The organism is Streptomyces sp. NPDC058001, assembly GCF_042886315.1.
Taxonomy (GTDB): Bacteria; Actinomycetota; Actinomycetes; order Streptomycetales; family Streptomycetaceae; genus Streptomyces.
Genome location: NZ_JBHVQT010000004.1, coordinates 114,461 through 172,131, shown reverse-complemented (window position 1 = coordinate 172,131; position 57,671 = coordinate 114,461). Strand labels below are relative to the sequence as shown.

Genomic DNA, 57,671 nt, shown 5'->3' with positions numbered 1-57,671 from the left:
TCACCGCCGACCTGGTCGATCTCGATCTCGACCGGTCCGCCGACACCAAGGAGGCGGCGGCCCGCGCCCTCGCCGAACGGATGGTGGCCCTGGGCCGGGTGACCGACCTGGCGGGCTTCCTCGCCGATGTCGCGGCCCGCGAGGCACAGATGCCGACCGGCCTCGACGGCGGCATCGGCATCCCGCACTGCCGCAGCGCGCACGTCACCGAGCCGACCCTTGCCTTCGGGCGCAGCGCCCAGGGCATCGACTTCGGCGCCCCGGACGGCCCGGCCGACCTGATCTTCCTGATAGCGGCCCCGGCGGGAGCGGACGACGCCCACCTGACCATCCTGTCGTCCCTGGCCCGCCACCTGATGAACACCGACTTCACGACGGCACTACGGTCAGCGGAGACTCCGGAGGAGGCGGCGACCTTGATCAGGGGCGAACAGCCGCCCACCGAGGACACCGGTCCGACAACTTCCGCCGCCCCCGCCCCCGCAGTTGCCCCCGCACCTGCCGTGGGCACAGCCCCGAGTACCGGGCACCCCGAAGGTGACGGGACCCAGGTACCGGAAAGCCCGGAGGTCCCGGAACCCCGCTTCCGTATCGTCGCGGTCACCTCCTGCCCCACTGGAATCGCCCACACATACATGGCTGCAGAGGCACTCGAATCCGCCGGCCGCGAGGCCAACATCGACCTGGTCGTGGAACCCCAGGGTTCCGCCGGCTTCACCCGCCTCGCCCCAGAAGTCATCGCCGCCGCAGACGCCGTGATCTTCGCCCACGACGTCCCCGTAAGAGAAAAGTCCCGCTTCGCGGGCAAACCCACCGTCGACGTGGGCGTCAAGGCGGGCATCAACCGCCCCGCCACCCTCATCGCCGAGGCCCGCGAGAAGGCCGCCCGAGGCGAAACCACGGCACCCGCCACCGGCACCCCCATGGACGCCGCGGGCGACACCACCGACGGCTACGGAACAAAGCTCCGTAAATGGCTGATGTCGGGCGTCAGTTACATGGTCCCGTTCGTCGCCGCCGGCGGCCTCCTCATCGCCCTCGGCTTCGCCATCGGCGGCTACCAGATCAACAAGGCACCCTCCGTCGCCGAACACTTCGCCTGGGCCGACCACACCAGCTGGGCCGCCCTGATGTTCCAGGTCGGCGGCCTCGCCTTCAGCTTCCTCATCCCCGTACTCGCCGGATACATCGCCTACGGCATGGCCGACCGCCCCGGCCTCGTCCCCGGCTTCGTCGGCGGCTCGGTCGCCGTCACCATCAACGCCGGCTTCCTCGGCGGCCTCGCCGCGGGCCTGATCGCGGGCGGAGTCGTCCTCGGCATCCAGAAATTCCGTATCCCGGCCCCACTGCGCGGCATCATGCCGGTCGTCGTCATCCCGCTGGTGTCGTCGGCGATCGTCGGCTTCCTGATGTTCCTCGTCGTCGGCAAACCCCTGGCATCCCTCCAGAGCGCCCTCACCGACTGGTTGCAGGGCCTCAGCGGCACCAACGCGATCATCCTCGGCGTCATCCTCGGCCTGATGATGTGCTTCGACCTCGGAGGGCCGCTCAACAAGGTCGCCTACGCCTTCGCGGTCGGCGGCCTCGCCAACCCGACCGACGGCTCCCTCAAGGTCATGGCCGCCGTGATGGCCGCCGGTATGGTCCCGCCGCTGGCCATGGCCCTCGCGACGACCGTACGCGGACGGCTCTTCACCCGCGCCGAACGCGAGAACGGCAAGGCCGCCTGGTTCCTCGGCGCCTCCTTCATCACCGAGGGCGCCATCCCCTTCGCGGCGGCCGACCCGCTACGGGTCATCCCCGCGTCGATGGCGGGCGGCGCGGTCACCGGCGCCCTCTCCATGGCCTTCGGCTGCACCCTGCGCGCCCCGCACGGCGGCATCTTCGTCGTCCCCCTCATCGGCCAACCCCTGCTGTACCTGGTGGCCGTCGCGGCCGGAGTATGCGTATCGACCGCACTGGTCGTCCTCCTGAAGACCACCCGGAAGTCCACTCCTGCCGCCACCACGGCCACCACCCCCGAGGTGACCAAGGAGCCCGTCGCCGCGTAGTGCCGGGCGCCCCGAAGGCGACGGAACCCGAAGACGGCGGGGGCGGCGGGGACGGCGGGCGGCTGCGAGATACGTCACGTGAGAGGCATAAGTCCCCTTCACCCCTGTCGGAGATGCCCCGGCATGGGTTCTACTGGGCCGCATGTCCGATCATCTGTCGATCGTCCAGCAGCTCGGCATCGCCGCCCTCGTCGTGGCGTCCGTCCTCTGGGTCGCCGGTCTGGCCAGGCTGCTGAGCCGCGACCACGCCGCCCTCATGACCGACCCCCGGTCCCTGCGCGCCCTGCCCCGCCAGTCGCCCCCGCTCGTCGAGTGCGTGGAACTCTCCCCGCACGAGCACGACGCCTTCGCCGGTCTGGTACGCCAGTTCGGCAAGGGCCACTGAACGTCCACTGGCCCGCCGCGCCTACTGGGCCCGGGAAGCCCGCCTGCCCATCGCCTCACGGGCCGCACCCTCGCTCGCGTAGACCTCGCACATGTGACGCCCGTCCGGCGTCGCCGTGTGCTCGACCTCCCACAGGCTGACCTCGCCTCCGTCACCGAGCAGAAACGCGTGCTCGTACAACGAGAAGCCGATCGTGCTCTCCCCGCTCGGCAACGGCCGCCCGAACGCCTGCGTTATCTGATGCGCGATCGTCCCGCTCAACAACAGCGCCGTCTCCGCGCCCGGCCGGTCCGCGTTCTCCGCGCGCCGCAGCAGCCTGCGCGCGTGATCCGCCGAATCGTCCGGTGTGTACGCGTGCCGGGGGCGCGGCACCGGCGGCAACTGGACCGCCGGCGGCAACTCGAAGTCCGGCGTCTCGGCGGGCAACGGCAGCCGCGACGTCGCGACCCGCAGCTCCTCCTCGTCCGCGTACACCTCGTGCAACAGCCGCTCCGGGGCGTCCGGGCCGGTGTTGTGCACCAACTCCCACAAGGTCACCGCATGCCCGTCGGCGAGCAGCCACGTATGCCGGTACGTCTCACGGTGCAGACCCGCGCTGTGGTGCGCGGAGTGCAGCGAACTGTCGTGCGCCAAGGCGCGATCGAGGCGCCGTATCGTCTCGTCCGGCAGTTCGAAGGAGTTCAGAGCACGCCCGAGGAGCCTGCCGAGATGCTCCTCAGGAGACTCGGACGACTCGGGTGGCTCGTGCGCTGTCTCGTACGGAACGCTCAAGGCACCTCCCCGTGTTCGCTGCATGTCACTTCGTGGGTGCATACCGTAGCCCCTTGGCCGGACATCATGTCCAGGAACCAGAAAAACGTACCGGCCGCGCGGAAAGTTCCCGCGCGGCCCTCGTCCCGACCAGCTCAACTGCCGTGTGACGGGTGGTGCTTGTGCGATTCCTTACACCCCTCAGACGGCCCCTCGGGCACCCTGTTTCAGAGGGCGCTGCCGGCCTGCCAGTCGCTCCAGGAGAGATTCCAGCCGTTGAGTCCATTGCCCGGCGCGATGGTCTTGTCCGGCGAGTTCTTCACCGTGACGACGTCCCCGATCAGCGAGTTGTCGTAGAACCACTTCGCCGGAGTGGCCCCCTGCGCGCCCTGCACATCCTCAAGCCCCACACACCCATGACTCGTACCCGCCCGTCCGAACGGCGGATTCCCCTTCGGATACCAGTAGTTGCCGTGGATGAACGTCCCCGACGACGACAACCGCATCGCGTGCGGCACATCCGGTATGTCGTACTCCCCGCCGAACCCGACCGTCGACCCGTTCATCCGCGTCTGCCGGAACTTCTCCGCGATCACCATCTGCCCGTTGTACGTCGTGTTCTGCGGGCTGCCCGCCGAGATCGGGATCGTCTTGACCGTCCGCCCGTCCCGTACGACCGTCATCGTCTGCGTGTTCGTGTCCACCGTCGACACCTGTGACCGGCCGATCGTGAACGTCACCGTCTTGTCCTGCACACCGTAGAGACCGTTCGCCCCCTCGACACCGTCCAGGGCGATCCGCACCGTCACCTTGGAACCGGCCTTCCAGTACTCCTCGGGCCGGAAGTCCAGCCGGTCCGCCCCGAACCAGTGCCCCACCACCTGCTGGCCACTGCTCGACGTCACCGTGATGCTCTTCTGCACATCCTTCTTCGCGGTGATCGCCTTGTCGAACGTGAACGACACCGGCATCCCCACCCCCACCGTCGTCCCGCCGTCCGGCGCGTACGTCCCGATGAAGCTGTTGCCCGTCGACACCGTCGTGAAGATGGAGTTCGCCGCCGACGGACGCCCCTCGCCATCCTTCGCCGTCGCCGATATCCGGTACTTCGTCCCCCGCTCCAACTGCTCCTTCGGCTTCCACACCGAACCGTCCGCCGAGATCGCCCCCGTCACCGCCTTGCCCGACGCGGACTCCGTCATCTTCACATCGGTCAGCCGGCCGTCCTTGACCTTCACCCCGGTCGCGTTGATCGACGCCCCCGTCGAACCGTCCTTCGCCGAGATCGTGATCGCCGCCGTCGAGGTGCCCGCCCCACCCTTGCCGTCCCCCTTGCCTTCCTTGTTGTCCGCCTTGGCGCTGCCCCCGCACGCCGACAGGGCGAGCGCACCCACCGCGAACGCCGCCGTCGCCACCAGCACCCGACGCGTCGCGCGCCGCCCCGAGGGCTGCCGCGGTCCAGGCTGCTGGGCGACCATCTCCACCGATGTCACGTGCTGCTCCAGGAAGTCGTCTCTGCTCACATCTGCCCCGGTCGGTCTACCCAGGCATGGAGAGAGAGCCCCTCCCCCCATGGAACCGTTCCTTCCGGTTCAGAACCGTGACGTGACCCGACCTCGCGGACGACCGCCCGACTCGCTCAGCCGGGGGTTCTACGGACGCCGCGACGGGACCGGCGCCAGCATGGGCCAGCGGGCGAGCATGCGTTGACGCATATCCGTACTGAGACCGCCCAGACCACTCAGGTCCGCGCGGTCGGCCGTCATCCGGCCCACGACGCCGAGCCGATGGACAAGCCGCTGCCGCGCGGTGACAGTGCCCCACTTCCAGTCCCGGTCCGGAATCCGGGCCAGATGATCGACCGTCCCGCGTTGCGCCCTCTCCACCAGCGCATCGCCCCGCACCAGCCAACCGGCACACGCATCGACGAGATCGCCCCGCACCTCGGTACCGGTCGCGGCGCGCCATGCCGTGCGATAGGCCGCCTCCGCCCGGTCCAGCAGCGGCGCGGACGCCGCGGTCACACACCAGCAGGTCGGAAAGCCGATACGCGGATAGGCCAGCTCCATCAAGCCATTGCCCAGCGACGCCTGCTCGAAGTCGACGAACCTGACCCCGCCGACGGTGTGCAGATCGTTACCGGGGCACGGATCCCCGTGCAGAAGGGCATGCCCCGGCGCCTCAGCGAGCCGCCGCACGAGATCCCCCAACTCATCGACCGCACGAGCCGCGACGGACACCCCCAGAGCCTCCGCAAGACCCAGAAACGAATCGACATCGGCCCCGTCCGGACCCACCCATCGGGGAAGCACTCCGACGTCCTCAGGGCCGGCGGTGGCATGCAGCCGGGCCAAGGCCGCCGCGTAATGGACCATCCAGTCACCGGACGGGCGTTGATGGTCCAGCCGCTCCAGAACCAAGACCCGCTCACCGGGATCGGTGCCCAACAACGCGGGCACCACGGGCGGATCGGCTCGCCCGGCGAGCCTCAACGCGGCCACCTCACGGGCGTACTGATCCTCCGCCCCAGGACCCCCGACGATCTGCTTGACCACGGCAGACCCCCCGGCCAGCTCAACCCGCCACACCCGCGAGCGCGGACTGCTCCCCAACCGCCGACAACGCCTGGGAGACCCCAACTCCTCCCGCAACCCGCCCCCGAACGGCACTCCCGCCCACCTGGACACCCCGCTCACCCCTCGTACAACTCCCCGTACGACGGGAACGTCCCGCCCGGTCCCGTCACCGATTCCCCCGCGCGCACCGCCCGCACGATCGACCGCGTCACCATATCCGCGCCCGCCGCGAGGATCTCGTTCAACGCCAGCGGATTCCCCTCCGCCAACGGCACCGCCCCCGTCGCCAACGCGAACACCGTGTCCCCGTCGTTCAACAGATGCACCGGCCGCACCGCCCGCGCGATCCCGTCATGCGCGGTACCGGCCAACTTCTGGGCCTGGGCGCGGGTGAGATCGGCATCGGTGGCTACTACGACGAGGGTGGTGTTCAGGGGGGAGGGGGCCCCTCCCCCTCCCCCCTCCCCACCCGCCCCGCCCCCGTCGGCTGTCCAGGCCGCCGGCTCGGCCGGCTGTGCCGGCCCTGCCAGCCGCTCCAGCGCAGCCTCGTGCACCCCCTCCGCCGGGTACGTCACCCGGCCTTCGAAGTACTCCCCGTACAGCACGCCCGTCTCCGGGTCCACCGCCGAACCGGCGGCGTTGGCGACGACCAGGGCCGCCACCGTGATGCCCGACGCGAGCCGGACGCTCGCCGTGCCGACGCCGCCCTTGAGCCGTTCGACCACGCTGCCCGTGCCCGCGCCCACCGTGCCGACCGGTACCGGCGCCCCGAGCGGGGTGGCCGCCGCTGCCTCCACGGCGGTCCGGCCCGTGGACGCGTCCGGCCTGGCCCGGAAGTCGCCGCCCCGCCCCAGGTCGAAGACGCACGCGGCCGGTACCACCGGGACGACATGGGCCGGGTCGGCGCCCACCCGGACGCCCCGCCGCTGCTCCTCCAGCCAGGCCATCACCCCCGACGCCGCGTCGAGCCCGTACGCACTGCCCCCGGTGAGGACGACCGCCTCGACCTTCTGCACCAGGTTCCGCGGATCGAGCGCGTCCGTCTCCTTGGTGCCGGGACCGCCGCCGCGTACATCGACCGCCGCCGTCACCCCGCCCTCCGGCGCCAGCACCACGGTCGTACCCGTGAGGTACCCGCCGCCGGTGAGGGTGGCGTGCCCGACCCGCAGGCCGGCGACGTCCGTCAGCGCGTCGACCGGGGCCGTCGCATGGTCCTTGGTGTGATCCGTCATGGCACTGTGCGTATCACGCGCGGTGCCGCGCCGGCTGTCGTGCTCGCGGTGCCCGTCCTCGGTGTCCGACCTGGCTACTCCGGCCCTGCCACGCCGATCAGATGCCCCTCGGGATCGGTGAACCGTCCGACCACCAGGACCCCGGGCGTGCCGTGCGGGCCCATCCGGCGTTTCCCGCCGAGGCTTTCGGCCTTCTCAAGCGCGGCCTCCACGTTGTCCACCCCTACATAGAACAGGACACTCCCCTCGTAGCCTTCGCCGCCGGCGACTCCGCCGTTGATGCCGCCGGTCGTCTTCCCGTCCACGAATCCGTAGTTCCCCGGTTCGGAGACGGCTTCGGTGGCCGCGTCACCGATGGCGAACTCCCATCCGAACAGCTCGCCGTAGTAGCCGCGGAGCTTCGCCGGATCGCGTCCGATGATCTCGAAGTGCACTACCGGTTGTCCCATCGCATGTCCCTTCCGCGGCGACCGCCAGGCCGTCGTTTCCGTGTTCTCCGGTGCTCTCGTCGGTCCTCTCACGGCGCTTTTCGGCCTTGCTGTGGAGACTCTGGTGAACGGTGAAACTCATCGGACGGACAGGTACGCGGACGGATGGACCTGGGCGTAGGCGCTCGGGCTCGCGGGGGCACACCGGAGGTGTCGCCCGGGCGGTGTCACGTGGGGCGGGGCGCGGGGTTCCGGGTCGACATCCGTGCGGTGAGCGTCACGCCCACGGCGATCGTCGCCGTCAGGACCAGGCCCGCCGCCAGGACCGCCCACCGGCCCGCGAACGTGCAGGCGAGCACCGCCAACGTCGCCATCGGCAGCACCAGTTGCTGCGCGATCCCCACCTTGAAGTACCGCGCGTGCAACGCCCACACCGTCAGCAGATACAAGGCCGTCGGAATCGTCACCGAGGATGCCGCCGCCAGTTGCGAGATGTGTGCCGCGCCGACCGTCTGTTCCACGGCCACCTCGACACCCGCGCCGATCGCCGCCGCGGAACCGAGGATCAGATAGTGCCCGTACCCCCACAGGAACGCCTGCCGGTTGCCGCGCAGCCTGCCGTGGATCGGCACCACGAAGTAGATCCACCAGGCGGCGAACACGATCAGCAGTCCGCCGACCGCGAGCGGCAGCAGCTCGCCGAGCGCGTCGTGTTCCACCACCGCCGACTTCACGGCCACCGTCGCCGCCGCGACCGACTCGCCGAGGACGATGATCGTGAACAGGCCGTACCGCTCCGAGATGTGGTGCGCGTGCCACGGCGTTGTCCAGTCCTTCTCCGCGTACGCAGGTACGGAGATCTCCGCGAGCGCCATCACCAGGAACGCCCAGCCCCGGCCCGCCTCCGGCAGGAACAGCAGCGACAGCCATCCGACCTGGCACAGCGACACCCCGCCCGCGTACCGCAGGGCCATCCGGCGCTCGGCCCCCGTGCAGGCCCGCGCCACTCGCAGCCACTGTGTCACCAGTGCCAGCCGCATGATCAGATAGCCGAGCCAGAGGACGAAGTAGTCGTGCTCGAACGCCTTCGAGACGCCCGCCGCGAGGACCAGTACCCCGGCGATCTGGATCAGCGTGACGACCCGGTACAGCACGTCGTCGTTGTCGTACGCCGAGGAGAACCAGCTGAAGTTGACCCAGGCCCAATAGATCGCGAAGAAGACCATCGCATAGCTGAGCAGGCCCGTCCCCGTGTGGTGCTCCGCGATGGAGTGGACCAGCCCCATGCCCGCCTGCGCCACCGCGACGACGAAACAGAGGTCGAAGAACAGCTCCAGCGGCGTGGCGACCCGGTGCCCCTCCTCGCGGCTGCGGGCGACCAGCGGGCGGATCGGGCGCCCGGCCCCACCGGGCGGTCCGGCGGACCCGGCGGTAGCGGTGCGGCGGTCGGGGTCGTCCGGACCGGGCGCGGGAGAAGGCGTGGAGGTCATTCCCCCAGCACAGCAGAAGCGCCCGCCCCACCGGTGCCGCTCCGGGGAGGTGTCGGGCGGCGGAGTCGCCGCACGCCGCCGCTGCGTACCCTGGACGCATGAGCACCGCATCCGCATCCGAGCCGCGTGATCCCAGGGACCGTGATCCCAGGGACGCGCTCGTCTTCGACGATCCGCTGGCGCGGCCGTCGTCCGACGACACCGACCGGGGATGGGGTGAGCGGCCCGCCTCGACCGGCGACAGCGCCGCCGACCTGGCCCGCTTCCTGGACGAGAAGCCGCCCCACCACATCTGAGCCCGGCGGCCGGCTACTCGCGGTCGGGTCCCGGGTTCGGTCCTCGCTGCGCCACCAGGGCGTCGCGGATCTCCTTGAGGACCTCCAGCTCCGACACTTCCATGACCTCCTGTACGCCCTCCTTGGCCGCCTTCCGCTCGGCCTGGCGCGCCAGGTACTTCGCCATCGGCAGGACCATCAGGAAGTACACGACGGCCGCCGTGATCAGGAAGGTCAGCGTGGCACTCAGGACCGAGCCCCACATGATCGGGATACCGCTGGTGACCGTGCCGTCCTCGGCCACCTTGCAGGGCGGCTTCAGACACGAGCTGTAGTGGTCCAGGTCCTTCGTGCCGAAGGCTCCGACGAGCGGGTTGATCATGCCCTTCACCACTGAGTTCACGATGTTGGTGAAGGCGGCGCCGATGACCACGGCGACGGCCAGATCGACGACATTTCCCCGCATGAGGAAGGCTTTGAAGCCCTCCCACACGCTCGGCTTCTTGTTCTCGCTCACCACGAGGCCCTTCTTCACATGTACAGGTTGTGGAGTAAACAGCTCCGCAACCTACGACAGGGCGTGGCGGCCCTGTCCAATTGCGTCCCGCGATCGAGCGACTTGACAGTGAACCGCTGACGTCGTAATCGAAGTGTGCCCTGGTGACATCTCGGACCCTGGCCTTCAACACAGAGTCACCACCAGCCGTGAGGTCGCACCGGCGCCCGCCAGCCGTGTGGCCGTCGCCCGGGGGACGGCCAGAACCACCAACGCCCCGCCCTCCGTGGCGATATCGCCCGTCCCGGCGACTCCGGTGCCCTCGGGAGGCTCGGGCACCTCCACCACCCGTACCCCCGACGCGACCACCCGGGCCGCCCCGTCGCCCGTCGCCGCGCCGTCCGCACCACCTGCCGCGACCACGTCGATCCGATCGCCCGGTCGCAGTAACCGCACGGTCGCCGCATCGGTGATCCGCACCGGCGCACTCACCAACTCGGGGGCGCGCGGGTCCCCTTCGAGCGCCGCCGCTGTCTGCCCCCGCGCCTGCGCGTGAGTCGTCTCCCGCGCCCCTGCCTCCCGCCCCGGCCCCGGCGCCTCCCGTGCTCCCGTGGTGATCAGCGCGACCGCCGTCACCGCGAGGACCGCGGCCATGACCCGTCGCCGGTGCCGCAGCAGCCATCGCGGCGCGAAGCGCCGGCCGCGCACCCGCAGGGGAGGGAAGGGCGGGACCTCACACCTCGGCGGAGCCTCACCCCGCGACGAGAGGGACGGAGCCGGAAAGGGAACGGAGCCGGGGGCCGGAGTGGGCGAGGAAGGCGCCGGGAAGGCCGAGACCGCCGGAAGGCGCACCGGGAATGGAGCGGGGAAGGGTGCGGGGAATGGAGCCGGGTGGGAAGTCGGGTGAGGGGTCGGGACTGGAGTCGGAAAGGGGGTCGGGGACTGAGCCATGGGAGACCACCGCCGTCGGTGAGAGAGCCGCTGTGTCCTCCCACCATGAGGCTTCTCGCCGAACCCCGCTGAGCCCTGTGGGCCACCCCCGGATTGTGGATAACTCCCTCACCCGAAGGGGTAGTTCCGGCCGCTGACCAGGGCAGAAGGCAGCCCCCAACCAGGGCGCCCTCACCTCACGGCAACTCGATCCCCGTGTCGATCCCCGTCAGCGCCCCCGCACACAGACAGTCCCGCTCCCCGTCGGCCGGCAGCTCCGCCACCGCGTCGAACAGCACCGTCCGCAGCCGGTCCACGTTGGACGCGAAGACCTTCAGAACCTCCTCGTGCGAGACGCCCTCGCCGGTCTCGGCTCCCGCGTCGAGGTCGGTGACCAGGGTCAACGACGTGTAGCACAGCTCCAGTTCGCGGGCGAGCACGGCTTCCGGGTGGCCCGTCATCCCGACCACCGACCAACCCTGCGCGGCATGCCACTTCGACTCGGCACGGGTCGAGAAGCGGGGGCCCTCGACCACGACGAGGGTGCCGCCGTCCACCGGCTCCCAGTCGCGTCCCTGGGCGGCCTTGACGGCGATCCGGCGTCCGACGGGGCAGTAGGGGTCGGCGAAGGACACATGGACGACGTTGGGCACCGAGCCGTCAGGCAGCGGGAATCCGTCGAAGTACGTCTGCGCCCGCGCCTTCGTACGGTCCACGAGCTGGTCGGGTACGAGCAGGGTGCCGGGCCCGTATTCGGCACGCAGCCCGCCCACCGCGCAGGGGCCGAGGATCTGGCGCGCGCCGACGGAACGCAGGGCCCACAGGTTGGCGCGGTAGTTGATGCGGTGCGGAGGCAAGTGGTGTCCGCGGCCGTGGCGGGGGAGGAAGGCGACCCGGCGGCCGGCGATCTCGCCGAGGAACAGCGAGTCGCTCGGCGCTCCGTAGGGGGTGTCGACCTGGACCTCGGTCACGTTGTCGAGGAAGGAGTAGAAGCCCGAGCCGCCGATGACACCGATCTCGGCCTTCGCCCGGGGCGCGTTCGTCGTATTCGCCATGGCCAGCACAGTAGCCGGGCTCGGCGACGCACAGCAGCCGGGCCCGGGAACGCCGAAGACCCCACCGTCGGAAACGGCGGGGCCTCCAGAGCCAGGACTGCCGGGACGGCCAAGACAGACGGGACAGGCAGAACAGTGCGCCAGGACCGCCGGGACGGCCAGAACCCGGTGATCCGCCTACGCGGCCGACGAACTGCTCGTACCGGACGTACCCGATGACGAGGAGGACGACGAAGACGAAGAAGAGGACGACGACGAAGACGAAGAAGACGTCGACGAGGAGTCCGAGGAGGAGCCGCCCGATCCGGAGCCCGAGCCCGAGCCGCCGGAGGCTCCGGACGCCGCCTTCGACGCCGGTGCGCTGCTGGACGACGACCCACGGCTGTCGTTGCGGTAGAAACCGGAGCCCTTGAAGACGATGCCGACCGCGGAGAACACCTTCTTGAGGCGTCCGTCGCAGCTGGGGCACTGGGTCAGGGCGTCATCGGTGAACTTCTGCACCGCTTCGAGGCCCTCGCCGCACTCGGTGCACTGGTACTGGTACGTCGGCACTTGCTTCCTCCTGGCACTCTCACTCGATGAGTGCTAACGACGGTCCATAGTGACGTATTCCTTGAGATCAGTCCACCGCCACCGGCGCGCGGTGACCGATGCCACGCGCGACGGTGCGTGAGGAAGGCGGCGGGGTGAGCCGTGACCGCAGGGCCAGAAGGGTCACCAGGGCGAGCGCCGTGCCGCCGAGGGGGACCAGGAATCCGGCGCCGTCCCACGCGCGGTCCTCCAGTTGTCCGGCGACCGAGACGGCGGCGGCCTGGCCGAGGGCGACGGCGCCGGTCAGCCAGGTGAACGCCTCGGTACGGCCGCTCTGCGGGACGAGCCGTTCGACGAGGGTGTAGCCGGTGATCAGGGCGGGGGCGATGCACATGCCGACGAGCAGGCCGGCCCCGGCGAGCAGGACGGTGGTCTGGGCGGCCCACAGCCCGGACGCGGCCAGGGTGAGGGCGGCGTAGGAGAGGACGAGGCGGCGCTGCGGGGCGACCTTCCAGGCGATGGCGCCGCACGCGATGCCGGAGAGCATGTTTCCCGCCGCGAAAACGCCGTACAGGACACCCGTCAGACCGGGCTCGCCCATCGACTCGGTGAACGCGGCGAGCGAGACCTGCATCCCGCCGAAGACCGCGCCGATGCCGAGGAACGTCACGATCAGCACCCGTACGCCGGGCACCCGCAGTGCGGAAACGTGCTCCACGCGTGCGTGCCCGTCGCCGCCGTACCGTGCGGGCCGCGGCTGGGTGGCCTTCTGGGCGGCGAACAGCAGACCGCCCACGAGAGTCAGTCCGGCCTCGGTGATCAGTCCGGCCGCCGGGTCGACGGCGGTGCACAGGGCGGTCGCGAACAGGGGTCCCAGAACGAAGGTGAGTTCGTCGGTGACGGACTCGAAGGCGGCGGCGGTCGTCTTCAGGGGCGAGTCCTGGAGCTTGACGCCCCACCGGGCGCGCACCATGGGCCCGATCTGCGGGACGGAGGCGCCCGTGGGTACGGCGGCGGCGAACAGCGCCCACAGGGGGGCGTCGGCGAGTGCCAGCGCGGTCAGGGTGAGGACGGACGCGGTGTGTACGAGGACACCGGGCAGCAGGACCGCGCGCTGCCCGAAGCGGTCCGCGAACTTGCCGGTGAAGGGCGCGAACACCGCCATGGAGACGCCGGTGACGGCGGACACGGCGCCGGCCGCCCCGTACGAGCCGGTGGTGTGCTGGACCAGCAGGACGATCGAGATGGTGAGCATCGCGAACGGCTGGCGTGCGGCGAAGCCGGGGAGCAGGAACGTCCAGGCGCCGCGGGTGCGCAGCAGCTGCCCGTAGCCGGGGCGGGACGGCTTCGTGGTGACCGTGGATTCCACGGCCCGTGCCTTTCTGCCACCTGGTGGCGCGCCCGGGGTACGGGGGTGCCGAGAGCTGTCCTCTTGCGCGGAACTGCGGTAGATACCGGGCCCCACTGCCGGGCACCACGGCCGCCATACGGTAGCGCCAGCTCTGCGTCAGGCAGAGTTGGTTCGATCAGGGTGTGCCTGCATCGTACAGGGGGAATGGGCGGCTTCACCTGCGCATCGGTGAGGTGAGGCGCTCGTCACCTGCGATACCCGGGACCGGGCCCCGTTCGCACCTCTGGGACCCGGCCCCGCTGATGCCCCGGGACCGGGCCCCGCCCTCACCGCCCCGCCGACGACCCCGACCCGAGCCATCCGGCGAGCTTGCCCCCGTGTCCGACGGCCCGCAGTCGTGCCTCGGCCGCGTCCCGTACCGGATCGGTCGCGACGACGAGGAGTTCGTCGCCGCGCCGCAGCACCGTGGAAGGAGCCGGTACGAACGACTTGCCGTCGCGGACGATCAGGGTGACGGCGGCGCCCGAGGGCAGCCGCAGTTCGCCCACTTCGACGCCGTGCATGCGCGACCCCTTGGGGATGGCCACCGACAAAAGGTGGCCGCGCAGCCGCTCCAGGGGCGCCGACTCGATGCCGAGGTCGGCGGCCTCCGAGTCGTCGCCGAGGCGCAGTTTCCGCGCCAGCCAGGGCAGTGTGGGGCCCTGGACGAGGGTGTAGGCGACGACCAGGACGAAGACGATGTTGAAGATGCGACGGCTGTCCTGGACGCCGTTCACCATGGGGATCGTCGCCAGGATGATGGGTACGGCGCCGCGCAGTCCGGCCCAGGACATGAGGATCTGTTCGGGCCAGGGCACCCGGAACGGCAGCAGACTGATGACGACTTCCAGGGGCCGTGCCACCGCCGTCAGGACCAGTCCGATGATGAGCGCCGGCAAGGCGTCGTCGAGGAGGTCGTGCGGGGTCACGAGCAGGCCGAGCAGGACGAACATGCCGATCTGCGCGATCCAGCCCAGACCTTCCGCGAAGCCGCGCGTCGCGGGCCAGTGCGGCAGTTTGGCGTTGCCCAGGACCATCGCGGCGAGATAGACGGCGAGGAAGCCGCTGCCGTGGACGAGCGCCCCGGCCGCGTACGCGGTCACGGCGATGGCCATCACGGCGATCGGGTAGAGGCCGGACGCGGGCAGCGCGACATGCCGCAGCCCGTAGGCGCCGAGCCAGCCGACGGCGAGCCCGATGGCCGCGCCGATCGCCAGTTCCAGGGCGATCTCGCCGACGAGGACGTACCAGTGTTCGACGGGACCCGCGGTCGAGAAGGCGACCACGAGGATGACCACGGGGGCGTCGTTGAACCCGGATTCGGCCTCCAGCACGCCCGTCACGCGCGCGGGAAGGGGCACTTTGCGCAGGACGGAGAAGACGGCCGCGGCGTCCGTCGAGGACACCACCGCGCCGATGATGAGTGCCTGCCGCCACTCCAGCCCGACGAGATAGTGCGCGCCCGCGGCCGTGACGCCGACGCTGATCGCGACGCCCACCGTCGACAGCGCGGCGGCGGCGGGCAGGGCGGGTTTGATCTCCTTCCACTTGGTGCCCAGGCCGCCTTCGGCCAGGATCACCACCAGGGCGGCATAGCCGATCACCTGGGTCAACTCGGCGTTGTTGAAGGTCACGTTGCCGATGCCGTCCTGGCCCATGGCAACGCCGATGCCGAGGTAGACGAGCAGGCTGGGGAGCCCGCTGCGGGACGAGATCCGAACCGCTGCCACCGCGATGAGCAGCACGAGCGAGCAGATGAGCAGGAGCTGGTTGAGGTGGTGGACAGTCAGGAGCCGAATCCTTCCTGCGCGGGCATCAGGTATTACTTCGTTACCTTACCTAATCGTTAACGCTTTCTTGACGCGTCCGAACGTCCGTACGGAAATGGGTCCTTGCTTTGCTGACTCCGCGTCCGGCGCCCGCATGCCCTGCGCCTATGGTTGCTCCAGCGCTCCCGTGATCGCGCCTCCCGCTCAGACCGCCCTGCCGCTCGCGAAGGACAGCAAGGACAGCGATGCCCGCCAACACCACCGCCTCCTCCGGCCAGCAGTCCGGCACGTCCGGCAGGAAGAACGGCAGGAAGAAGGGCCGTAGAGCCCGTCTGTTCGTGATCGTCCTGGTTCTGGCCATCGTGGTCGGCGTGGGATACGGCGCGTACTGGAGCATCAGCACCGTGCGGGCCTCCTTCCCGCAGACCAAGGGTTCGATCAAGCTCGACGGGCTGGCCGGTCCCGTCGATGTGAAGCGTGACGGGAACGGCATTCCGCAGATCTATGCCTCGTCGGACGAGGACCTGTTCATGGCGCAGGGCTACGTGCAGGCACAGGACCGCTTCTGGGAGATGGACGTCCGCCGGCACACGACGTCCGGGCGGCTCTCCGAGATGTTCGGCAAGAGCCAGGTCAAGACCGACGAGTTCCTGCGCACGCTCGGCTGGCAGCGGGTGGCGCAGGAGGAGTACGACACCAAGCTCTCGGCGGACACGAAGAAGTACCTCCAGGCGTACGCCAAGGGGGTCAACGCCTATCTCGCGGGCAAGGACGGCGCCGACATCTCCGTCGAGTACGCGGCCCTCGGCTTCACCAACGACTACAAGCCGCAGCAGTGGTCCCCGGTCGACTCCGTCGCATGGCTCAAGGCGATGGCGTGGGACCTGCGCGGCAACATGCAGGACGAGATCGACCGTTCCCTGATGACCAGCCGCCTCGGCCCCTCGCAGATCGAGGACCTGTACCCCGAGTACCCGTACGACCGGAACAAGCCGATCGTGCAGGAGGGCGCCTACGACCCCGTCACGGAGTCGTACCAGCCCAAGGGCGCGTCCCAGACGGCGTCCAGCGGCGGTACGGCGGGCACGGGCCTCGCGGGTGGCACGACGGCTCCCTCGGGGCTCCAGAGCCAGCTGGCGGGCCTCTCCGACGCCCTGGACGCGATCCCGTCGGTCTTCGGCCCCAGCGGCAACGGCATCGGCTCCAACTCGTGGGTCGTCTCCGGCGACCACACCATCACCGGCAAGCCGCTGCTCGCCAACGACCCGCACCTCGCGCCCCAGCTGCCGTCGCTCTGGTACCAGATGGGCCTGCACTGCCGCGATGTCACCGACAGCTGCCAGTACGACGTCTCCGGCTTCACCTTCTCCGGGATGCCCGGTGTGATCATCGGCCACAACCAGGACATCACCTGGGGCATGACGAACCTGGGCGCCGACGTCACCGACCTGTACCTGGAGAAGTTCTCCGGCAACGGCTACCAGTTCGGCGACAAGGTGCTGCCCTTCACGGTCCGCAAGGAGCACATCAAGATCGCCGGGGGCGGCAGCAAGACCATCACCGTCCGCGAGACCAACAACGGCCCCCTGCTCTCCGACCGTGACAGCGAACTCGTCAAGGTCGGCAAGAAGGCCGGCGTCACCAGCGTGGCACCCGACCGCGGCGACGGTTACGGGGTGGCCCTGCGCTGGACGGCGCTGGACCCCGGCAGGTCCATGGACGCCGTCTTCGAGATCAACAAGGCCAAGAACTGGACGGAGTTCCGCAAGGCCGCCACCCACTTCGAGGTGCCCTCGCAGAACCTGACCTACGCCGACGTCGAGGGCCACATCGGGTACCAGGCGCCCGGAAAGATCCCCACGCGCGCGAAGGGGCACGACGGCTCGCTGCCCGCGCCCGGCTGGGACCCCAAGTACCGGTGGACCGGCTACATCGACCAGTCCGAGCTGCCCTACGAGTACGACCCGAAGCGCGGCTACATCGTGACCGCCAACCAGGCCGTCGTCGACAAGGACAAGTACCCGTACACGCTCACCACGGACTGGGGTTACGGCGCGCGCAGCCAGCGCATCACCGACCTCATAGAGTCGAAGCTCAAGGGCGGCGGCAAGATCTCCACCGAGGACATGCGCCAGATGCAGACGGACAACAGCAGCGAGATCGCCGAACTGCTGACGCCCAAGCTGCTCAAGATCGACGTGTCCGACCCGAACGTACGCGACGCGCAGAAGCTCCTGGAGGGCTGGAACTACACCCAGACCTCGGACTCGGCCGCCGCCGCGTACTTCAACGCCGTGTGGCGCAACATCCTCAAGCTCGCCTTCGGCAACAAGCTGCCCAAGGAACTGCGTGTCGAGGGGCAGTGCCTGAACGTCGAACCCGCCGACAACACCGGCCCCGCGGACGAGGACCGGCGGGTGCGTGAGTGCGGTGAGCGGGCCGCGGACTCGGCACAGCCGGACGGCGGCGACCGCTGGTACGAGGTCGTGCGCAAGATCCTCAACGACGAGAACAACGACTGGTGGAAGGCCCCGGCGACCCGCACCGACCCGGAGACGAAGACGCGTGACCAGCTCTTCGCGCGGGCCATGGAGGACGCCCGCTGGGAGCTGACCGCCAAGCTCGGCAAGGACATCGACACCTGGAGCTGGGGCCGCCTGCACCGGCTGACCCTGAAGAACCAGACCCTCGGCACCGAGGGCCCCGGCTTCCTCAAGTACGCGCTCAACCGCGGCCCGTGGAACCTGGGCGGCGGCGAGGCGGCGGTCGACGCCACCGGCTGGAACGCGGCGGGCGGCTACCAGGTGATCTGGGTGCCGTCCATGCGGATGGTCGTCAACCTCGACGACCTCGACAAGTCCAAGTGGATCAACCTGACGGGCGCCTCCGGGCACGCCTACAGCGCGCACTACACCGACCAGACGGACAAGTGGGTCAAGGGCGAACTCCTCGACTGGGCCTACACCAAGGACGCCGTCGACGGGACGACGCAGGACACGCTCGTGCTGCGACCCTGACCGCACGCCCTGTCCTTCCGGTACGTGACGGCCCCGCACGCACGCGTGCGGGGCCTTCTCACTGCCGTATGCCGTCGTCTGCGGGCCCTCGGCGGGGGTCAGCGGCTGAGGGAGCCCTCGGTGCAGTTCTGGACGACGGAGGCGGGCTCGGAGACGGTCGGCAGGCCGCAGGTCCTGACGACCTCCAAACCGCCCTTGGCGGCGGTCGCCAGGCCGTCCGACGAGAGGGGTCCCGCGCTGGCGAGCCCCTCGGCCAGGGCGGGAGCGGCACCGCTGGACAGCAGGGCGCCCACGGCGAGCGCGGCGGCGGTGGAGAACGTACGGATCGTGTGTGTCATGCCCGGCCAACCGCGCACGGGGCCCCGGGGGCACGCGAACTCATCCGTCCGGGCGGACCGGTCAACCCCGCGCCGCGCCTTCCGGTCAACTCCGCGCTGCGCCGGCCGGTCAACCCCGCGGAGCGGGCCCGGCCGCCGCGCCGCCCCCGAACCGCCGTACTCCCGACGGCGTCACCACCGCGTGCACCGGCCGGTCGTGCGCCGCGTCGGGCACCCGCGCGACGATCTCCGTGTCGTACAGGAGCACCACACGCGCGGGGTCGACGCCCGCGCGCTCCAGTCGGGCCAGGGCCCGGTCGTAGGAGCCGCCGCCGCGCCCCAGTCGCATGCCGCGGCCGTCCACGGCGAGCCCCGGCAGCAGTACCACGTCGGCGTCCAGGACCGCGTCCGGGCCGAGTCGGGCGCCGCCAGGCTCCAGGAGCGTGAACCTGCCCGGACGCGACACGCGCACCAGCGAGCCGGGCCCGTCGTACGCCCCCCAGTCGAGGTCGTCGTCGGCCAGCAGGACCGGCAGCAGGACGCGCACCCCGCGCGCGTGGAGGTCGTCGAGGAGCGCCCGGGTGCCCGGCTCACCGCCCACCGAGACATACGCGGCGACCGTACGGGCGCCCGACAGCTCCGGCAGCTCCCGCGCGCGCGTGGCCAGGACCAGCGACGTCTTGTGGACGTCATCCGCCGTCAACCCGTTTCTCACCGTGAGGAGCTGTCGCCGCAACATTCTCTTGGCAGACTCGGTGTCGCCATCCCTCGTATTTCCGCTGGTGGGGCTCATGGTGGATACACAAACTCCTCTTAATGCGCTCATAGGTGAGCCAATTGTCCGGAGCCACAGATTCCACACATAGGCACCGGTTAGGGTGACGGGCATGACTGAGTCGCACCCCAGGATCACCAAGGCTGTCATCCCCGCAGCGGGACTCGGCACGCGTTTCCTGCCCGCCACCAAGGCCACGCCCAAGGAAATGCTGCCGGTCGTCGACAAGCCGGCGATCCAGTACGTGGTCGAGGAGGCGGTGTCCGCGGGGCTCGACGACGTCCTCATGGTCACCGGCCGCAACAAGCGCCCCCTTGAGGACCACTTCGACCGCAACTACGAGCTGGAGTCGGCCCTCACCAAGAAGGGCGACCGGGCCCGGCTCGCCAAGGTCCAGGAGTCCAGCGACCTCGCGACCATGCACTACGTCCGCCAGGGCGACCCCAGGGGCCTCGGCCACGCCGTCCTGTGCGCGGCGCCGCACGTCGGCCACGAGCCCTTCGCGGTCCTCCTCGGCGACGACCTGATCGACCCCCGCGACCCGCTCCTCGCGCGCATGGTCGAGATCCAGGAACAGCGCGGCGGCAGCGTGATCGCGCTCATGGAGGTCGAGCCCGAGCAGATCCACCTCTACGGCTGCGCGGCCGTCGAACCCGCCGGTGACGCCGACGTCGTCAAGGTGACCGGACTCGTCGAGAAGCCCGACCCGGCGGACGCCCCCAGCAACTTCGCCATCATCGGCCGCTATGTCCTGGACCCCCACGTCTTCGACATACTGCGCAGGACCGAGCCCGGCCGCGGCGGCGAGATCCAGCTCACCGACGCCCTCCAGCAGCTCGCCGCCGACGAGAAGGTGGGCGGCCCGGTGCACGGCGTCGTCTTCAAGGGCCGCCGCTATGACACCGGCGACCGCGGCGACTACTTGCGTGCCATTGTCAGACTCGCGTGCGAACGTGAAGACCTGGGCCCGGAGTTCCGGACCTGGCTTCGCCGTTATGTCACCGAGGAGATGTAGCCCTGTGAGCAGTTCCGCCGTCCCCGTCGCCGGGCCGGAGCACGTCTGGTCGGTGACCGAGCACCTGGAGGACATCCTCGGCACCGTCCGCCCCCTGGAACCCATCGAGCTGCAACTCCTCGACGCCCAGGGCTGTGTCCTCGTCGAGGACATCACCGTGCCCCTCTCACTGCCGCCCTTCGACAACAGCTCCATGGACGGGTACGCGGTCCGGGCCGCCGACATCGTGGGCGCCAGCGAGGAGTTCCCGGCCGTCCTGACGGTCATCGGCGACGTCGCGGCGGGCCGGTCCGGCGAGCTGCGGGTCGGACCCGGCCAGGCCGCCCGCATCATGACCGGCGCCCCGCTGCCGCCCGGCGCCGAGGCCGTCGTCCCCGTGGAGTGGACCGACGGAGGACTCGGCGGCGGACCCGTCTCCGGGATGCGCGCCCACAGCGCCGCCCCCGAAGGCGCCTCCGGACAGGTCCACGTCCACCGCGCGGCCGAGGCCGGGGCACACGTCCGCACGCGGGGCAGCGACTGCCGTGCCGGCGACCGCGCGCTGGACGCGGGCGCGGTGGTCGGCGCCCCGCAGATCGCCCTGCTCGCCGCCATCGGCCTGGGCACCGTCCGCGTGCGCCCCCGCCCGCGCGTGGTGGTGATCTCCACCGGCAGCGAACTCGTCCAGCCCGGCGAGCCCTTGGACGACGGAGAGATCTACGACTCCAACAGCTTCGCCCTCACCGCCGCCGTGCGCGCGGCCGGCGCCATCGCCTACCGCGTGGGCGCCGTCGCCGACGACGCCGAGACCTTGCGCGCCACCATCGAGGACCAACTCGTCCGCGCCGACATGGTCGTCACCACCGGCGGAGTCAGCGTCGGCGCGTACGACGTCGTCAAGGAAGCCCTGTCCCACGTCGGCGACGAGGACGAGGCGGGCAGCGGCATCGAGTTCCGCAAGCTCGCCATGCAGCCCGGCAAACCCCAGGGCTTCGGCTCCATCGGCCCCGACCACACCCCGCTGCTCGCACTCCCCGGCAACCCCGTGTCGTCGTACGTCTCCTTCGAGCTGTTCGTACGCCCCGCGATCCGCACCCTCATGGGCCTGCCCGACGTCCACCGGCCCACCACGCGCGCGGTACTGCGGACCGACAAGGCACTCACCTCACCCGCGGGGCGCCGCCAGTTCCTGCGCGGGCGGCACAGCCCCGCCGACGGCACCGTGAGCCCCGTCGGCGCCTCCGGATCGCACCTCGTCGCGGCACTCGCGCACGCGGACGCGCTGATCGTCGTCCCCGAGGACGACACATCCGTGGAGCCCGGCACCGAGGTCGAGGTCGTCCTGCTCGGCTGACCCGCGACGACCACCACGCGCGCGGGCGCCCGCCGGTGCGGGCCGCTGCGAGCCATGCGGGCCGCGCCCGCCGGTCCTGCCAGGCCGGACGACCCCCGCGCGCGGTACCGTGTCGCGCACACAGGTCCAGCGCGCCGCACCGCGCGGGCCCGGACCGGGAGCGCCACAGCGATGACTGCGATTTCCCGGGGGGACACCCCCGGAACGCCCGAACAGGACCCGAACCCTGACCTGGGCCCGAAGCCTGCACAGGACTCGAAGCCTGCACAGGTCCGGGACCCCGCGCAGGACCGGAACCCCGCGCAGGACCCGACCGTCGAGCCCGGCGGGCCCGATCGGGGGCTGACCCACATCGACGCGGCGGGTGCCGCCCGCATGGTCGACGTGACGGAGAAGAACGTCACCGCGCGCACCGCCCGCGCCACCGGCCGGGTCCTCGTATCGCCCCGCGTGATCGAGCTGCTGCGCGGTGAGGGAGTCCCCAAGGGCGACGCCCTCGCCACGGCCCGTATCGCGGGCATCATGGGCGCCAAACGCACCCCCGACCTCATCCCGCTCTGCCACCCCCTGGCCGTCTCCGGCGTCACCGTCGACCTGTCCGTCACGGACGACGCCGTCGAGATCGACGCCACCGTCAGGACCACCGACCGGACCGGCGTCGAGATGGAAGCCCTCACCGCCGTCAGCGTGGCCGCGCTCACCGTCGTCGACATGGTGAAAGCCGTCGACAAAGGCGCGGTCGTCACGGACGTACGCGTGGAGGAGAAGACCGGCGGGAAATCGGGCCACTGGAGCCGGGCGTGAGAGCACACGACATCGGGGGAGCACGACACCCCCACGAAAGACCCTCCCCTGAAGGTGCCGCGACGGCCGGAACGGTGAAGGCGGCCGGGACGGGGGAGGCAACCGGGACGCGGGAGGAAGCCGGGACCGGGAAGCCGGCGGAACCGTACCGGGCCCTCGTCGTGACCGCGTCCAACCGCGCCGCGTCCGGCGTCTACGCCGACAAAGGCGGCCCCCTCATCGCCGAGGCACTCACCGCGCTCGGCTTCGCCACCGACGGCCCCCGCGTCGTCCCCGACGGCGACCCCGTCGAACAGGCCCTGCGCGACGGCGTGGCAGCCGGGTACGACGTGATCCTCACCACCGGCGGCACCGGTATCTCGCCCACCGACCGCACCCCCGAGGCGACCCATCGCGTCATCGATCACGCGGTACCGGGCATTCCGGAGGCGATTCGCGCGTTCGGAAGGGAGAAGGTGCCGACCGCGGCGCTCTCCCGGGGCCTGGCGGGGACCGCGGGACGCACCCTGATCGTCAACCTGCCGGGCTCCACAGGCGGCGTACGGGACGGACTTGCCGTCCTGGAGCCCCTGTTGACCCACGCCGTGGACCAACTCCGCGGCGGTGACCACCCCCGGCCCACCCCGGGAGTGCCGAAGAGCCCTGGATCCACGGGGAGCGCACGCTGAACAGACCCACCTGGCCGGTCGAGCTGACGGACGGCGACATCGTTCTCCGCCCGATAAAGCTGCGCGACCAACGGACCTGGCGCGAGGTCAACCGGCGCAACCGCGACTGGCTGCGCCCCTGGGAAGCGACCATTCCGCCGCCTCCTCCGACCGGTCCGATCGCCCACCGGCCCACGTACCGTCAAATGGTCCGCCATCTGCGCGCGGAGGCGAACTCGGGCCGGATGCTGCCCTTCGTCATCGAGTACCAGGGGCGCCTGGTAGGGCAGTTGACGGTCGCCGGGATCACCTGGGGCTCGATGTGCTCCGGCCATGTCGGGTACTGGGTGGACGAGTCCGTCGCGGGCCGCGGAGTGATGCCGACCGCCGTCGCGCTCGCCGTCGACCACTGCTTCCGCACCGTTGGTCTGCACCGCATCGAAGTCTGTATTCGCCCCGAGAACGTGCCCAGCCGCAGAGTCGTCGAGAAACTCGGATTCCGCGAGGAAGGGCTGCGTCCACGTTATCTTCACATCGACGGCGGCTGGCGCGACCATCTGGTCTTCGCGCTCACCGCCGAAGAGGTGCCGGAAGGGCTGCTGCGCCGCTGGCAGCAGGCCCGTACCCGGAACACTCCACGGAACACGGCCTGAGTCCCTGCCCCACTCAGCCCCTGAGCCCCGTACACACCACGGAACGCCCCGGAACGCACCCGGAACGCATCCCGGAACACGCCCCGGAAATAAAATAAATGTTCGAAATTGAACCCGGACGGTCGGCAAAGGACCCCCGAGAGGCTAATTTCGTACCCGGATCGACCTGCTGATCGCATCAGTCGCAAAAAAAGCTCGGAATATCAGCCAGATCGTGCGACACACCGGCTCAATTGGCAGATGGCCTCACGCAAACCCCTCTACCGTGTGAGGCGTGAGCAGCAGCGGCCTCATCTACGCAGTCATCGTCGGGGCCTGGGCCGCCTACTTGGTGCCGATGTGGCTCCGTAGGCAGGACGAGCTGAACGAGGCCCGTCCGACGGAACGCTTCAGTACCGCCATCCGGCTGCTGTCCGGACGGGCGGGCATGGAGCGCCGATACGCCAAGGACCTGCGGGCACGCTCGACCGACCAGGACGAGTCGCCCGCCGACCCGCACGGTGACCCGGACCACGGTCCGGACCAGGCGCCGGACGTCATCACCGACTCGGTGGACGTCCGGTCCTTCGCCATGCCCCCGAACACCCCACGCGCGAACGCCCCGAGCGGGAACGCCCCGCGCAAGGAGTCGGCCGCGGCGCGGGCACCGAAGCGGGGAGAGGTACGGGCACGGATCCCGGTGAAGCCGCAGTCCGCGGCGCCCGCCACGCCTTCGTCTCCTGCCCAGTCCCCGTCCCAGTTTCCTGCCCAGTCCCCTTCCCCTTCGCCTTCGTCCGCGTCGGAGTCGGGGCCGCAGGTGCGCAAGCCCGTGCCGGAAGCGTCGCCCAGGCGCCGCCGGCCGCAGCCGCAGGCCCAGTCGAAACCTCGCCCGAAGTCCGGGGCCCCCGCGTCCCCCGCTTCCCCCGCGCGCGAGGAGTCGCCCGCGCGGCGCCGCGCGGCTGCCGAGGCGGCGGCGCGCGCCCGGCGCTCGAAGGTGCTCGCGCGCCGGCGCCGCACCACCGTGCTGCTGTTCCTCACCTTCACGCTGGGCGCGATCGTCGCGGCGGTAGGCGGGCTCACGTTCCTGTGGGTGCCCGCGATCCCGGCGGTCCTACTGAGCACGTACATCGCGTATCTGCGAACCCAGGAGCGGCGCCGCTTCACGTACACGATGGACCGCCGTCGCGCGGAGGCTGCGGCGCAGCGGCTGCGGGAGCGTGAGCGGCACCCGCGCCGGCGCCCGCAGGCCGAGGCGCCCGTCGCCGACGAGCCGGAGGAGGCCCAGGCCCCCGCGACCGACACCGGCCTGTCGTCCCTGGCGGCCGACCGTCGTGCGCTGGTCGAGCAGACCGATCACGCCGAGTGGGTGGACCAGCAGCGCGAGCGGCAGCAGGGTCCCGGGCACGGCGACAGTTGGGACCCGGTACCGGTGCCGCTGCCGACGTATGTGACGGCACCGGTCGCTCCGCGCGCGCAGGGTGGCGTCGACCTCGGGGCACCGGACGCGTGGAGTTCGGCGCGGTCCAGCAGCGCGGAGCCGGCGGCGGGGCGGGGCGACGCGGGCGCCGACCCGGGCGGCGACGCGGAGGCCGAGGGTGATGCCGACCCGGAGGCCGACGGCTGCCCCGACGAACGCAGTGACGCGCGTCGCGCGGCCTCCGCGCGCCGCTCGCGCGAGCGGGGGCGTACGCCGCTGTTCGACCAGTACGAGGACGGCGACCGGCGCCGCGCCGCCAACGAATGACGCACCCCGGACCCCTCGGCCGACCTCGGCCGACCAGGCCGGAGCGCCCCGAATCGGATTTCCGAGCACTCTGACGGGGATGCTAGAGTTTCACTCGTTGCAAGGGCCTGTGGCGCAGTCCGGTAGCGCACCTCGTTCGCATCGAGGGGGCCAGGGGTTCGAATCCCCTCAGGTCCACGCACCTATAAGATCCCGTCCGATCTGAATGATCGGGCGGGATCTTTGCATGCATGGGGAGCCGGACATGCGTGGGGAGCCGGACAGGAAGGAACGCGGTGGCGGCGAAGGACCAGGCGCTGTACCGGAGGGTGGCGGCGGACCTGGGCCGGGAGATCGGCGAGGGCCGATACGGCTCCGGCGGCCGGCTGCCCGCCGAGGGCGAACTCGCCGAGCGGTACGGCGTTTCCCGGGGCACGGTCCGTCAGGCGATGGCGGTGCTGCGGGCCGAGGGCCTGGTCGCCTCGCGACGCGGCACCCGAGGGGTCGTGATCGGGACACCACGGCCGCAGAGCTTCGGCGAGTTGCTCAGCTTCACCCGCTGGGCCCGGTCGACCGGCGAGGAGCCCGGCGGCCGGATCATCGCCGCGCAGACCCACCCGGCCGACGCGACCGAACGCGAGCGGCTGCGCCTGCCCGAGGGAGCCGAGGTCTACCGGGTGCGGCGGCTGCGCACCCTGTCCGGGCGCCCCGTCATGGTGGAACGCACCGCCTATCCGCCCGCCGTCGGCGAGTTGGTCGCCGAACTGCCGGCGGACACCGTGTCGTACACCGTGGGCCTGGAGGAGCGGGGCCTGTTGTTCGCGGACGCGCAGCACACCGTCGATCTGTGCCGGGCCGACGCGGAGGACGCGCGACTGCTCGGCTGCCGGCCCGGCGACCCGCTGCTGCGCGAGCGGCGGTGCAGTACGGATCCGGCGGGCACCCCGATCGAATGGTCCGATGACCGGTACCTGCCGGAGACCGTGGCCTTCACCGCGCACAGCTCGGCCGCCACCGGCTCACTGGCCCGCCGCCCGGCCGACGACACCTGACCCACCCAACAACAGCCGACAGTCAGGCGGTCCGCAGGGTCTTGCCGGTTTCACCGCGCCGGTCGCCGGGGCCGTCGCCGGCGTCCGTGCCGGTGCCGGGGCGGTTGGTCGTCAGCCACCGCGTGGAGTACGAGGACCGGTGGCCGTCGGGTGCCCAGTCGATCTCGACTCCGTCGGCGGTCCGCCGGACCGCGCCGAGCGCGAGGTCGTCGGGCAACTCGGTGATCTGGAACAGCTTCTGCCCGTTGCGCGGATCACGGCAGCGGGGGCAGGGGCAGTTGTCCCGCAGCCACATGAGCGGCAGACCCGCTACGGACGGATCCTCTACGGACGGTGACGTCGCCATCGCTCGCTCCCCGAGTTGTATAGCCAACTTTGCCGATGGGGTGAACGTCCCAGTCGTGGATGTGGGACGGATGACGTGCCGCTTGCGTGCCGGTGAACCGGGCGGACCCTCGCCGCATGGGGGTCCACTCACTCCGTGCAGTGGTCAGCGCAGCGGCTTGGCGTAGCAGCGGCTCAGGGAGCTGTCCCTGTAGTGGCCGAACTTCGCGCAGAGGGTGTAGCCGCTGGAGAGGTAGAGGGCGATGGCCTCCGGCTGCTTGGTGCCGGTTTCCAGGACCATGCGGGTACGGGCCGCCTCGCGGGCGTCGGACTCCAGGGCCGTCAGGATGCGGCGGGCCAGGCCCAGGCCGCGCGCCTCCGGGGTGACGTACATGCGCTTGATCTCCGCGTCGCCGTCCGCGTACCCCTCGGGGCTCGCGTCCTGGGAGCGCCAGCCGCCGGTGGCGAGCGGGGTGCCCTGGTCGTCGTACGCGATGAGGTACAGGCCCCGGGGCGGGACGAACATCGTCGGGTCGAGGTGGGTGACGTCGCCGTCGTCCCCGTACCGCTCGGCGTATTCGAGCTGGACGCGGTCGTTGAGCCGCACCGCGTCGGGGTGGTCGAAGGAGACGGTCCGGAGCGTCGTGGGCGGAGGCGTCGTCTGTATAGTCATGCCGAGTATCGTACTTCTATGCGGAGTCGGTGGTCGTGGACGGGTCGGCCGTCCCTCGACAGTGTGCCGGTATCGTGCCGGGATGCTCACCGTGACCTCCGTGAATGTGAACGGTCTGCGGGCCGCCGCGAAAAAGGGCTTCGTGGCGTGGCTCGGGGACACCTCCGCCGATGTGCTCTGCCTCCAGGAGGTCAGGGCCGAGCCGGGACAGCTCCCCGACGAGGTGCGGGAGCCCGACGGATGGCATGTGGTGCACGCGCCGGCCGCCACCAAGGGGCGCGCGGGCGTCTCCCTCTACACCCGGCGCGTGCCGGACGCGGTACGGATCGGCTTCGGCTCCGCCGAGTTCGACGGCAGCGGACGGTACGCAGAGGTGGACCTGCCCGGGGTCACCGTCGCGAGCCTGTACTTGCCGTCCGGCGAGGTCGGCACCGAGCGGCAGGAGGAGAAGGACCGCTTCATGGGTGCGTTCCTGCCGTATCTCAAGGGGCTGCGCGAGCGGGCCGCCGCCGATGGGCGCGAGGTGCTCGTATGCGGCGACTGGAACATCGCCCACCGCGAGGCCGACCTCAAGAACTGGAAGAGCAACCGCAAGAACTCCGGTTTCCTGCCGGAGGAGCGGGAGTGGATCGGCCGGGTCCTCGACGCAGGGGACGGCGGTTACGTCGACGTCGTGCGCGCCCTGCACCCCGAAGTCGAGGGTCCCTACTCGTGGTGGTCGTACCGGGGCCGCGCGTTCGACAACGACAGCGGCTGGCGCATCGACTACCAGTTCGCGACGCCCCGTCTCGCCGAGCGGGCCCTGAAGGCGTACGTGGAGCGGGCCGCGAGCCATGAACTGCGGTGGTCGGATCATGCGCCGGTGACGGTTACTTATGGGGTCGGTGTCTGACTTTCCTCAGGTTTCCTTTGCCAGTCTGCGGTCCAGGGCCAGGGACAGTTCTGCTTCGATCACGCTCTTCGCGAGGGGGCGTAGGCGTTTCAGGTCGTCCGGGGACGCGTGGTTCAGGACCAGTTGGGCGAACAGATCCGCCAGCGCGTCCACGTGGTGCCGTACCCGCGCGCCCGTTTCCAGGACCGCCGCGAGTGGAATGCCCTCGTGCACCAGTGCGGACGACACGTCCAGGAGGCGGCGGCTGACGTGCACGATCTCGTCGCCGTCGGTGCCGAGGTAGCCCAGTTCGAGGGCGGCGGCGAAGTTCGCCGGGGTGACCTCGCCGGCGAATCGGTCGGCGAGTTCCTCCGGGGTGAGGCGGACCGGTGTCTCCTCGGACGGCGGGCCGATACCGAGGACGTCGGCGACGTCCCGCCCGTGGTCGAACGCCTCGGCCAACTCTGCGATGCCGTTCAGGGTGTGGCCGCGTTCCAGTAGTGCCGCGATCGTGCGGAGGCGGGCCAGGTGGTGGTCGTCGTACCAGGCGATGCGGCCCTCTTTGCGTGGGGCGGCGATGAGGCGGCGTTCGCGGTAGAAGCGGAGGGTTCTTACCGTGATGCCTGCCTCTTCGGCGAGTTCCTCTACGCGGTACTGGCGGGGTTTTGGGCGCTGTTCCGACACGGGGTCAGCCTAGGTGGCCGTTTTTGCGCAGTTCCCCGCGCCCCTTCCGGGGGGCGTCCGTTGTGTGTTGGCTGCCAGTTCGTTGTGGCTGGGCGCGCAGTTCCCCGCGCCCCTTCGGGGTGCCATCGTTCGGGGTGCTTCCGTACCGGCGGTAACTTCCCCCTCCCCGGACCTACCCACGAGTACGTTCCTGCTCTACTCTCGCCATCATGCCAGTGGTTACTGGCATCGTCATGGGGCAGGGGAGGTATCGGATGGCGTTCGAGCATGTTCGTGTCGTGGTGGTCGGGAGTGGGTTCGGGGGGCTGGGGGCTGCTGTTCGGCTTCGGCGTGAGGGGGTTACCGACTTTGTCGTGCTGGAGCGGTCGGGGGCCGTTGGTGGGACCTGGCGCGACAACAGCTATCCGGGGTGTGCCTGTGACGTGCCCAGCCATCTGTACTCGTTCTCGTTCGCGCCCAACCCCGACTGGCCCCGCACCTTCTCCGGGCAGGAGCACATCCGCGCGTACCTGGAGCACGTCACCGATGTGTTCCGGCTGCGTCCGCACATCCGCTTCGACTCCGAGGTGACGATGATGCGGTGGGACACCGAGAACCTGTGGTGGGAGGTGGAGACAGCCACCGGCACCCTCACCGCCGACTTCGTGGTCTCCGCTACCGGGCCCCTCTCCGATCCCAAGATCCCGGCCATTCCCGGGATCGACACCTTCCCCGGTCAGGTTTTCCACTCCGCCCGCTGGGACCATGACGCCGAACTGCGGGGCAAGCGTGTCGCCATGGTCGGTACCGGTGCCTCCGCCATCCAGATCGTGCCCGCCATCCAGCCGGACGTGGCGAAGCTGACCCTCTTCCAGCGCACCCCGCCCTGGGTGATGCCCCGCGTGGACCGCCCCATCAGCGGCGCCGAACGCTGGCTGCACCGGCAGTTGCCGTTCACCACGAAGGCGCGGCGCGGGCTGCTGTGGGGCATCCGCGAACTCCAGGTGCAGGCGTTCACCAAGCGCCCCGACGAACTCGGCCTCGTCGAGAAGCTGGCCAAGCGGAACATCGCCCGCGCGATCAAGGACCCGGAACTGCGCGCCAAGCTGACCCCGGACTACCGCATCGGCTGCAAGCGCATCCTGCTCTCCAACGCCTACTATCCGGCGCTCGCCCGGCCCAATGTCGACGTCGTCGCCTCCGGGCTCGCCGAGGTGCGCGGGTCGACCGTGGTCGCCGCCGACGGGACCGAGTCCGAGGTCGACGTGATCATCTTCGGTACCGGCTTCCATGTCACCGACATGCCGATCGCCGACCGGGTCGTCGGCGCCGAAGGCCGCACCCTCGCCGAGACCTGGAAGGACGGCATGGCGGCGCTGCGCGGCGCGAGCGCGGTCGGCTTCCCCAACTGGATGACCGTCATCGGCCCCAACACCGGCCTCGGCAACTCCTCGATGATCCTCATGATCGAGTCCCAGCTGAACTACCTGGCCGACTACGTCCGGCAACTCGACGTCCTCGGCGGCAAAGTCGCCCTCACCGCACGGCCGGACGCCGTCCGCGCCTGGAACGACAAGGTCCAGGAGCGGATGAAGCGGACCGTGTGGAACACCGGGGGGTGCAGCAGTTGGTACCTCGACTCCGAAGGGCGTAACACGACCGTCTGGCCGGGCACCACCAGTGAGTTCCGGGGCGCCACGCGTCGCGTCGATCTCGCCGAGTACGAGGTGATCCGGCCGCCCAAGCCCAAGCCCAAGCCCGAGCCCGCGCCGACGACAGCGAAGGCACCGGCGCGCAAAGGCGCCCGTACCAAGAAGGTCGAGGCGGGAGCGTGAGCCGGCTGACGCATGTGATGTCGGGCCCGTACGCGCCCCCGGCGCCCGCCCGTGAACTGACCGTCGTCTCCGCCGACGGCGCCCGTCTGCACGTCGAGACGCACGGCCCCGACGACGCGCCCACCGTGGTCCTCGCGCACGGCTGGACCTGCTCGACGGCGTTCTGGGCGCGGCAGGTGCGGGACCTCGCCGCCGATCACCGGGTCGTCGTCTACGACCAGCGCGGTCACGGCCGCAGCCCCGCGCCCACCGGGCCCGACGGCTACAGCACGCGCGCCCTCGCCGACGACCTCATGGCCGTACTCGACGCGACGCTCGCGCCGGGTGGGAAAGCCGTCCTCGTGGGGCACTCGATGGGCGGGATGACGGTCATGGCGGCGGCCGGACGCGACGGTTTCCGGGAGCGCGCGGCGGCCGTCCTGCTGTGCAGCACCGGCAGCTCACACCTCGTCGCAGAGTCGCGGGTGCTGCCGCTGCGCGCGGGCGCCCTGCGCACCCGGCTGACCCGCTCGGTCCTCGGCTCCCGCGCCCCGCTGGGCCCGGTGACACCCCTGGCCAGGCGCATCCTGCGGTACGGGACGATGGGTCCCGGCTCCTCACCGGACCAGGTCGAGGCGTGCGCCCGTATCGTGCACGCCTGCCCCCGGGCCGTCAGGTACGGCTGGTCGCATGTCCTCGACACGCTCGAACTCGACGCCGGGGTACGGGAGTTGACGATGCCCACCGCGGTCGTCGCCGGCACGGCGGACCGGCTCACTCCGCCCGTGCACGCCCGCGGGATCGCCGCCGCGCTGCCGCACTGCGTGGGCCTGACGGAACTGACCGGGATCGGTCACATGACCCCCGTCGAGGCACCCGACGCGGTCACCGGCCGGATCCGCGAACTGGCCTCCACCTACATCCAGGCGAAACACGTCCACATGAAGGACGGCCAGGCGAAAGACGTCCAGGTGCAAGACATTCAGGTGCAAGACATTCCGGCGAAGGGAGCTGCGTCCGCATGAGCAGGGTGAGCCTGGAAGGGCAGGTCGTCGTCGTCACCGGCGCCGCACGCGGTGTCGGGGAACTCCTCGCGCGCAAGCTGTCGGCGCGCGGCGCGAAGATCGCACTGGTCGGTCTGGAGCCCGACGCGCTGAAGCGGGTCGCGGAGCGGCTGCACACCGAGGGCGACCACTGGTACGCCGACGTCACCGACCACGAGGCGATGGCGCGCGTCGCCCAGGAGGTCAAGGGACGGTTCGGCAAGGTCGACATCGTCGTCGCCAACGCGGGCGTCGCGAGTGGCGGCCCCTTCGTCGACTCGGACCCGGTGGCGTGGCGGCGTGTGATCGAGGTCAACCTGATCGGGTCCGCGGTGACCGCGCGGGCGTTCCTGCCGCTGCTGATGGAGAGCCGCGGCTATCTGCTCCAGATCGCCTCGCTCGCCGCCATCACACCGGCGCCGATGATGACGGCGTACTGCGCGTCCAAGTCGGGCGTCGAGGCGTACGCGCACAGCCTGCGCGCCGAGGTCGGGTACAAGGGGGTGCGGGTCGGCGTCGGGTATCTGTCCTGGACCGACACGGACATGGTGCGCGGGGCCGACCAGGACGATGTGATGCGGGAGTTGCGGCAGCGGCTGCCGTGGCCGTCGAACAAGACGTATCCGCTGGGCCCGGCCGTCGACCGGATCGTGGCAGGGATCGAGCGGCGCTCCGCCCATGTCTACGCCCAGTGGTGGCTGCGCGGGACGCAATCGGTACGGGGGTATCTGCCGGCGGTGATCGGGACCGTAGGGCGGAGGGAGATGCGGCGTTTCGAACCGCGGCTCGGGGCGGTGCCGAAAGGGTTGGTGGGGGAGGGCGGGGCGGCTGACGAGCAGGTACGGAGGGAGCGGGAATAGCGGGGCGGCGTACCCGGGCGGGACGGGGAGGCGTACCCGGGCCGAGTTGCCGAGGGCACCTGGGGGGAAAAGCATGGACGGGTGAGCCATGCCTATCTGCGGTTTCCGCATCTTCATGGTGGTCGTCTGTGTTTCGTCGCCGAGGACGATCTCTGGGTGGCGCCGCTCGACGGTGAGGGCCGTGCCTGGCGGGTCACCGTCGACCGGACCAAGGTCGGCCACCCGCGTTTCGCCCCGGACGGACGGCACATCGCGTACACGACCTGGCGCAGCCTCGACCCGGAGATCCATCTCGCACCGGTGGACGGCGGGGCCGCGCGGCGGCTGACGTACTGGGGGAGCGTCGACACCCGGGTGCGCGGCTGGTCGCCGCCCGACCGGGACGGGCACAACTACATCCTCGCGGTGGCCTCGCACGGGGAGCCGTTCTCGTACCACACCTGGGCGTACAGCGTCCCGGTCGACGGCTCCCCGGGCGGCAGGCTGCCCTGGGGCCCGGTCACGGACATCGCGGTCACCGGGCGGGACGGTGACCGGCGCACCCTGCTGCTCACCGGCACCCCACCGCACGAGCCCGCCTCCTGGAAGCGGTACCGGGGCGGCGCCACCGGACGGCTGTGGCATCACGGCAAGCGGCTCCTCGCCGATCTGGGCGGGCATGTCGAATCGCCCATGTTCGTCGGTGACCGCATCGCGTTCCTCTCCGACCACGAGGGCGTCGGCAACCTCTACTCCTGCCGGCCCGACGGCACCGATCTGCGGCGGCACACCGACCACGACGCGTTCTACGCCCGCAACGCCTCGTCGGACGGCTCCCGGGTGGTCTACCAGTGCGCGGGCGACCTGTGGATCGTGGACGACCTCGACCCCGACTCCGTACCGCGCCGTCTCGACGTCCGGCTCGGCGGACCGCGCTCCGGGCGGCGCCCGTACCAGGTCCCGGCGGCGCAGCACGTCGACGGACTGTCGGTGGACGAGACCGGGCGGGCCTCGGCGGTCGTGGTGCGCGGCAGCCTGTACTGGCTCACCCACCGCGACGGCCCCGCCCGCACCATCGCGGACACCCCGGGCGTACGGGTCCGCCTCCCGGAGATGCTCGGCTCGGGCGGTCAGGTCGCCTATGTCACGGACGCCGAGGGCGAGGACGCCGTCGAGATCGCGTATCTGCCGCGCGCCTCCGGCGAACGGGACCCGCGCCGGCTCGCCTCGGGCGACCTGGGCCGCGTCCTGGAGATGGTGTCCGACCCGGACGGCGAGCGTCTCGCCATCGCCGCGCACGACGGGCGGCTGCTGCTGCTCGACGCGACCGAGGAGTCCACCGGCGAGGCGACCGAGCTGATCCGGTCGATCAACGGGCCCGTACGGGATCTGGCGTTCTCGCCGGACGGCGGCTGGCTCACCTGGTCGCACCCCGGTATCGGCCGCTCGCTGCGCCAGATCAAGATGGCCCGGATCGAAGGACCGGGCGCCCGCACGGTCCTGGACGTCACCAATGGCCGCTTCGAGGACGAGAACCCGGTGTTCACCCGCGACGGCCGCTATCTCGCGTTCCTGTCCTGGCGCGGCTTCGACCCCGTCTACGACGTGCACACCGGCGACCTGTCCTTCCCGCTCGGCTGCCGCCCCTACCTCGTCCCCCTCTCCTCCGCGACCCCGTCGCCCTTCGCGCTCCAGCCGGACGGGCGGCCCGCCGCGGGCGGTATGGACCCGGTCGAGGGCGACACCGGCGACGGCACGGTGATGGTCGAGATCGAGGGCCTGGAAAGCCGGGTCACGCCCTTCCCCGTGTCCGCGTCGAAGTACTCGGCGCTCTGCCCGGTCGCGGGCGGCGGTCTGGTCTGGCTGCGCTGGCCGATCTCCGGCGCGCTCGGCGAGACCTTCGCCAACCCGTCCGACACCTCGGGCCGCCCCACCCTCGAACACTTCGACATCACCAAGGCCAGAAGGACCGAACTCGTCGCCGATCTCGACTGGTTCGAGGTGAGCGGTGACGGATCGCGCCTGGTCGTCCTCGACGACGGCGTACTGCGGGCGGTGCCGTCCGCCGAGATCGGCGACAGCGACTCCACGGTCTGGATCGACCTGCGCCGCATCCTGCACGAGGTCGACCCGACGGCCGAGTGGCGCCAGGCGTACGAGGAGGCGGGGCGGCTGATCCGCGCCTACTTCTGGGAACCCCATCTGTGCGGCATCGACTGGCCCGCCGTACTCGCCCAATACCGGCCGCTGGTCGAACGGGTCGCGTCCCCCGACGAGTTCGCCGATCTGCTCCGCGAAGTCCTCGGCGAACTCGGCACCTCGCACGCCTATGTGTCGGCCGCCCGCCGCAACGAGGGCCCGCCGCACTACCAGCGCGCCCAGGGGCTGCTCGGCGCCAACCTCGTCCGCAGGGACGACGGTTGGATGGTCAAGCGGATCCTGCCCGGCGACTCCTCCGACTCCAAGGCCCGCTCCCCGCTCGCCGGTGCCGGCATCCGCGAGGGCGCGGTCCTCACCCATGTCGACGGCCGCCCGGTGGACCCGGTGGCGGGCCCGTTCCCGCTGCTCGCGGCGGCGGGCGGTACGACCGTGGAGCTGACCTTCCGGCCCGCCGAGGGCGAGGGCCGCTCCCGCCGCGTCGCCGTGGTCCCCCTCATCGACGAACGCCCGCTGCGCTACCAGGACTGGGTGGCCAAACGCCGTGAGGTGGTACGGGAGTTGAGCGGCGGCAGATGCGGCTATCTGCACATCCCCGACATGGGCGGCTCCGGCTGGGCGCAGTTCAACCGCGATCTGCGGATGGAGGTCTCCCGCCCGGCCCTCATCGTGGACGTACGCGGCAACGCGGGCGGTCACATCAGTGAGCTGGTGGTCGAGAAGCTGACCCGCACCATCCTCGGCTGGGACCTCACCCGCGACGCGCAGCCCGTGTCGTACGCGTCCAACGCCCCGCGCGGCCCGGTCGTCGCCCTCGCCGACGAGGCCACCGCGTCCGACGGCGACATGATCACGGCCGTGTTCAAACTGCTGAAGCTCGGCCCGGTCGTGGGCCAGCGCACCTGGGGCGGGGTGGTCGGGATGACCGGCCGGCACCGGCTCGGCGACGGTTCGGTGATCACCGTGCCGATGAACGCGGCCTGGCTGGACGAGTACGGATGGTCCGTCGAGAACCATGGCGTGGAACCAGATCTGCCGGTGCTGCGCACCCCGCTGGACTGGGCGGAGGGCCGGCACGCCCAGCTGGACGACGCGGTCCGGCTCGCCCTGGACCTGCTGATCCACCGCCCGGCGGCGACCCCACCCGACTACACGGCCGTACCGGACCTGACCCGCCCGAAACTGCCGCCGAGGTAGCCGTGGCTGCCGCCGAGTGAGCCATGTGGTGTTGGACACGTACGAAACAGTTTCGTTTCGTTAGGGGCTGGGGTATCGTTCTAGAGGTACGAAACAGTTTCGTACGGGAGCTGGTTCGGGAAGGGGAGTCATGGCCGAGGTCGCAACGACGCGTCGCAGCCGGATCACCCCCGAGCGCGAGGCCGAGCTGTACACGGCCGTGCTCGACATCCTCCGCGAGGTCGGTTACGACGCCCTGACCATGGACGCCGTCGCCACCCGCACCCGGTCCAGCAAAGCCACCCTCTACCGACAGTGGGGAAGCAAGCCGCAGTTGGTCGTCATGGCGCTCCGGTGCCAGAAACCACTGCGCATCGCCGAGGTCGACACCGGTTCCCTGCGCGGGGACTTCCACGTCATCCTCAACCGTGAGGACGACTGTCAGATGGAACAGAGTTCCGCACTGATGCGGGGTCTGGCCATGGCGGTGCACAGCGACCCCGAACTACTGCGTGCGTTCCGCGAGTTGCTCGTGGAACCCGAACTCGCCGAGCTGGACCGGATCGTGCGCCGCGCCGTCGAGCGCGGGGAGATCAGAGCGGACAACCCCGCCCTGGGGTTCGTCCCGCACATGCTGATCGGTGCGTTCGTGGCCCGGGAACTCGTCGACGAGCGACCACCCACGCAGGCGTTCCTCATGACCTATGTCGACTCCGTGATCCTCCCCGCTCTCGGCGTCTGACCCGGCTTTCCCCACCCCAGATCTCCCCGTTGCTCCACCTGACGCGACCGCTCACGTCGTCGGGCTGGTGACCCCTGCCCTCGCACCTCCACGACCTGACCGGGAGTACCCCTCCGTGGCCACATTCCTCTATAAAATCGGCCGGCTCGCCTTCAGGCGACGGCACTTCGTCGCCCTCATCTGGGTGGCCCTCCTCACGCTGGCGGGCGTCGGAGCGGCCAACGCCCCCACCGCGGGCTCCGCCTCCTTCTCGATCCCGGGTACCGAGGCACAGCGCGCCTTCGATCTGCTCGAAGAGCGCTACCCCGGCTCGGCGGCGGACGGCGCCACCGCCCGGGTCGTCTTCCAGGCCCCCGACGGCGAGAAGATGACGGACCCGGGCAACAAGGCCGCCGTCCAGAAGGCCGTCAAGGATCTCGGTACCGGTTCCGAGGTGGCCGGTGCCACCGACCCGTTCAAGGCCAAGTCGGTCAGCGACGACGGGACCATCGCCTACTCACAGGTGTCGTACAAGGTCTCCGGCATGGAGCTGAAGGACGCCTCCAAGGACGCGCTCGAACACACCGCGCAGGACGCCAGGGAGAGCGGGCTGACCGTCGAGATCGGCGGTGACGCGCTCCAGGCCGTACCGGAGACCGGGTCCACGGAGATCATCGGTATCGCCGTCGCAGCGGTCGTTCTGGTGATCACCTTCGGCTCGCTGGTCTCCGCCGGACTGCCCCTGCTCACCGCGCTCATCGGCGTCGGCATCGGCGTCTCCTCGATCACCGCCCTGGCGAACGTGCTCGACCTGGGCTCCACCACCTCGATCCTGGCGATGATGATCGGCCTCGCGGTCGGTATCGACTACGCCCTGTTCATCGTCTCCCGCTACCGCGCCGAACTGGCCGAGGGCAGGGAACGTGAGGACGCGGCCGGACGGGCGGTCGGCACCGCCGGATCCGCCGTCGTCTTCGCCGGGCTCACCGTCGTGATCGCGCTCGTCGGACTCTCCGTGGTGAACATCCCGATGCTCACCAAGATGGGCATCGCCGCCGCGAGCACCGTCGTCATCGCCGTCCTCATCGCGCTCACCATGATCCCCGCGCTCCTCGGCTACGCCGGCAAGCGGGTACGTCCCATGGGAGCCAAGGGCAGGCGGACGGGCGGCAAGCTCTTCGGGCGGGGCCGCAAGAACGCCGAAGCCACCCCCGTACCGGCCACCGCACAGGTCACCGGGTCCGGTGGCCGTGGGGGCAAGCCGAACCTGGGCACCCGCTGGGCCCGCTTCGTGGTCCGCCGCCCGCTCGCCGTCCTCCTCTTCGGGGTCGTCGCGCTCGGCGCCGCCGCCGTACCCGCCACCTCGCTCGAACTGGGTCTGCCCGACGACGGCGCACAGCCGGTGTCCACGACCCAGCGCCAGGCGTACGACCTGCTCTCCAAGGGCTTCGGACCCGGCTTCAACGGGCCGCTCATGGTCGCGTCGGACCTCAAGGGCGCCACGGACCCGAAGGCCGCCGCCGACAAGGTCGTCGCGACGATCAAGGGCCTCGACGATGTCGTGTCGGTGTCCCCGCCGCGGTTCAACAAGGCCGAGGACACCGCGATGATCACGGTGATCCCCGACTCCAAGCCGAGCAGTGTCACCACCGAGGACCTGGTGCACTCCATCCGGGACGCCGGCGGCCCGCTCAAGGCCGATGAGGGCGCCGACATCATGGTCACCGGTGCCACGGCCATGAACATCGACGTCTCGCAGAAACTGAACGACGCGCTGCTGCCGTATCTCGCCCTGGTCGTCGGGCTCGCGTTCCTGCTGCTGATCGTCGTCTTCCGCTCGGTGCTCGTCCCGCTCAAGGCGGCCCTCGGCTTCCTGCTCTCGGTACTCGCCGCGCTCGGCGCCGTCGTCGCCGTCTTCCAGTGGGGCTGGCTCGGCTCGCTGCTCGGGGTCGAGGAGACCGGTCCCGTGATGTCGATGATGCCGATCTTCATGGTGGGCGTCGTCTTCGGCCTCGCGATGGACTACGAGGTGTTCCTCGTGACCCGGATGCGGGAGGCGTACGTCCACGGGGAGCGGTCAGGGCAGGCCATCGTCACCGGCTTCCGGCACGGGGCCCGCGTGGTCAGCGCGGCGGCCGTGATCATGATCGCGGTGTTCGCCGGGTTCATCGGCTCCAGTGAGTCCATGGTCAAGATGATCGGCTTCGGACTCGCCATCGCCGTCTTCTTCGACGCCTTCGTGGTCCGGATGGCCATCGTGCCGGCGGTGCTCGCGCTGCTCGGCGACAAGGCGTGGTGGCTGCCCAAGTGGCTCGACCGGGCGCTGCCGAACGTGGACGTCGAGGGCGAGGGCCTGCGGGACCTCGACCGCGACAGCCGGACCGGCCAGGACGACCCCGACGAGAAGCGGGAGCTGGTCAAGGTCTGATCCGAACCACCGGGGCCGCCGCCGGGCGGGGGCGCCCCGGTCCGTACCGCGCCCGTGGGGACGGGGTCGGTACGGGGACGAAAGGGCCCGGGAACAGTGCGAGCGGCACTGCTCCCGGGCCGTTCGGCTGTACGGGTGGTGGTGGCGCGGGGTCAGTGGGTGACGGCCGCTGTCGCCGCGTAGGTGCGTCCGAGGAAGCGGATCAGGGTCTGGGAGTCGAACTGCACCAGGGAGACACCCGACGCCGTGTGCAGCTCCACGATCGCCTGGACCCGGCCGCAGGGCCAGATCCGTATGTCTCCGCTGGCCGCCGGGGCGGTGAGGCCCTTCTCCAGCAACTCCCGGTCGAAGACCCAGTCGCCCGGTACGGTCCCGACGGAGGCCGGCAGGGTCATTCGGACGATGGGCGGATCGGCCTCCGGGTCGTAGGTCAGGGCGACCGGGACGGTGTGCTCCTCGGCTGCGGAGTCCGTGGAGTAGTCCGTGGAGTCCGTGACGACGTGGGCTCGTGCGTGTTGCTCAACGGCGGACATCACCGGCTCCTCACACTTGTTCCCTTGTGACATCCAATGTCCCATATTTCGTCTTTATATGGTTCCGACGAAGGCGGTTATTTGTGTTCGCCTTGCTCTTGCAAGCCGTTCGCAACAGGGCACTATCATCGAACGGTTCAGCCCAGCGATCCCCGTCGCACTCCCCGTCGCCCCGGAAGCGGAGCCCGCCATGCATGTCCCCGACGGATTCATCGACGCGCCGGTCTCCGCGATCACCGGAGTCGTCGCGGCCGGCGCCGTCGCCGTGAGCCTGCGCGGGGCCCGGCGGGAACTGGCCGGACCACCCGGGATCGGCGGGGCCGGTGGGGTCGGCGGGCTCGGGGGTGAGCGGACCGCGCCGCTCGCGGGGCTCGTCGCCGCGTTCATCTTCGCCGTACAGATGCTGAATTTTCCCGTGGGTGCCGGCACCAGCGGCCATCTCCTGGGCGGAGCGCTGGCCGCGATATTGGTCGGCCCGTACACCGGGGTGCTGTGTGTCTCGGTGGTGCTGCTGATGCAGGGCGTCCTCTTCGCGGACGGCGGCCTCACCGCGCTCGGCGTGAACATCACGGACATGGCGCTGGTCACCACCGTCGTCGCGTACCTCGTCTTCCGCGGTCTGGTGAAGGTGCTGCCGCGCGGGCGCCGCTCGATCACCACCGCCGCCTTCGTCTCGGCGCTCCTGTCCGTGCCCGCGGCTGCCGTCGCCTTCACTCTGATCTACGCGGTCGGGGGCACCGCCGATGTCTCGATCGGCAAGGTCGCCACCGCGATGGTCGGCGTCCATGTCCTCATCGGGCTCGGCGAGGCCGTGATCACCGCGCTCACGGTCGGCGCCGTGATCGCCGTCCGGCCGGACCTGGTGTACGGGGCGCGGGGGCTGACCCGGCCGCTCAAACTGCGGATCAACGGCGAACTGGTCGACGCGCCTTCCGTCGTACCGGTCCCGGTCGCCGCCCGCTCGCACCGGAAGGTGTGGCTCGCCGGACTCGCCGCCTCCGTCGTCCTCGCGGGCGGCGTCAGCTTCTACGCGTCCGCCAGCCCGGACGGCCTGGAGAAGGTCGCCCACGACCAGGGCATCGACAAGAAGACCGAGGAACACCACACCGCCGACTCACCGCTCGCCGACTACGGCGTCAAGGACATCACCAACACCCGCCTCTCCGGCGGCCTCGCGGGAGCCATCGGCGTCACCGTGACGGTCGTGGCGGGGACGGGCGTCTCCCTGCTGCTGCGTCGCCGGTCCGCCGCCGAGGCGTCGCCCGCCGAGACCGACGGGCGGCGCTGACATGGGGGCCGGGCATGCGCACAAGTTGTATCGGCACGGGCATTCCGGTGTGCATCGGTTGCCGCCCGAGGTGAAGCTCGCCGCCGTGCTCGGCTTTGTTGTCGTCGTCGTGTCCACGCCCCGCGAGGCCATGTGGGCCTTCGGGGTCTACGGCGCGCTGCTCGCCGGGGTCGCGTACGCCGCGCGCGTACCCCCCGGGTTCCTGCTGAAGCGGATGCTGATCGAGGTGCCGTTCGTCGCGTTCGCCGTGCTCATGCCCTTCGTGGCGCAGGGCGAGCGCGTCGACGTCCTGGGCATCTCGCTGAGCGTGAACGGGCTCTGGGGCGCCTGGAACGTCCTCGCCAAAGGCACCCTCGGCGTCGCCGCGTCCGTCCTGCTCGCGTCGACCACCGATCTGCGCGCCCTCCTGCTCGGGCTCCAGCGCCTCAAACTGCCCCCGATGCTCGTCCAGATCGCCTCGTTCATGATCCGCTACGGCGATGTGATCACCGACGAGATGCGCCGGATGCGGATCGCCCGCGAGTCCCGTGGCTTCACTGCCCGGGGCGTACGCCACTGGGGCGTCCTCGCGAAGTCCGCCGGCGCCCTGTTCATCCGCTCCTACGAGCGCGGCGAACGTGTCCACCTCGCCATGATCAGCCGTGGCTACGCCGGGTCCATGCCGACGATCGACGAGGTTACCGCGGACCGTGGCCAGTGGGCGTACGCCCTGGCCCTGCCCGGTGCCGCACTCGTCGTCTGCGTGCTCGGGTGGACCCTGTGAACCGACCGCCGAGCCGTCTGCTGGGATGGACCCCGTGACCGCACCCTCGTCGCCCTCATCGGCGCCCCCGTCGCTGGACGTCTCCGGGCTGGCCTTCGCCTACCCCGACGGCCACCAGGCCCTCTTCGGCGTGGACCTGCGCGTCGAGCGCGGCGAACGCGTGGCGCTGCTCGGTCCCAACGGCGCCGGAAAGACCACCCTCGTCCTGCACCTCAACGGCATCCTCACCGGCGGCGCCGGCACCGTACACGTCGCGGGTCTGCCCGTCGGCAAGGAGCACATGGCGGAGATCCGGCGCCGCGTCGGCATCGTCTTCCAGGACCCCGACGACCAGTTGTTCATGCCGACCGTCCGTGAGGACGTCGCGTTCGGGCCCGCCGCCGCCGGGATGAAGGGCGCGGAGCTGGCGGAGCGGGTCCGTGAGGCGCTGGAGCGGGTCGGCATGGACGGCTTCGCCGACCGGCCGCCGCACCATCTCTCCTTCGGGCAGCGGCGCCGCGTCGCGGTCGCCACCGTTCTGGCGATGCGCCCCGAGATCCTCGTCCTCGACGAACCGTCGTCCAACCTGGATCCCGCGTCCCGCCGTGAACTCGCCGACATCCTGCGGACGTTGGACGTCACCGTCCTGATGGTCACGCACGACCTGCCGTACGCGCTCGAACTGTGCCCGCGCGCGCTGATCCTCAGCGACGGCGTCATCGCGGCGGACGGTCCCATCGGGGACCTGCTCACCGACGAGGACCTGATGCGCCGTCATCGTCTTGAGCTGCCGTTCGGCTTCGACCCGCGCGCCGTGCGTTCCATGACCACGGGACCCGGGCAGTGAACGTGCACGGCACCGTCGCCCCCGGTTTCGAACCCGTACGGGACGCCTTCCTCCGCAACTTCGACGAGCGCGGCGAACGCGGCGCCGCCGTCTCCGTGCACCACGCGGGACGCCAGGTCGTGGACCTGTGGGCGGGCACCCGCGATGTCGACGGCGGACCGGACGGCGCGCCCTGGGAGCACGGCACCGCCCACATCGTGCGCTCCGCGACCAAGGGCGTCGCCGCCGCCGTGCCGCTCCTGCTCCACCAGCGCGGACAGCTCGACCTGGACGCGCCGGTCGCCCGCTACTGGCCCGAGTTCAAGGCCGCGGGCAAGGACCAGGCACTCGTACGGCACCTCCTGTCCCACCGCGTCGGCGTGCCCGCCCTCGACCGGTCGCTGACCCCCGCCGAGGCCGCGGACCCGGACATCGGTGCCGCCGCCGTCGCCGCGCAGCGCCCCGCCTGGGCACCCGGCACCGACCACGGCTACCACGCGCAGACCTACAGCTGGCTCGTCGGCGAGCTGGTGCGGCGGGTGACCGGGCGGAGCGTCGGGCGGTGGATCGCCGACGAGATCGCCGGACCGCTCGGCCTCGACCTGTGGGTCGGCCTGCCCGACTCCGAGGCGGGGCGGGTCGGCCGGATCGGTCCCGTCGAGGCGCCCGCCGCCCCGGGCGCGCCGCGCGTCCGCCCCCGGCGCGCTGTCGCCGAGGCGTACACGGACCCCGGCTCCCTCACCCGCCGCGCCTTCGACGCCATCAGCCCGTCGGCGGACGAGAACGACCCCGCGTACCGGAGGGCCGAGCTGCCCGCGTCCAACGGCATCGCGACCGCCGGCGCGCTGTCCCGGTTCTACGCGGCGCTGATCGGCGAAGTCGACGGCGGGGCCCGCCTGTTCACACCGGAGACCGTGGCGCTCGCGGCCACCGAGCAGTCCGCGGGGCCCGACCGCGTCCTCGTCATCGCCACCCGCTTCGGCCTCGGTTTCATGCTGCACGGCCCGGCGTCCCCGCTGCTCGGCCCGGCTTCTTTCGGCCACCCGGGTCGCGGCGGCCCCCTCGCCTTCGCCGACCCTTCGACGGGAACCGCCTTCGGCTACGTCACCAACGGCCTGCGCGAGTCCGTCACTTCGGATCCCCGGGCACAGGCCCTGGTCCAGGCGGTACATTCCGCCGTACGTTCCGTCCCATGAGTCATACGGATCAGGTGAGTCGTACGGGCGGTGGCCGTTTCGACGGGTACGGGGTGCTGGTCACCGGCGCCGGGCGGGGGATCGGGGCCGCTGTCGCGCGGCGGTTCGCCGACGAGGGTGCCCGGGTGCTCGTCACCGATCTGGACCCCGTCGCGGCCGAGGAGACCGCAGCCGCGCTGCGCGAACAGGGCGCGACGGCCGAGGGGTTGGCCTGCGACGTCGCCGACCGGGCGGCCGTCGAGGCGGCGGTCGACCGTGCCGTCGGCGCGTTCGGCTCCCTGGACGTCCTGGTCAACAACGCCTACGCCTGCCACCCCGACGCCCCGCTCTTCGAGGACGAGTCCGACGAGGTGTGGGCGCTCGACCTCGACATCACCCTGACCGGCGCCTACCGGTGCAGCCGCGCCGCGCTGCCGCATCTCGCCGCGTCGGGCCGGGGCGCGATCATCAACGTCGGCTCCGTCAACGGCCTCCAGTCGTTCAGCAACCACGCCTACAGCGCCGCGAAGGCGGGGCTCATCTCGCTGACCCGCACGCTCGCCGGGCACGCGGGGCCGCGCGGCGTACGCGTCAACCTGGTCGCACCCGGCACGGTCCGCACCCGGGCCTGGTCGGACCGGGGCGCCGACGTGGACGCGCTGCGGCCGGCGTATCCGCTGGGCCGCGTCGGCGAACCGGAGGACATCGCGGCGGCGGTCGCCTTCCTCGCCTCACCGGACGCGGCCTGGATCACCGGCGTCACCCTCCCGGTGGACGGCGGCATCACCGCGGTCAACACCGGGTTCCTGGCCCTCTCGCCCTGAGTACGAGGACGGTCAGGGGACGGACGGGGCGGGGCCGAGGGGGAGCGCGGGTGCCAGTTCGCGCCAGGCGTCCTCCGGCAGCGCGGCCGGGTCGGCGGTGAGGACTTGCAGGCAGACGTGGTCGGCGCCCGCGTCCAGGTGCTCCTGTACGCGCCTGCGGACCGCTGAGACATCCCCGTAGGCGACGATCGCGTCCACCAGGCGGCGGCTCGGGCCGCCGACGATGTCCGCGTCGCCGAAGCCGAGCCTGCGTACGTTCGCCTGCTGATGCGGCGCCGACGCGACATAGCCGGCGACATGCGCCGTGGCCACCTCGCGGGCACGGGCGAGGTCGGTGTCGAGCACCACGGCCTGCTCCACCGCGAGGAACGCCTCCGGACCCATGATCCGGCGCGCCAGCTCGGTGTGCTCGACCGGCACGAAGTAGGGGTGCGCGCCCCAGGTCCGTTCGGCGGCCAGGCTCAGCATCTTCGGGCCGAGCGCGGCCAGGACGCGGCGGGGCGCCGGGTCCGGGACGGGGCCGTGCGCGGGCACCGCGTCCATGGCGTCCAGGTACGCGCGCACGCTGGTCACGGCTCTGCCGCGGGCCGGTACGGGATAGCCGTCGAACTCATGGACGGTGTCGTCGACGCGATGTCCGCCCAGGCCCAGGACATAGCGTCCCGGGAACGCCTCGCCGAGGGTCCGGGTCGCGGTGGCGGTGGCGATCGGGTCCCGGAAGGCGATGTTGGCGATGCCGGACGCGACGGTGATCCGCCGTGTCGCCGACAGCAGCAGCCAGCCCTGGCCGAAGGAGTCACGGCCGAAGGCTTCCCCGTACCAGAGGGCTCCGTAGCCCAACTCCTCGATCTCCGCAGCCGATTCCCGTACGCGCTGGGCCGGCTGTCCCTCGTAGGCGAAGGTCCAGATCCCGACGCGGCCCAGGTCCGTGTATGCGTCGTCCGTCATACGTCCTCCTCGCACCGACGCATGCCGGTATGCAGGTGTGGCGTGCCGTTCCGGAGAGGTTCTCCGCTTGATGGCCAGTACGATACGGAGATGTTCTCCGTTTGGCTATCCCGGCCATCCCGACCATCCCGGTCGGCGACCGAAGGGCGGGCGCGATGACGACCGGACGCGACAACGGCTCGGCGGCGGCGCCGAGGCGCACGGATGCGCGGCAGAACCGGGAGCGGCTGCTGGCCGCAGCGCGGGAGGTGTTCGGCGAAGCGGGACCCGAGGCGTCCCTGAACGAGATCGCGCGCCGGGCCGGTGTGGGCCCGGGGACGCTCTACCGTCACTTCCCGAACCGCGCGTCCCTGGTGACCGCCGTGCTCGGCGACCGCATCCGGCGGCTGGCCGAGTTGGCGGACGAGCTGCTCTCCGACACGTCCGGCACCTCCGCCCTGTCCGGCACCTCCGCCGACGATGCGCTGGCGCGCTGGCTCGGTGCCTTCCTGGACCATGCCCGCGTCAATCAGGGCATGGGCAGCGCCCTGCTGATCGAGGAGGCGGGAGGGCTCGGCCTCGACTGCCATCAGGTGATCAGGGACGCGGCGGCCGGCCTGCTCGCGCGGGCTCAGCTACGGGGCTCGGCCCGCCTCGATCTGACCGCCGACGATCTGGTCCAACTCGTCGTGGGGATCGCCCTGTCCACGGCCAAGGGCCACGACCCGGAGCAGCCCGGCCGCTTGCTCGCCCTGGTGCTGGACGCCGTATTCAGGACACCACGCGAACCCTGATGAGCGGAGGCGGCGGAGGTAGCGGGGGCTGCGACGGCTGCGGTGGCTTCTGGGGGTTCAACTCGCGTGCAGCATCAGCCCGATGCCCGCCACCAGCAGTCCCGCCGCCACGAGTCTCGGGGCGCCGAAGCGTTCCTTGAAGAAGATCGCGCCGATCGCCGCGCCCACGATGATGCTCGACTCGCGCAGTGCCGCGATCGGTGCGAGTTCGGCGCGGGTCTGGGCCCACAGCACCAGACCGTAGGCGAGGACCGACAGTGCCGCGCCGAGCAGCCCGTGCGCCGCGAACGGCCGTAGTCTCGCGGTGAATTCACCACGCCAGCGCCAGGCCGCGTACGCCGGGATGGCCAGGCCCTCCAGGATCATCAGCCACGCGATGTACCCGAGCGGGGTGCCGGCCGCACGGACGCCCAGACCGTCCACGACCGTGTACGCGGCGATGGACAGGCCGGTCGCCAGGGCCGCCCCGATCGCCGCCCAGTTCGGGCGCCGACCCCGTAGCCCCCACACCGCGACGCCCGTCAGGCCCGCGCAGGACAGGGCGATCCCGGCGGCCTGCCAGCCGTCCGGGACCTCGTCCGCGAAGACGGCCGCGAGCACCGTCACGACGAGGGGCGCGGTGCCGCGCGCGATCGGGTACGCCTGGCCGAAGTCGCCCAGCTTGAACGACCGCATCAGCAGGGCGTAGTACGCGATGTGGATCACCGCGGAGGCGCTCAGATACGGCCAGGCGCCGGCCGCCGGGAGGGGCACGAACGGGGCGATGAGCAGCCCGATCAGTGCGCCGCCGCCCGCGATCAGCGTGAAGCCGACGAGTTTGTCCGTGATGCGGTGCGCGATGGCGTTCCAACTGGCGTGCGTGACCGCCGCGAACAACACCGCCGCGGTGACCAGCGGGGTCACTCGGACAGCTCGCGGACATCCACCACGGTGCCGCCCGCGTGGGCGATCAGGCTCTTGGGGTCCATCGGGAACACGGCGTACGGGGTGCCCGCGGCGGCCCATACGGTGGCGTGGTCGAGGAGGGAGCGGTCGGCGAGTACGCGGGTACGGGTGCGGTGACCGAACGGGGGTACGCCGCCGATCGCGTAGCCCGTCGTCTCGCGGACGAGGTCCGCCTTGGCGCGGGTGACCTTCGCGGCGCAGAGTTCGCGGCGGACCAGCTCCACGTCGACACGGGACGCGCCGTCCATCAGGACCAGGACCGGGACGCCGTCGGCGGCGAAGATCAGGGACTTGCAGATCTGGCTCAGCTCACAGCCGATCGCCGCGGCGGCTTCGGTGGCGGTCCTGGTCGCCTCCGGGAAGCGCCGGATACTCGGCAGCACGTTCGAGGCAAGGCCGAGGTCTTCCAGTGCCTGGGCGAAACGGGGGTGGGCGACGGGTTCTTGAACGGTCATGGAGGATCACGGTAGCTCGGTGAGCTGGGGCCCGGCGACCTGGTTTTCCTTGCCCGCACTGCGGTGACGATAGAGCTGCCAGGCCACCGTCGCCACGATCAGTACGGCCACGGTCGGCACCGCTTCCCACGGGATACCGATCCACACGGCGGGCAGACCCACGCCGACGCAGGTGATCCCGATGGTGATGAGCAGCGGTTTGCCGTACGAGCGCCAGGTGAAGGGTTCGTAGCCGCCGGGCCGCGCCGTCCGCACCGCACCCATCCCGACGCCCAGGGCGGCCAGCAGACCCGCGAACGTGCCGATGGCAGCCGTCATCTGGGGCTCGTCGCGCGGTTCGTCGGAGGAACTCTGCCGGAGGTCCCCCTTGCTGAGCACCGTGATGTCACCGCGCCAGACGGTCCCGGTGACCTTGTCTCCCGGCCGCAGTGTCGTCAGCAGCGGCCCCGGGTCCCCGAACCGCACGACCCCGTTCCAGAACGGCGCGCCGGACACGGTCGCCTCGAAGACGGGGTTCCGTCCCCCGTCCTTGACCACCGTCTTGTCCACGGTGAAGGAGACCGTACGCAGACAGTCCTCCCACGCCTCCACCGGCAGTCGCTCAGCACACGACTCGGCGCCCCCGTACTGCCGATACTCCCTACTGTCAGCAGGAAGCCAAACAGCGAACACCAAATAGCACCCCACCCCCGAAACCAACGACAGAACAACCAACCACACCCCTGAGAACCGCTTCACGATCCCGCCTCCCTCCAGGTCCCCTCCACCTTGACCCAGAGAGAACCAGGCAATCAATGCCCCACCCTGGCAACCGAATCCCCCAACCGATTGCCGCACAATGGAAACCAACCGACAGGAGAGCGCCCCGTCCAGGGGCGCGGGGAACTGCGCAACAATCCACGACGAACGGTCAGCCGACCGACAACCTGTCCCGCCCCATCAAGGGGCGCGGGGAACTGCACAACAAACCACAACGAACCCGCAGCCGACCGACTACCTCCCGCACCCCATCAGGGGCGCGGGGAACTGCGCAATCCGCTCACCGAAGCCCGCGGGGAACTGCGCAATCCGGTCAACGAAGCATGGCCGCGACCAATGGCCCCGCCGAGTCACCCCCATGCCCGCCCTCCAAGACCACCGCCGCCGACGCCAAATCCCCCCGCCACGCCGTGAACCAACCATTCGGCTTCTTCTGACCGTCGACCTCGGCGGAGCCGGTCTTGCCGCCGATGTCCGGACCCAGACCCGCCATCGCCTTGGCGGCGGTACCCGACGTCGCGGTGTACCGCAGGAGTTCCCGCAACTGGGACTGCGCGGAAGCGCTGAGCGTGCGGGACGCCGTGGCGAGGGCGCGGTCGTCCACGTCCGGCGACACGAGGTACGGCTGATGGAAGACGCCCGTCTTGGCGGTGGCGACGATCGAGGCGACGTTGAGCGGGTTCATCCGGACCCCGCCCTGCCCGATCAGCGAGGCCGCCTTGGGCGCGTCCTTCTGTACGGGGACGGCGCCGTCGAAGGTGGGTACGCCGATGGCCCAGTTGTCCCGGCCCAGGCCGAAGACCTCCTGCGACTGACGGGTCAACGCGTCGTCGTCGAGTTCCTTGGCCTGCGAGATGAACGCGGTGTTGCAGGACGCAGCGAAACTCGCCCGGAAGGTGCCGTCCTTGATCTGGAACTTCTCCAGGTTCTGGAACTTCCAGCCGCCGTAGGAGGAGTACTTGGGGCACGGGTGCGGCTTGTCGATGGACGCGAGGTCCTTCTCCAGGAGCAGCGAGGCGGTGACGATCTTCATCGTGGAGCCGGGGGCGATGGACCCCTGGAAGGCGATGTTGAAGCCGCCGGCGTTGGAGTTGGCGACGGCGAGGATCTCGCCGGTGCTCGGTCTGATGACGACGACGGAGGCCCGCTCCCGGGCCTTCACCTGCTGCTCGGCGGTGGACTGCGCGGTCGGGCTCAGCGTCGTCTTCACCGTGCCGGGCGTGCCCTTGGAGAGGGTGATCAGGGTCTTGTCGGCGGCCTTCGCGTCCGTGTCGCTCTTCGCGGAGTCGCTCGTGCCCTTGCTCGCCGCCGAGTCCGCGCGGACCACCCGCAGCTCGATCCCCGCCTTGCCGCCCGCCTTCTTGCCGTACTTCTCGCGCAGCCCGTCCAGGACCCCCGCGAGCGACGGGTACTTGGCCGAAGTCAACTCGCCGCCCGCCCGGTCCAGGGCCTTGATCGGCGGCGTACCGGACGCGCCCGTGACGAGCCGGTCGCCGTCCAGCAGGTCGGGGTGGACGACGGAGGGCCGCCAGCCGACCAGGACCTCGCCGTCCGACGCGCGGCGCACGACGGTCAGTTCGGAGGCGTAGGCGAGCGGCTTCGACTTTCCACCGTACGAGACCTTCGCCTTGACCGAGAACGGCATCTTCGCGCCCGCGCGGGTGCCGGGCGTGAGGGTGACGGTGCCGATCCGGGCGTCCTCGCGGTACCCGGTGAGCGCCTTGCCGGCGGCGGCAGGATCGTCGGTGAGCGCGGCGGCCCCGGCCTCGTCACCGGCCCCCCACGCGGTGAGGAACCCCTGGGCCACCGTCCGGACTTCGGCCGCCGTGGGCGGGCCCTTGGGTACCGGCTTGGCGTCCCCGACCGCGTCGGCGTGCGACCCCCCGCCGTAGAGCGTGTACGCGGCGACGGCGCCCGCGCCCACGACCACCGCGACGGCCCCGCCCACCAGCGCCGGGTGCGTTCTGCGGCGCGCAGCGCGCCTTCTCTTGCCCACAAGTCCTCCGCTGTCTCCCGGAACCGTCCCGTCCCGGTCGCCCTACCCGTCCTACCGCTTACCGTTCATCTCTTGCCGTTCACTGCCTTGTCCGGCCCGGCACTTCAGCCTAAAGCGCCCCGGGCCGCACCCTCGCCACTCGTCACCTCAACGGCCGCCCCAGCCTCAAGGTGCCCGTCGGCCCGTCACCCCACCGGACCTCTCGGCTCAGCCCGACGTCCGCAGCACCGCCGCCACGATCGGGCCCGCCGCGTCCCCACCATGGCCACCCTCCTGGGTCATCGCGGCGGCGGCCATGTCCCCCCGGTACCCGGTGAACCAGCTGTTGGACTTGGTCTGTCCGTCGACCTCGGCGGAGCCCGTCTTGGCGCCGATGTCGCCGCCGAGCCCGGACATCGCGGGGGCGCCGGTGCCGGCCGTGGCGGTGGCGCGCATCATCTGCCGCAACTGCGCGACGGTGCCGGCCCGCAGACCGTCCGCCGAGGCGAACGTGCGGTCGTCGAGTGACTTCGCCACGAGATAGGGCTGCCGGAAGGTGCCGGTCATCGCGGTCGCGGTCACCGAGGCCATGTTCAGGGGGCTCATCTGGACCTGGCCCTGGCCGATCGCGTTGGCCGCGCGGTCGGGTCCGGCGGACGCGGGCACCTTGCCGTCGAAGGAGGCGATACCGGTGGCCCAGTTGTCCTGACCGAGGCCGAACCGGTCCTCGGCCTCGCGGGTCAGCGACTCGTCGGTCAGCGGCTTCTCGTCGATGAGTTTGACGAACGCCGTGTTGCAGGACCGCTGGAAGCTGTTGGCGAGGGTGGCGTTGTCGTTGGCGGCCATGCCGGTGAGGTTGTGGAAGGTCTGGCTCTCCCATACGGCCGTGTCCGGGCAGGGCGCGGGACCGGCCGCCGAGGTGACACCGTTGTCGATGAGCATCGCCGCCGTGATGATCTTCATCGTGGAGCCGGGCGCCAACTGCCCCTCGAACGCCGCGTTGAACGCGTCCTCACGGTGGTTGGCGACCGCGAGGACCTCACCGGTGCTCGGCTTCACGGCCACCACGCTCGACTCCCCGTACTGCTTCACCGCCCGCTCGGCCGCCGCCTGCGCACTCGCGCTCAGCGTCGTACGGAGCTTGCCCGGCTTGCCCTTGGCGAGGGTCAGCAGCGAGGTGTCCGCGACCTCCTCGCTCTCGTGCCGTACGGAGAGTTCCACCCCGGGTGTGCCGCCGGCCTGCTCCCCGTACTTCTGGCGGAGTTGGTCCAGGACCGGCCCGAGTGAGGGGAACTTCTCCTTCGTCAGGACGGCGCCGTCACGGTCGACGGCCTGGATGTCGGGCGCCGCCGATGTGCCGGTGACGAGGGTGTCGCCCTTCTTCAAGTCCGGGTGCAGCACGGTCGGCGCCCAGTCGACCAGGGCCTTGCCCGAGGTGAGCCCGCGCACGACCCGCAGTTCGGACGCGTACGAGAGGGTTTTCTTCGCGCCTTTGTACGCGACGGTCGCTTTCACCGTGTACGGGACGGTGGCGCCGCGTGCCGTGCCGGGGGTGACATGGACGGCGGTGATGTGGGCGTCGTCCCGGTAGCCGGTGAGGGCGAGTTCGGCGGCGTCGGAGTTGTTCGTGGCCCCGGCGGCTATGACGGCGTCGCCCTTCTCCCAGGCCGTGAAGAACGCCTTGGTGACCGAGCCGACCTCGTCGGCGGTCGGCGGTCCGGTCCGCTTCGGCGCCGGATCCGACGCCGATGTGCCGCCGGTGACTCCGTCCACAAGGTGGTACGCGCCGTACCCCGCGCCCCCGACCATCACCGCGAACACCCCGCCCACCAAGGCGGCTTTCGCTCCGTTGCGCACGTCGCGCCCCTCCCCGTATGCATCTTGAACGTGTTCAAGAATTCCCGGAGTCACCCTACGGGGACGGAGCGCGATACGGCACGCCTGTTATCCGACCGGAACCCGACCGGAACCGGCCGGTGGTCCAGACCTCTCTGGACCCTCTCCAGGCCGTCTCCAGCCCGCCTCCAGACCGTCTCTAGACCCAGGTGTCGAGCCACATCCGCGACCGCCAACTCTCGATGGGGAGGGGCTGACCGGTGTAAATGGGCCAGAAATAGATGAAGTTCCAGGCGATCAGCAGGACCAGCACGCCCGCCCCCGCCGCGCCGATGGTGCGCCGGCGTTCCGTCGAACCCGGTGGTCCGAGGATCGCGCCGATCATCATCGCCACCGCCAGACACAGGAACGGCACGAAGACAACCGCGTAGAAGAAGAAGATCGTCCGCTCCTGGTACAGGAACCACGGCAGATACCCGGCCGCGATCCCGCACAGGATCGCGCCCGCCCGCCAGTCCCGCCGGAACAGCCAGCGCCACAGTACGTACAGGAGCGCGAAGCACGCCGCCCACCACAGCATCGGCGTCCCCAGGGCGAGCACCTCGCGCGCGCACTTGTCGACCGTGTTCGCGGGGCAGCCGTCCGCGCCGGGCGCCGGTGACTCGTAGAAGTACGACACCGGGCGGCCCAGGACGATCCAGCTCCACGGATTCGACTGGTACGCGTGCGGGGAGCTGAGCCCCACATGGAACTGGTACACCTCGTACTCGTAGTGCCACAGGCTGCGTACCCAGTCCGGCAGCCAGGTGAAGTGGCCGCCCCTGCCGGTGGTCGCCGCCCAGTCCCGGAAGTACCCGCCCTTGCCGTTGTCCGGCGAGAGGATCCACCCGGTCCAGGACGCCACATACGTCGCCATCGCGACCGGCACCGTCGACACGAACGCCGGCAGTACGTCCCGCTTCAGCGCCGCCACATACGGCCGCCGCGCCCCCGCGACCCGGCGCGCGCCGACGTCCCACACCACCGACATCAGCGCGAACGCCGCCAGTACGTACAGGCCGTTCCACTTCGTCGCGAACGCGAGCCCCATGCACAGCCCGGCCGCGAGCCGCCAGGGCCGCCAGCCGTGCCGCAGCGAATCGGCCACCGACGGATCGGGGTGCGCGAGCCCGTCGGGCCCCACGGGCAGCGCGGCGGCGAGCCGGGCCCGCGCCTTGTCCCGGTCCACGACAAGACAGCCGAAGGCCGCGAGCACGAAGAACATCAGCACCTGGTCGAGCAGCGCGGTACGGCTCATCACGAAGTGCAGCCCGTCCACGGCGAGCAGCGCGCCGGCGACACAGCCGAGGAACGTCGACCGGAAGAGCCGCCGCCCGATCCGGCACAGCATCAGCACCGACAGGGTGCCGAGCACCGCCGTCATGAACCGCCAGCCGAACGGGTCGAACCCGAACATCCACTCGCCGAGCCCGATGACGTACTTGCCGACCGGCGGATGCACCACATAGGCCGGGTCGCTCGGCAGCGCCACATGGTCGCCCTGCTGGAGCACCAGCTTGTTGACGTCCTTCGGCCAGTCGACCTCGTAGCCGCGGTGGATCAGCGCCCACGCGTCCTTCGCGTAGTACGTCTCGTCGAATATCACGGCCTTCGGGTTGCCGAGATTCCAGAACCGCATCACACCCGCGACCAGCGTGACCAGCAGCGGACCCAGCCACGCCGACCAGCGCACCAGGAGCGCGCCGGCCTGGTCACGCACCCCGAGCACCGCCCACACCCGAGGGCTCGGCTCGGTGTACGGGGGCACCAGATGGGCCCGCACGTCGCTGCGCGGCGGCGCCGCGTAACCGAAGCGGCGCAGCCGCGACTGCCACGTCGCTGGCCGTTCTGCGGGGGCCTGGCCCTGCCGGGTGTCCGTGGAGGACGCGGTACTCGTCACCGCGCCATCGTAGGGAACCGTTCTGTGGGCGTGCCGCGCACGGCCCCCACCCGGCCGCCGACCGGCTCTCCCGGGCCCTGCGAGACTGGGCCCGTGACAGCGACACCCGGAACCCTCGTCCTGGCCGGCACCCCCATCGGCGACCTCGCCGACGCCCCGCCCCGGCTCGCCACCGAACTGGCGTCCGCCGATGTCGTCGCCGCCGAGGACACCCGTCGGCTGCACCGGCTGACCCAGGCACTCGGGGTACGGCCCGCCGGGCGCGTCGTGTCCTACTTCGAGGGCAACGAGACCGCCCGTACCCCCGAACTGGTCGAGGCCCTCGCGGGCGGCGCGCGGGTCCTCCTGGTCACCGACGCGGGCATGCCGTCCGTGTCCGACCCGGGCTACCGCCTGGTCGCCGCCGCCGTCGAGCGGGACATCAAGGTCACCGCCGTCCCGGGCCCGTCCGCCGTACTCACCGCGCTCGCGCTGTCCGGGCTGCCCGTGGACCGGTTCTGCTTCGAGGGCTTCCCGCCACGCAAGGCGGGCGAGCGGCTGTCCCGGCTGAAGGAGGTCGCGGGGGAGCGCAGGACCCTCGTCTACTTCGAGGCCCCGCACCGCCTGGACGACACCCTCGCCGCGATGGCCGAGGTCTTCGGGCCCGACCGCCGCGCCGCCGTGTGCCGCGAGCTGACGAAGACGTACGAGGAGATCAAGCGGGGCCCGCTCGGCGACCTCGCCGTCTGGGCCGCCGACGGGGTACGCGGCGAGATCACCGTCGTGGTCGAGGGCGCACCCGATCCCACGCCCGGCGATCTGGACGCCGGCGAGCTGGTGCGCAGGGTGCGCGTGCGCGAGGAGGCGGGGGAGCGGCGCAAGGAGGCGATCGCCGCCGTGGCCGCCCAAGCGGGGCTACCCAAGCGGGAGGTCTTCGACGCCGTCGTGGCGGCAAAGAACGCGGCTCACGGCGCCCCATCCGAGGGCAAAGGACTAACCTGAAAAGCAAAGCGGAGGCCGCGCAGCAGACCCGTTCGGCATGGAAGTGCCAAATCGGCTCCAACAGTTGACAGGTCTGATGCGTTCGCTCCCCCAGGGGCGTCCACTGGTTGAAGGGACGCACCCGTCCCACGCCGTGGGGCGCGTTACTCGGTGCCCGGCGGCGCTTGTCCAGCGGACAACAGGAGCTGGCATGACTGAGATCGCAGGGACCGGCCACCACACCGCGGCGACCGCAACCGTCCATGAGTCGTACTCGTTCGCCTGCATGCGATGCGGGCACGGCTGGGAGCAGTCGTACGAGATAGAGCACCACCGCGACGCCGAGGGTCACGAATACGTCGTGTACGTGGCGAACGGGCAGGTCGTCCCGTCGCCGCTGAGCCGTCCCAGGTGCCTGAACTGCGGCGGACACGTCGTCCGCATCATGCGGGCGGGCCAGGTGTCGTCCGTGCAGAACCTGATGCGGCATCCGCGTCCGGCTCCGCGCGCGCACGACGCCTCCGACTCCGAGTCCGGATCGGACGACACGGAGCCGCCCGTGCACAAGCCGCACCACCACTGGCACTTCTCGGATCTGCTGCACCCCTTCCACCACGGCCGCAAGGTCGTGGCGCCCGGCCCGGGGGCCGACGGCTCGGAGCCGCCGACGGACAAGATCGCGTAACCGGGGGGCGGGGGCGTGGGAGCGGCCGGCGGCCGTCGGGGGCGTTCAGGGACTTCGTAGGATCGGGGCATGTCCCCGAAAGCCGCCGCCGCCGCCCAGGCCGCGCCCCCGCCGCCCCCGCCCCTCGCGGTGCCGGTCGCCGACTCGCACACCCATCTCGACATGCAGTCCACGACCGTGGACGAGGCCCTGGCCCTGGCCGCATCGGTCGGCGTGACCACGGTCGTCCAGGTGGGCTGCGACCTGAACGGCTCCCGCTGGGCCGCCGACACCGCCGCCGCGCACCCCTCCGTGCACGCCACGGTCGCCCTGCACCCCAACGAGGCGCCCCGGATCGTGCACGGCGACCCCGACGGCTGGTCCCGGCAGGGCGCCCGTACCCCCGGCGGTGACGCGGCCCTGGACGACGCGCTCGCCGAGATCGACCGGCTCGCCGCACTGCCCCAGGTCAAGGGCGTCGGCGAAACCGGCCTCGACTACTTCCGTACGGGCCCGGAGGGCAAGGCCGCCCAGGAACGGTCCTTCCGCGCGCACATCGAGATCGCCAAACGGCACGGCAAGGCCCTCGTCATCCACGACCGCGACGCCCACGACGACGTGTTGCGGATCCTCAAGGAGGAGGGCGCCCCCGAGCGCACCGTCTTCCACTGCTACTCCGGCGACGCGGCCATGGCCGAGGTATGCGCACGGCACGGCTACTTCATGTCCTTCGCGGGCAACATCACCTTCAAGAACGCCCAGCCCCTGCGGGACGCCCTCGCGGTGGCCCCCCTCGACCTCGTACTCGTCGAGACGGACGCGCCGTTCCTCACCCCGGCGCCGTACCGCGGACGGCCCAACGCGCCGTATCTCATTCCGGTCACGCTGCGGGCCATGGCCGCGGTGAAGGGCGTCGACGAGTCCACGCTGGCCACGGCGATCGCCGCGAACACCGCTCGCGCGTTCGCGTACTGATCACACCGTGTAGTCGCGTCGCTTTGGAGAGTGACGAAGCCTCCGCTAGGTTCTGTCCGCCCGACACGGACCCCTGGAGCAGGCGTGACCAGAGCGCGGTACGAGTACGAGAGCGACTACACGGACGCGTATGAGTATGAGACGGATGACGCGTACGAGGCGTATGAGGCGGCGGAAGTGCCCGTGCCTCGCGCCGATGGGCGGGCCGCACGGCGGCGGGCGTCCGCGCCCCGCCCCGACGCCCTGTGGCGGCTGCTCCCGCAGGCCCTCGTCGTCGCGTTCCTCGCGGGCGGCACCACCGCCTTCGTCGCCCACGACAAGGCGATCCAGCTCACCGTGGACGGGGCGCCCCGCACCCTGCACACCTTCGCCGACGACGTCACCGGACTCCTCGCCGACGAGGGCGTCGCGGTCGGCCCGCACGACATCGTCGCGCCCGCCCCGGACGCGGCCCTCACCAACGGTGACGAGGTCGCCGTCCGCCACGGGCGTCCCGTACGGCTGACCCTCGACGGACAGCACCGCGAAGTGTGGACGACGGCGGCCACGGTCGACGGGGCGCTCCAGCAGCTCGGGGTGCGCGCCGAGGGCGCGTACCTGTCGACGTCGCGCTCCCGCCGGATCGACCGCGCGGGTCTCGCCCTCGACGTCCGTACGGAACGGACCGTGACG

At 71.0% G+C, this 57,671-nt stretch carries 53 protein-coding genes and 1 tRNA gene (2 of these 54 running past the window's edge); 29 read left to right on the top strand and 25 right to left on the bottom strand.

From position 1 onward, the window contains the following. A protein-coding gene (locus ACFVT5_RS10525; protein WP_389884022.1) for a fructose-specific PTS transporter subunit EIIC crosses the window boundary here: on the top strand, positions 1–2,051 show its 3' portion. 13 nt of this gene lie to the left of the window's left edge; 2,051 of the gene's 2,064 nt are visible here — the last part of the coding sequence; the start codon falls outside the window, past its left edge; it ends in the stop codon at positions 2,049–2,051. Positions 2,052–2,193: 142 nt separating this feature from the next. Further along, positions 2,194–2,436 carry a hypothetical protein gene (locus tag ACFVT5_RS10520; protein ID WP_389884020.1) on the top strand — a complete coding sequence of 81 codons (243 nt, stop codon included), beginning with the start codon at positions 2,194–2,196 and terminating at the stop codon, positions 2,434–2,436. Positions 2,437–2,457: 21 nt separating this feature from the next. Here the strand turns inward: ACFVT5_RS10520 and ACFVT5_RS10515 are convergent, their stop codons facing one another. The 6 genes from ACFVT5_RS10515 to ACFVT5_RS10490 all read right to left on the bottom strand — a co-directional run bounded on the left by ACFVT5_RS10515 (position 2,458) and on the right by ACFVT5_RS10490 (position 8,912). Then, entirely contained in the window at positions 2,458–3,207 is a 750-nt protein-coding gene (locus tag ACFVT5_RS10515; RefSeq protein ID WP_389884017.1) for a DUF6227 family protein, read from the bottom strand. Between the two features lie 206 nt (positions 3,208–3,413). After that, positions 3,414–4,664 carry an Ig-like domain-containing protein gene (locus ACFVT5_RS10510; RefSeq protein ID WP_389885231.1) on the bottom strand — a complete coding sequence of 417 codons (1,251 nt, stop codon included), beginning with the start codon at positions 4,662–4,664 and terminating at the stop codon, positions 3,414–3,416. A gap of 174 nt (positions 4,665–4,838) precedes the next feature. Then, positions 4,839–5,825 (bottom strand): phosphotransferase, encoded by a 987-nt coding sequence (locus ACFVT5_RS10505; RefSeq protein WP_389885228.1) that lies wholly within the window; start codon positions 5,823–5,825, stop codon positions 4,839–4,841. A gap of 53 nt (positions 5,826–5,878) precedes the next feature. Continuing rightward, positions 5,879–6,994 carry a P1 family peptidase gene (locus tag ACFVT5_RS10500; protein WP_389884013.1) on the bottom strand — a complete coding sequence of 372 codons (1,116 nt, stop codon included), beginning with the start codon at positions 6,992–6,994 and terminating at the stop codon, positions 5,879–5,881. Between the two features lie 74 nt (positions 6,995–7,068). Continuing rightward, positions 7,069–7,443, bottom strand: coding sequence for a VOC family protein (locus tag ACFVT5_RS10495; RefSeq protein WP_389884010.1), 375 nt, complete (start codon positions 7,441–7,443; stop codon positions 7,069–7,071). A 206-nt stretch (positions 7,444–7,649) separates the two neighbouring features. Beyond that, a complete protein-coding gene (locus ACFVT5_RS10490) occupies positions 7,650–8,912 on the bottom strand; it encodes a low temperature requirement protein A (RefSeq protein ID WP_389884007.1) in 1,263 nt (420 codons plus the stop codon). Between the two features lie 98 nt (positions 8,913–9,010). Between ACFVT5_RS10490 and ACFVT5_RS10485 the strand changes: the two genes are divergently transcribed. Then, positions 9,011–9,208: a hypothetical protein gene (locus ACFVT5_RS10485; protein ID WP_389884005.1), complete on the top strand. Its 198-nt coding sequence runs from the start codon at positions 9,011–9,013 to the stop codon at positions 9,206–9,208. A 13-nt stretch (positions 9,209–9,221) separates the two neighbouring features. On the opposite strand, the gene mscL is transcribed toward ACFVT5_RS10485, so the two are convergent. The 6 genes from mscL to ACFVT5_RS10455 all read right to left on the bottom strand — a co-directional run bounded on the left by mscL (position 9,222) and on the right by ACFVT5_RS10455 (position 15,379). Next, complete coding sequence (gene mscL, locus ACFVT5_RS10480) at positions 9,222–9,707, bottom strand: large conductance mechanosensitive channel protein MscL (RefSeq protein ID WP_389885225.1); 486 nt, start codon at positions 9,705–9,707, stop codon at positions 9,222–9,224. Positions 9,708–9,869: 162 nt separating this feature from the next. Beyond that, positions 9,870–10,391 carry an RcpC/CpaB family pilus assembly protein gene (locus tag ACFVT5_RS10475; RefSeq protein WP_389884002.1) on the bottom strand — a complete coding sequence of 174 codons (522 nt, stop codon included), beginning with the start codon at positions 10,389–10,391 and terminating at the stop codon, positions 9,870–9,872. A 419-nt stretch (positions 10,392–10,810) separates the two neighbouring features. Continuing rightward, positions 10,811–11,668, bottom strand: a complete 858-nt coding sequence (locus tag ACFVT5_RS10470; RefSeq protein WP_389883999.1) for an S-methyl-5'-thioadenosine phosphorylase — start codon at positions 11,666–11,668, stop codon at positions 10,811–10,813. 177 nt (positions 11,669–11,845) lie between these two features. Next, positions 11,846–12,220, bottom strand: coding sequence for an FmdB family zinc ribbon protein (locus ACFVT5_RS10465; protein WP_389883996.1), 375 nt, complete (start codon positions 12,218–12,220; stop codon positions 11,846–11,848). 67 nt (positions 12,221–12,287) lie between these two features. Next, a complete protein-coding gene (locus ACFVT5_RS10460; protein WP_389883993.1) occupies positions 12,288–13,568 on the bottom strand; it encodes an MFS transporter in 1,281 nt (426 codons plus the stop codon). A gap of 308 nt (positions 13,569–13,876) precedes the next feature. Next, positions 13,877–15,379, bottom strand: a complete 1,503-nt coding sequence (locus tag ACFVT5_RS10455; protein WP_389885222.1) for a potassium/proton antiporter — start codon at positions 15,377–15,379, stop codon at positions 13,877–13,879. Positions 15,380–15,603: 224 nt separating this feature from the next. Here ACFVT5_RS10455 and ACFVT5_RS10450 point away from each other — a divergent pair, with 224 nt between their 5' ends. Further along, the gene (locus tag ACFVT5_RS10450; RefSeq protein ID WP_389883990.1) at positions 15,604–18,375 is read left to right on the top strand and encodes a penicillin acylase family protein; all 2,772 of its coding nucleotides are present in this window, start codon (positions 15,604–15,606) and stop codon (positions 18,373–18,375) included. Between the two features lie 98 nt (positions 18,376–18,473). Here ACFVT5_RS10450 and ACFVT5_RS10445 read toward each other — a convergent pair whose 3' ends face one another. After that, the gene (locus ACFVT5_RS10445) at positions 18,474–18,713 is read right to left on the bottom strand and encodes a hypothetical protein (RefSeq protein WP_389883988.1); all 240 of its coding nucleotides are present in this window, start codon (positions 18,711–18,713) and stop codon (positions 18,474–18,476) included. Positions 18,714–18,822: 109 nt separating this feature from the next. Further along, positions 18,823–19,431, bottom strand: a complete 609-nt coding sequence (locus ACFVT5_RS10440) for a 5-formyltetrahydrofolate cyclo-ligase (protein ID WP_389883985.1) — start codon at positions 19,429–19,431, stop codon at positions 18,823–18,825. Between the two features lie 148 nt (positions 19,432–19,579). Between ACFVT5_RS10440 and galU the strand changes: the two genes are divergently transcribed. The 8 genes from galU to ACFVT5_RS10400 all read left to right on the top strand — a co-directional run bounded on the left by galU (position 19,580) and on the right by ACFVT5_RS10400 (position 26,673). Next, complete coding sequence (galU, locus tag ACFVT5_RS10435) at positions 19,580–20,482, top strand: UTP--glucose-1-phosphate uridylyltransferase GalU (RefSeq protein WP_389883982.1); 903 nt, start codon at positions 19,580–19,582, stop codon at positions 20,480–20,482. Continuing rightward, positions 20,463–21,815, top strand: coding sequence for a gephyrin-like molybdotransferase Glp (glp, locus tag ACFVT5_RS10430; protein WP_389883980.1), 1,353 nt, complete (start codon positions 20,463–20,465; stop codon positions 21,813–21,815). The genes galU and glp overlap by 20 nt, the downstream gene beginning before the upstream one ends. 375 nt (positions 21,816–22,190) lie before the next feature. Further along, positions 22,191–22,619, top strand: a complete 429-nt coding sequence (gene moaC / locus ACFVT5_RS10425; RefSeq protein ID WP_389885220.1) for a cyclic pyranopterin monophosphate synthase MoaC — start codon at positions 22,191–22,193, stop codon at positions 22,617–22,619. 74 nt (positions 22,620–22,693) lie between these two features. Continuing rightward, positions 22,694–23,287, top strand: coding sequence for a molybdenum cofactor biosynthesis protein B (locus ACFVT5_RS10420; protein ID WP_389883977.1), 594 nt, complete (start codon positions 22,694–22,696; stop codon positions 23,285–23,287). Further along, positions 23,284–23,919 carry a GNAT family N-acetyltransferase gene (locus ACFVT5_RS10415; protein ID WP_389885217.1) on the top strand — a complete coding sequence of 212 codons (636 nt, stop codon included), beginning with the start codon at positions 23,284–23,286 and terminating at the stop codon, positions 23,917–23,919. Before ACFVT5_RS10420 ends, ACFVT5_RS10415 begins: the two co-directional genes overlap by 4 nt. 274 nt (positions 23,920–24,193) lie before the next feature. Further along, entirely contained in the window at positions 24,194–25,642 is a 1,449-nt protein-coding gene (glpR, locus tag ACFVT5_RS10410; protein ID WP_389883974.1) for a gephyrin-like molybdotransferase receptor GlpR, read from the top strand. A 103-nt stretch (positions 25,643–25,745) separates the two neighbouring features. Next, positions 25,746–25,819 (top strand) — tRNA-Ala (locus ACFVT5_RS10405). A gap of 98 nt (positions 25,820–25,917) precedes the next feature. Next, entirely contained in the window at positions 25,918–26,673 is a 756-nt protein-coding gene (locus tag ACFVT5_RS10400; protein ID WP_389883970.1) for a GntR family transcriptional regulator, read from the top strand. Between the two features lie 22 nt (positions 26,674–26,695). Here the strand turns inward: ACFVT5_RS10400 and ACFVT5_RS10395 are convergent, their stop codons facing one another. Beyond that, positions 26,696–27,019 (bottom strand): gamma-butyrobetaine hydroxylase-like domain-containing protein, encoded by a 324-nt coding sequence (locus ACFVT5_RS10395; RefSeq protein WP_389883967.1) that lies wholly within the window; start codon positions 27,017–27,019, stop codon positions 26,696–26,698. Positions 27,020–27,163: 144 nt separating this feature from the next. Further along, complete coding sequence (locus ACFVT5_RS10390) at positions 27,164–27,670, bottom strand: GNAT family N-acetyltransferase (protein WP_389883964.1); 507 nt, start codon at positions 27,668–27,670, stop codon at positions 27,164–27,166. Positions 27,671–27,752: 82 nt separating this feature from the next. Between ACFVT5_RS10390 and ACFVT5_RS10385 the strand changes: the two genes are divergently transcribed. Beyond that, positions 27,753–28,562 (top strand): exodeoxyribonuclease III, encoded by an 810-nt coding sequence (locus ACFVT5_RS10385; protein ID WP_389883961.1) that lies wholly within the window; start codon positions 27,753–27,755, stop codon positions 28,560–28,562. Positions 28,563–28,568: 6 nt separating this feature from the next. Here ACFVT5_RS10385 and ACFVT5_RS10380 read toward each other — a convergent pair whose 3' ends face one another. After that, entirely contained in the window at positions 28,569–29,225 is a 657-nt protein-coding gene (locus ACFVT5_RS10380; protein WP_389883958.1) for a MerR family transcriptional regulator, read from the bottom strand. 254 nt (positions 29,226–29,479) lie between these two features. Here ACFVT5_RS10380 and ACFVT5_RS10375 point away from each other — a divergent pair, with 254 nt between their 5' ends. The 6 genes from ACFVT5_RS10375 (at position 29,480) to ACFVT5_RS10350 (ending at position 39,382) form a co-directional block, all read left to right on the top strand. Next, positions 29,480–31,039, top strand: a complete 1,560-nt coding sequence (locus tag ACFVT5_RS10375; RefSeq protein ID WP_389883955.1) for a flavin-containing monooxygenase — start codon at positions 29,480–29,482, stop codon at positions 31,037–31,039. Beyond that, the gene (locus ACFVT5_RS10370; RefSeq protein ID WP_389883952.1) at positions 31,036–32,043 is read left to right on the top strand and encodes an alpha/beta fold hydrolase; all 1,008 of its coding nucleotides are present in this window, start codon (positions 31,036–31,038) and stop codon (positions 32,041–32,043) included. The genes ACFVT5_RS10375 and ACFVT5_RS10370 overlap by 4 nt, the downstream gene beginning before the upstream one ends. Further along, positions 32,040–32,921 carry an SDR family oxidoreductase gene (locus ACFVT5_RS10365; protein WP_389883949.1) on the top strand — a complete coding sequence of 294 codons (882 nt, stop codon included), beginning with the start codon at positions 32,040–32,042 and terminating at the stop codon, positions 32,919–32,921. The genes ACFVT5_RS10370 and ACFVT5_RS10365 overlap by 4 nt, the downstream gene beginning before the upstream one ends. Positions 32,922–33,002: 81 nt before the next feature. Beyond that, the gene (locus tag ACFVT5_RS10360) at positions 33,003–36,254 is read left to right on the top strand and encodes a S41 family peptidase (protein WP_389883946.1); all 3,252 of its coding nucleotides are present in this window, start codon (positions 33,003–33,005) and stop codon (positions 36,252–36,254) included. A 130-nt stretch (positions 36,255–36,384) separates the two neighbouring features. Beyond that, on the top strand, positions 36,385–36,975 hold the full coding sequence (locus tag ACFVT5_RS10355) for a TetR/AcrR family transcriptional regulator (RefSeq protein WP_389883943.1): 591 nt from the start codon (positions 36,385–36,387) through the stop codon (positions 36,973–36,975). Between the two features lie 115 nt (positions 36,976–37,090). After that, positions 37,091–39,382: an MMPL family transporter gene (locus ACFVT5_RS10350; RefSeq protein ID WP_389883940.1), complete on the top strand. Its 2,292-nt coding sequence runs from the start codon at positions 37,091–37,093 to the stop codon at positions 39,380–39,382. Between the two features lie 152 nt (positions 39,383–39,534). Here the strand turns inward: ACFVT5_RS10350 and ACFVT5_RS10345 are convergent, their stop codons facing one another. Next, a complete protein-coding gene (locus ACFVT5_RS10345) occupies positions 39,535–39,915 on the bottom strand; it encodes an SsgA family sporulation/cell division regulator (protein ID WP_389883937.1) in 381 nt (126 codons plus the stop codon). Positions 39,916–40,105: 190 nt separating this feature from the next. On the opposite strand from ACFVT5_RS10345, the gene ACFVT5_RS10340 reads away from it, so the two are divergent. The 5 genes from ACFVT5_RS10340 to ACFVT5_RS10320 are packed head-to-tail and all read left to right on the top strand — an operon-like array spanning position 40,106 to position 44,770. After that, on the top strand, positions 40,106–41,203 hold the full coding sequence (locus tag ACFVT5_RS10340; RefSeq protein ID WP_389883934.1) for an energy-coupling factor ABC transporter permease: 1,098 nt from the start codon (positions 40,106–40,108) through the stop codon (positions 41,201–41,203). A gap of 1 nt (position 41,204) precedes the next feature. Then, positions 41,205–41,966 carry a cobalt ECF transporter T component CbiQ gene (gene cbiQ / locus ACFVT5_RS10335; protein ID WP_389883932.1) on the top strand — a complete coding sequence of 254 codons (762 nt, stop codon included), beginning with the start codon at positions 41,205–41,207 and terminating at the stop codon, positions 41,964–41,966. 25 nt (positions 41,967–41,991) lie between these two features. Then, positions 41,992–42,792: an energy-coupling factor ABC transporter ATP-binding protein gene (locus ACFVT5_RS10330; RefSeq protein ID WP_389883929.1), complete on the top strand. Its 801-nt coding sequence runs from the start codon at positions 41,992–41,994 to the stop codon at positions 42,790–42,792. Next, positions 42,789–43,967 (top strand): serine hydrolase domain-containing protein, encoded by a 1,179-nt coding sequence (locus tag ACFVT5_RS10325; RefSeq protein ID WP_389883926.1) that lies wholly within the window; start codon positions 42,789–42,791, stop codon positions 43,965–43,967. The genes ACFVT5_RS10330 and ACFVT5_RS10325 overlap by 4 nt, the downstream gene beginning before the upstream one ends. Continuing rightward, positions 43,964–44,770 (top strand): SDR family NAD(P)-dependent oxidoreductase, encoded by an 807-nt coding sequence (locus tag ACFVT5_RS10320; RefSeq protein WP_389883923.1) that lies wholly within the window; start codon positions 43,964–43,966, stop codon positions 44,768–44,770. The genes ACFVT5_RS10325 and ACFVT5_RS10320 overlap by 4 nt, the downstream gene beginning before the upstream one ends. 12 nt (positions 44,771–44,782) lie before the next feature. Here ACFVT5_RS10320 and ACFVT5_RS10315 read toward each other — a convergent pair whose 3' ends face one another. Then, complete coding sequence (locus ACFVT5_RS10315) at positions 44,783–45,718, bottom strand: TIGR03620 family F420-dependent LLM class oxidoreductase (RefSeq protein ID WP_389883920.1); 936 nt, start codon at positions 45,716–45,718, stop codon at positions 44,783–44,785. Positions 45,719–45,873: 155 nt separating this feature from the next. On the opposite strand from ACFVT5_RS10315, the gene ACFVT5_RS10310 reads away from it, so the two are divergent. Further along, the gene (locus tag ACFVT5_RS10310) at positions 45,874–46,491 is read left to right on the top strand and encodes a TetR/AcrR family transcriptional regulator (protein WP_389883917.1); all 618 of its coding nucleotides are present in this window, start codon (positions 45,874–45,876) and stop codon (positions 46,489–46,491) included. Positions 46,492–46,548: 57 nt separating this feature from the next. On the opposite strand, the gene ACFVT5_RS10305 is transcribed toward ACFVT5_RS10310, so the two are convergent. The 6 genes from ACFVT5_RS10305 to ACFVT5_RS10280 all read right to left on the bottom strand — a co-directional run bounded on the left by ACFVT5_RS10305 (position 46,549) and on the right by ACFVT5_RS10280 (position 54,400). Further along, the gene (locus ACFVT5_RS10305) at positions 46,549–47,394 is read right to left on the bottom strand and encodes an EamA family transporter (RefSeq protein ID WP_389883914.1); all 846 of its coding nucleotides are present in this window, start codon (positions 47,392–47,394) and stop codon (positions 46,549–46,551) included. After that, positions 47,391–47,891 (bottom strand): YbaK/EbsC family protein, encoded by a 501-nt coding sequence (locus ACFVT5_RS10300; protein ID WP_389883912.1) that lies wholly within the window; start codon positions 47,889–47,891, stop codon positions 47,391–47,393. Before ACFVT5_RS10300 ends, ACFVT5_RS10305 begins: the two co-directional genes overlap by 4 nt. A gap of 6 nt (positions 47,892–47,897) precedes the next feature. Then, complete coding sequence (locus ACFVT5_RS10295; protein ID WP_389883909.1) at positions 47,898–48,563, bottom strand: hypothetical protein; 666 nt, start codon at positions 48,561–48,563, stop codon at positions 47,898–47,900. Between the two features lie 400 nt (positions 48,564–48,963). Next, positions 48,964–50,646: a penicillin-binding transpeptidase domain-containing protein gene (locus tag ACFVT5_RS10290; protein WP_389883906.1), complete on the bottom strand. Its 1,683-nt coding sequence runs from the start codon at positions 50,644–50,646 to the stop codon at positions 48,964–48,966. A gap of 207 nt (positions 50,647–50,853) precedes the next feature. After that, entirely contained in the window at positions 50,854–52,482 is a 1,629-nt protein-coding gene (locus ACFVT5_RS10285) for a penicillin-binding transpeptidase domain-containing protein (protein ID WP_389883903.1), read from the bottom strand. A gap of 178 nt (positions 52,483–52,660) precedes the next feature. Continuing rightward, entirely contained in the window at positions 52,661–54,400 is a 1,740-nt protein-coding gene (locus ACFVT5_RS10280; protein WP_389883900.1) for a dolichyl-phosphate-mannose--protein mannosyltransferase, read from the bottom strand. Positions 54,401–54,493: 93 nt separating this feature from the next. On the opposite strand from ACFVT5_RS10280, the gene rsmI reads away from it, so the two are divergent. The 4 genes from rsmI to ACFVT5_RS10260 all read left to right on the top strand — a co-directional run. Then, positions 54,494–55,381, top strand: coding sequence for a 16S rRNA (cytidine(1402)-2'-O)-methyltransferase (gene rsmI, locus ACFVT5_RS10275; protein WP_389883897.1), 888 nt, complete (start codon positions 54,494–54,496; stop codon positions 55,379–55,381). 190 nt (positions 55,382–55,571) lie between these two features. Further along, positions 55,572–56,045 (top strand): hypothetical protein, encoded by a 474-nt coding sequence (locus ACFVT5_RS10270; RefSeq protein ID WP_389883894.1) that lies wholly within the window; start codon positions 55,572–55,574, stop codon positions 56,043–56,045. 69 nt (positions 56,046–56,114) lie between these two features. Then, positions 56,115–56,999, top strand: a complete 885-nt coding sequence (locus ACFVT5_RS10265) for a TatD family hydrolase (protein WP_389883891.1) — start codon at positions 56,115–56,117, stop codon at positions 56,997–56,999. Positions 57,000–57,083: 84 nt separating this feature from the next. After that, positions 57,084–57,671: the start of a ubiquitin-like domain-containing protein gene (locus ACFVT5_RS10260; protein ID WP_389883888.1), read on the top strand. It continues 645 nt past the right edge of the window; only the first 588 of its 1,233 coding nucleotides appear in the window; the start codon lies at positions 57,084–57,086; its stop codon lies beyond the right edge, outside the window.

Coding starts and splice junctions, on each gene's coding strand:
- ACFVT5_RS10315 (WP_389883920.1), bottom strand. CDS start 45,718: ATGACGGACGACGCATACACGGACCTGGGCCGCGTCGGGATCTGGACC.
- ACFVT5_RS10470 (WP_389883999.1), bottom strand. CDS start 11,668: ATGGCGAATACGACGAACGCGCCCCGGGCGAAGGCCGAGATCGGTGTC.
- ACFVT5_RS10450 (WP_389883990.1), top strand. CDS start 15,604: ATGCCCGCCAACACCACCGCCTCCTCCGGCCAGCAGTCCGGCACGTCC.
- ACFVT5_RS10440 (WP_389883985.1), bottom strand. CDS start 19,431: ATGTTGCGGCGACAGCTCCTCACGGTGAGAAACGGGTTGACGGCGGAT.
- ACFVT5_RS10500 (WP_389884013.1), bottom strand. CDS start 6,994: ATGACGGATCACACCAAGGACCATGCGACGGCCCCGGTCGACGCGCTG.
- ACFVT5_RS10520 (WP_389884020.1), top strand. CDS start 2,194: ATGTCCGATCATCTGTCGATCGTCCAGCAGCTCGGCATCGCCGCCCTC.
- ACFVT5_RS10385 (WP_389883961.1), top strand. CDS start 27,753: ATGCTCACCGTGACCTCCGTGAATGTGAACGGTCTGCGGGCCGCCGCG.
- ACFVT5_RS10265 (WP_389883891.1), top strand. CDS start 56,115: ATGTCCCCGAAAGCCGCCGCCGCCGCCCAGGCCGCGCCCCCGCCGCCC.
- ACFVT5_RS10485 (WP_389884005.1), top strand. CDS start 9,011: ATGAGCACCGCATCCGCATCCGAGCCGCGTGATCCCAGGGACCGTGAT.
- cbiQ (WP_389883932.1), top strand. CDS start 41,205: ATGGGGGCCGGGCATGCGCACAAGTTGTATCGGCACGGGCATTCCGGT.
- ACFVT5_RS10395 (WP_389883967.1), bottom strand. CDS start 27,019: ATGGCGACGTCACCGTCCGTAGAGGATCCGTCCGTAGCGGGTCTGCCG.
- ACFVT5_RS10330 (WP_389883929.1), top strand. CDS start 41,992: ATGGACCCCGTGACCGCACCCTCGTCGCCCTCATCGGCGCCCCCGTCG.
- ACFVT5_RS10345 (WP_389883937.1), bottom strand. CDS start 39,915: ATGTCCGCCGTTGAGCAACACGCACGAGCCCACGTCGTCACGGACTCC.
- moaC (WP_389885220.1), top strand. CDS start 22,191: ATGGTCGACGTGACGGAGAAGAACGTCACCGCGCGCACCGCCCGCGCC.
- ACFVT5_RS10270 (WP_389883894.1), top strand. CDS start 55,572: ATGACTGAGATCGCAGGGACCGGCCACCACACCGCGGCGACCGCAACC.
- ACFVT5_RS10390 (WP_389883964.1), bottom strand. CDS start 27,670: ATGACTATACAGACGACGCCTCCGCCCACGACGCTCCGGACCGTCTCC.
- ACFVT5_RS10510 (WP_389885231.1), bottom strand. CDS start 4,664: ATGGTCGCCCAGCAGCCTGGACCGCGGCAGCCCTCGGGGCGGCGCGCG.
- ACFVT5_RS10355 (WP_389883943.1), top strand. CDS start 36,385: ATGGCCGAGGTCGCAACGACGCGTCGCAGCCGGATCACCCCCGAGCGC.
- ACFVT5_RS10495 (WP_389884010.1), bottom strand. CDS start 7,443: ATGGGACAACCGGTAGTGCACTTCGAGATCATCGGACGCGATCCGGCG.
- glp (WP_389883980.1), top strand. CDS start 20,463: ATGTCACCGAGGAGATGTAGCCCTGTGAGCAGTTCCGCCGTCCCCGTC.
- ACFVT5_RS10490 (WP_389884007.1), bottom strand. CDS start 8,912: ATGACCTCCACGCCTTCTCCCGCGCCCGGTCCGGACGACCCCGACCGC.
- ACFVT5_RS10310 (WP_389883917.1), top strand. CDS start 45,874: ATGACGACCGGACGCGACAACGGCTCGGCGGCGGCGCCGAGGCGCACG.
- ACFVT5_RS10320 (WP_389883923.1), top strand. CDS start 43,964: ATGAGTCATACGGATCAGGTGAGTCGTACGGGCGGTGGCCGTTTCGAC.
- galU (WP_389883982.1), top strand. CDS start 19,580: ATGACTGAGTCGCACCCCAGGATCACCAAGGCTGTCATCCCCGCAGCG.
- ACFVT5_RS10300 (WP_389883912.1), bottom strand. CDS start 47,891: ATGACCGTTCAAGAACCCGTCGCCCACCCCCGTTTCGCCCAGGCACTG.
- ACFVT5_RS10445 (WP_389883988.1), bottom strand. CDS start 18,713: ATGACACACACGATCCGTACGTTCTCCACCGCCGCCGCGCTCGCCGTG.
- ACFVT5_RS10375 (WP_389883955.1), top strand. CDS start 29,480: ATGGCGTTCGAGCATGTTCGTGTCGTGGTGGTCGGGAGTGGGTTCGGG.
- ACFVT5_RS10365 (WP_389883949.1), top strand. CDS start 32,040: ATGAGCAGGGTGAGCCTGGAAGGGCAGGTCGTCGTCGTCACCGGCGCC.
- ACFVT5_RS10340 (WP_389883934.1), top strand. CDS start 40,106: ATGCATGTCCCCGACGGATTCATCGACGCGCCGGTCTCCGCGATCACC.